Annotated in this window: 46 protein-coding genes (1 of these 46 running past the window's edge); 19 read left to right on the top strand and 27 right to left on the bottom strand. The window is 72.2% G+C overall.

From position 1 onward, the window contains the following. The 6 genes from ACGF0D_RS32455 to ACGF0D_RS32430 all read right to left on the bottom strand — a co-directional run. On the bottom strand, positions 1-376 hold the start of the coding sequence (locus tag ACGF0D_RS32455; RefSeq protein WP_392922371.1) for a hypothetical protein. It extends 749 nt beyond the left edge of the window; only the first 376 of its 1,125 coding nucleotides appear in the window; the start codon lies at positions 374-376; the stop codon falls past the left edge of the window. Between the two features lie 5 nt (positions 377-381). Then, entirely contained in the window at positions 382-2,460 is a 2,079-nt protein-coding gene (fxlM, locus tag ACGF0D_RS32450; RefSeq protein WP_392922368.1) for a methyltransferase, FxLD system, read from the bottom strand. A gap of 15 nt (positions 2,461-2,475) precedes the next feature. After that, positions 2,476-3,738: a lanthionine synthetase C family protein gene (locus tag ACGF0D_RS32445; RefSeq protein ID WP_392922365.1), complete on the bottom strand. Its 1,263-nt coding sequence runs from the start codon at positions 3,736-3,738 to the stop codon at positions 2,476-2,478. Beyond that, positions 3,735-6,743, bottom strand: coding sequence for a lantibiotic dehydratase (locus ACGF0D_RS32440; protein WP_392922363.1), 3,009 nt, complete (start codon positions 6,741-6,743; stop codon positions 3,735-3,737). The genes ACGF0D_RS32445 and ACGF0D_RS32440 overlap by 4 nt, the downstream gene beginning before the upstream one ends. Positions 6,744-6,824: 81 nt before the next feature. Then, complete coding sequence (locus ACGF0D_RS32435; protein WP_392922361.1) at positions 6,825-6,995, bottom strand: FxLD family lanthipeptide; 171 nt, start codon at positions 6,993-6,995, stop codon at positions 6,825-6,827. A 64-nt stretch (positions 6,996-7,059) separates the two neighbouring features. Next, complete coding sequence (locus tag ACGF0D_RS32430; RefSeq protein WP_392922358.1) at positions 7,060-7,950, bottom strand: TauD/TfdA family dioxygenase; 891 nt, start codon at positions 7,948-7,950, stop codon at positions 7,060-7,062. 177 nt (positions 7,951-8,127) lie between these two features. Here ACGF0D_RS32430 and ACGF0D_RS32425 point away from each other — a divergent pair, with 177 nt between their 5' ends. After that, a complete protein-coding gene (locus ACGF0D_RS32425; protein WP_392922355.1) occupies positions 8,128-8,556 on the top strand; it encodes an NUDIX domain-containing protein in 429 nt (142 codons plus the stop codon). A gap of 3 nt (positions 8,557-8,559) precedes the next feature. Further along, positions 8,560-9,708, top strand: a complete 1,149-nt coding sequence (locus ACGF0D_RS32420; protein ID WP_392922352.1) for a helix-turn-helix domain-containing protein — start codon at positions 8,560-8,562, stop codon at positions 9,706-9,708. A gap of 134 nt (positions 9,709-9,842) precedes the next feature. On the opposite strand, the gene ACGF0D_RS32415 is transcribed toward ACGF0D_RS32420, so the two are convergent. The 11 genes from ACGF0D_RS32415 to ACGF0D_RS32365 all read right to left on the bottom strand — a co-directional run bounded on the left by ACGF0D_RS32415 (position 9,843) and on the right by ACGF0D_RS32365 (position 21,884). Next, positions 9,843-11,924, bottom strand: coding sequence for an NB-ARC domain-containing protein (locus ACGF0D_RS32415; RefSeq protein WP_392922349.1), 2,082 nt, complete (start codon positions 11,922-11,924; stop codon positions 9,843-9,845). A 10-nt stretch (positions 11,925-11,934) separates the two neighbouring features. After that, positions 11,935-13,797, bottom strand: coding sequence for a glycoside hydrolase family 15 protein (locus ACGF0D_RS32410; protein WP_392922346.1), 1,863 nt, complete (start codon positions 13,795-13,797; stop codon positions 11,935-11,937). Positions 13,798-13,937: 140 nt separating this feature from the next. Beyond that, complete coding sequence (locus ACGF0D_RS32405; RefSeq protein WP_392922343.1) at positions 13,938-15,437, bottom strand: LuxR C-terminal-related transcriptional regulator; 1,500 nt, start codon at positions 15,435-15,437, stop codon at positions 13,938-13,940. A gap of 76 nt (positions 15,438-15,513) precedes the next feature. Continuing rightward, positions 15,514-16,020, bottom strand: a complete 507-nt coding sequence (locus ACGF0D_RS32400) for a helix-turn-helix transcriptional regulator (protein WP_392922340.1) — start codon at positions 16,018-16,020, stop codon at positions 15,514-15,516. A gap of 47 nt (positions 16,021-16,067) precedes the next feature. Continuing rightward, positions 16,068-17,534 (bottom strand): hypothetical protein, encoded by a 1,467-nt coding sequence (locus tag ACGF0D_RS32395; protein ID WP_392922337.1) that lies wholly within the window; start codon positions 17,532-17,534, stop codon positions 16,068-16,070. Then, positions 17,531-17,917, bottom strand: a complete 387-nt coding sequence (locus ACGF0D_RS32390) for a roadblock/LC7 domain-containing protein (RefSeq protein ID WP_392922334.1) — start codon at positions 17,915-17,917, stop codon at positions 17,531-17,533. The genes ACGF0D_RS32395 and ACGF0D_RS32390 overlap by 4 nt, the downstream gene beginning before the upstream one ends. A gap of 299 nt (positions 17,918-18,216) precedes the next feature. Beyond that, positions 18,217-19,101, bottom strand: a complete 885-nt coding sequence (locus ACGF0D_RS32385) for a phosphotransferase enzyme family protein (protein ID WP_392922332.1) — start codon at positions 19,099-19,101, stop codon at positions 18,217-18,219. Continuing rightward, positions 19,098-20,399 (bottom strand): helix-turn-helix domain-containing protein, encoded by a 1,302-nt coding sequence (locus ACGF0D_RS32380; protein ID WP_392922329.1) that lies wholly within the window; start codon positions 20,397-20,399, stop codon positions 19,098-19,100. Before ACGF0D_RS32380 ends, ACGF0D_RS32385 begins: the two co-directional genes overlap by 4 nt. 119 nt (positions 20,400-20,518) lie before the next feature. Next, the gene (locus tag ACGF0D_RS32375; RefSeq protein WP_392922326.1) at positions 20,519-20,785 is read right to left on the bottom strand and encodes a DUF397 domain-containing protein; all 267 of its coding nucleotides are present in this window, start codon (positions 20,783-20,785) and stop codon (positions 20,519-20,521) included. Further along, entirely contained in the window at positions 20,782-21,012 is a 231-nt protein-coding gene (locus tag ACGF0D_RS32370; protein WP_392922323.1) for a DUF397 domain-containing protein, read from the bottom strand. The genes ACGF0D_RS32375 and ACGF0D_RS32370 overlap by 4 nt, the downstream gene beginning before the upstream one ends. Continuing rightward, entirely contained in the window at positions 21,009-21,884 is an 876-nt protein-coding gene (locus ACGF0D_RS32365; protein WP_392922320.1) for a helix-turn-helix domain-containing protein, read from the bottom strand. The genes ACGF0D_RS32370 and ACGF0D_RS32365 overlap by 4 nt, the downstream gene beginning before the upstream one ends. A 476-nt stretch (positions 21,885-22,360) precedes the next feature. Between ACGF0D_RS32365 and ACGF0D_RS32360 the strand changes: the two genes are divergently transcribed. Together ACGF0D_RS32360 and ACGF0D_RS32355 are read left to right on the top strand one after the other, a co-directional pair. Further along, positions 22,361-23,650 (top strand): hypothetical protein, encoded by a 1,290-nt coding sequence (locus ACGF0D_RS32360; RefSeq protein ID WP_392922317.1) that lies wholly within the window; start codon positions 22,361-22,363, stop codon positions 23,648-23,650. 470 nt (positions 23,651-24,120) lie between these two features. After that, positions 24,121-24,837 (top strand): DNA-methyltransferase, encoded by a 717-nt coding sequence (locus ACGF0D_RS32355; RefSeq protein ID WP_392922315.1) that lies wholly within the window; start codon positions 24,121-24,123, stop codon positions 24,835-24,837. An 84-nt stretch (positions 24,838-24,921) separates the two neighbouring features. Here the strand turns inward: ACGF0D_RS32355 and ACGF0D_RS32350 are convergent, their stop codons facing one another. Beyond that, positions 24,922-25,065: a hypothetical protein gene (locus ACGF0D_RS32350; RefSeq protein WP_392922312.1), complete on the bottom strand. Its 144-nt coding sequence runs from the start codon at positions 25,063-25,065 to the stop codon at positions 24,922-24,924. Positions 25,066-26,205: 1,140 nt separating this feature from the next. On the opposite strand from ACGF0D_RS32350, the gene cas7u reads away from it, so the two are divergent. Genes cas7u through ACGF0D_RS32330 form a run of 4 tightly spaced genes read left to right on the top strand, consistent with a single transcriptional unit; the run spans position 26,206 to position 33,112 of the window. Then, positions 26,206-27,432 (top strand): type I-U CRISPR-associated RAMP protein Csb1/Cas7u, encoded by a 1,227-nt coding sequence (gene cas7u / locus ACGF0D_RS32345; protein WP_392922309.1) that lies wholly within the window; start codon positions 26,206-26,208, stop codon positions 27,430-27,432. A 6-nt stretch (positions 27,433-27,438) separates the two neighbouring features. Further along, positions 27,439-28,911: a type I-U CRISPR-associated protein Csb2 gene (gene csb2 / locus ACGF0D_RS32340; protein ID WP_392922307.1), complete on the top strand. Its 1,473-nt coding sequence runs from the start codon at positions 27,439-27,441 to the stop codon at positions 28,909-28,911. Next, positions 28,908-32,000, top strand: coding sequence for a type I-U CRISPR-associated helicase/endonuclease Cas3 (cas3u, locus tag ACGF0D_RS32335; protein ID WP_392922304.1), 3,093 nt, complete (start codon positions 28,908-28,910; stop codon positions 31,998-32,000). Before csb2 ends, cas3u begins: the two co-directional genes overlap by 4 nt. Positions 32,001-32,002: 2 nt before the next feature. Next, positions 32,003-33,112: a hypothetical protein gene (locus ACGF0D_RS32330; RefSeq protein ID WP_392922302.1), complete on the top strand. Its 1,110-nt coding sequence runs from the start codon at positions 32,003-32,005 to the stop codon at positions 33,110-33,112. 5,555 nt (positions 33,113-38,667) lie between these two features. Here ACGF0D_RS32330 and ACGF0D_RS32325 read toward each other — a convergent pair. Further along, entirely contained in the window at positions 38,668-39,702 is a 1,035-nt protein-coding gene (locus tag ACGF0D_RS32325; RefSeq protein ID WP_392922299.1) for a site-specific integrase, read from the bottom strand. A gap of 467 nt (positions 39,703-40,169) precedes the next feature. Then, entirely contained in the window at positions 40,170-41,144 is a 975-nt protein-coding gene (locus tag ACGF0D_RS32320) for a pirin family protein (RefSeq protein WP_392922296.1), read from the bottom strand. 96 nt (positions 41,145-41,240) lie between these two features. Between ACGF0D_RS32320 and ACGF0D_RS32315 the strand changes: the two genes are divergently transcribed. The 6 genes from ACGF0D_RS32315 (at position 41,241) to ACGF0D_RS32290 (ending at position 47,428) form a co-directional block, all read left to right on the top strand. Next, positions 41,241-41,729: a carboxymuconolactone decarboxylase family protein gene (locus tag ACGF0D_RS32315; protein ID WP_392922293.1), complete on the top strand. Its 489-nt coding sequence runs from the start codon at positions 41,241-41,243 to the stop codon at positions 41,727-41,729. 178 nt (positions 41,730-41,907) lie between these two features. Next, a complete protein-coding gene (locus ACGF0D_RS32310; RefSeq protein ID WP_392922290.1) occupies positions 41,908-43,194 on the top strand; it encodes a serine hydrolase domain-containing protein in 1,287 nt (428 codons plus the stop codon). An 88-nt stretch (positions 43,195-43,282) separates the two neighbouring features. Then, complete coding sequence (locus ACGF0D_RS32305) at positions 43,283-44,065, top strand: hypothetical protein (RefSeq protein WP_392922287.1); 783 nt, start codon at positions 43,283-43,285, stop codon at positions 44,063-44,065. Positions 44,066-44,191: 126 nt separating this feature from the next. Next, positions 44,192-45,496 (top strand): GNAT family N-acetyltransferase, encoded by a 1,305-nt coding sequence (locus ACGF0D_RS32300; RefSeq protein WP_392922284.1) that lies wholly within the window; start codon positions 44,192-44,194, stop codon positions 45,494-45,496. A gap of 211 nt (positions 45,497-45,707) precedes the next feature. Then, positions 45,708-46,967, top strand: coding sequence for a threonine--tRNA ligase (gene thrS, locus ACGF0D_RS32295; protein WP_392882238.1), 1,260 nt, complete (start codon positions 45,708-45,710; stop codon positions 46,965-46,967). A 176-nt stretch (positions 46,968-47,143) separates the two neighbouring features. Then, positions 47,144-47,428 (top strand): hypothetical protein, encoded by a 285-nt coding sequence (locus ACGF0D_RS32290; RefSeq protein WP_392922281.1) that lies wholly within the window; start codon positions 47,144-47,146, stop codon positions 47,426-47,428. Positions 47,429-47,509: 81 nt separating this feature from the next. On the opposite strand, the gene ACGF0D_RS32285 is transcribed toward ACGF0D_RS32290, so the two are convergent. After that, complete coding sequence (locus ACGF0D_RS32285; RefSeq protein WP_392922278.1) at positions 47,510-47,911, bottom strand: VOC family protein; 402 nt, start codon at positions 47,909-47,911, stop codon at positions 47,510-47,512. Positions 47,912-48,044: 133 nt separating this feature from the next. Here ACGF0D_RS32285 and ACGF0D_RS32280 point away from each other — a divergent pair, with 133 nt between their 5' ends. Further along, a complete protein-coding gene (locus ACGF0D_RS32280; protein ID WP_392922275.1) occupies positions 48,045-48,521 on the top strand; it encodes a MarR family winged helix-turn-helix transcriptional regulator in 477 nt (158 codons plus the stop codon). Positions 48,522-48,543: 22 nt separating this feature from the next. On the opposite strand, the gene ACGF0D_RS32275 is transcribed toward ACGF0D_RS32280, so the two are convergent. Together ACGF0D_RS32275 and ACGF0D_RS32270 are read right to left on the bottom strand one after the other, a co-directional pair. Then, entirely contained in the window at positions 48,544-49,170 is a 627-nt protein-coding gene (locus tag ACGF0D_RS32275) for a C40 family peptidase (RefSeq protein ID WP_392922273.1), read from the bottom strand. 268 nt (positions 49,171-49,438) lie between these two features. Beyond that, complete coding sequence (locus ACGF0D_RS32270) at positions 49,439-50,008, bottom strand: TetR/AcrR family transcriptional regulator (protein WP_392882270.1); 570 nt, start codon at positions 50,006-50,008, stop codon at positions 49,439-49,441. A 98-nt stretch (positions 50,009-50,106) separates the two neighbouring features. Between ACGF0D_RS32270 and ACGF0D_RS32265 the strand changes: the two genes are divergently transcribed. Further along, positions 50,107-50,397: an antibiotic biosynthesis monooxygenase gene (locus ACGF0D_RS32265; RefSeq protein WP_392922270.1), complete on the top strand. Its 291-nt coding sequence runs from the start codon at positions 50,107-50,109 to the stop codon at positions 50,395-50,397. A 48-nt stretch (positions 50,398-50,445) separates the two neighbouring features. On the opposite strand, the gene ACGF0D_RS32260 is transcribed toward ACGF0D_RS32265, so the two are convergent. Beyond that, the gene (locus ACGF0D_RS32260; protein ID WP_392922267.1) at positions 50,446-51,720 is read right to left on the bottom strand and encodes a hypothetical protein; all 1,275 of its coding nucleotides are present in this window, start codon (positions 51,718-51,720) and stop codon (positions 50,446-50,448) included. A 107-nt stretch (positions 51,721-51,827) separates the two neighbouring features. Between ACGF0D_RS32260 and ACGF0D_RS32255 the strand changes: the two genes are divergently transcribed. After that, a complete protein-coding gene (locus tag ACGF0D_RS32255) occupies positions 51,828-52,013 on the top strand; it encodes a hypothetical protein (RefSeq protein ID WP_392882222.1) in 186 nt (61 codons plus the stop codon). A gap of 36 nt (positions 52,014-52,049) precedes the next feature. Here ACGF0D_RS32255 and ACGF0D_RS32250 read toward each other — a convergent pair whose 3' ends face one another. The 3 genes from ACGF0D_RS32250 to ACGF0D_RS32240 all read right to left on the bottom strand — a co-directional run bounded on the left by ACGF0D_RS32250 (position 52,050) and on the right by ACGF0D_RS32240 (position 54,359). Then, a complete protein-coding gene (locus ACGF0D_RS32250) occupies positions 52,050-52,682 on the bottom strand; it encodes a peptidase inhibitor family I36 protein (RefSeq protein WP_392922265.1) in 633 nt (210 codons plus the stop codon). Between the two features lie 116 nt (positions 52,683-52,798). Then, positions 52,799-53,629, bottom strand: a complete 831-nt coding sequence (locus ACGF0D_RS32245) for a DUF4389 domain-containing protein (protein ID WP_392922262.1) — start codon at positions 53,627-53,629, stop codon at positions 52,799-52,801. Positions 53,630-53,822: 193 nt separating this feature from the next. Further along, the gene (locus ACGF0D_RS32240) at positions 53,823-54,359 is read right to left on the bottom strand and encodes a hypothetical protein (RefSeq protein ID WP_392922260.1); all 537 of its coding nucleotides are present in this window, start codon (positions 54,357-54,359) and stop codon (positions 53,823-53,825) included. 170 nt (positions 54,360-54,529) lie between these two features. Between ACGF0D_RS32240 and ACGF0D_RS32235 the strand changes: the two genes are divergently transcribed. Then, positions 54,530-56,026, top strand: coding sequence for a BTAD domain-containing putative transcriptional regulator (locus tag ACGF0D_RS32235; RefSeq protein ID WP_392922257.1), 1,497 nt, complete (start codon positions 54,530-54,532; stop codon positions 56,024-56,026). Positions 56,027-56,160: 134 nt separating this feature from the next. Further along, complete coding sequence (locus ACGF0D_RS32230) at positions 56,161-57,528, top strand: M14 family metallopeptidase (protein WP_392922254.1); 1,368 nt, start codon at positions 56,161-56,163, stop codon at positions 57,526-57,528. Positions 57,529-57,671: the final 143 nt, after the last annotated feature.

Here is a 57,671-nt window from a genome sequence, read left to right as displayed (position 1 = left end):
CGGTGGTGACGGCGCGGTAGAGGTCGAGGAGGAGTTGGTGGCCGCGTTGGTGGTGGCCGGCGCGGATGTGGAGTCGGGCGAGGTTGACGATCGGCTCCAGGCCGCGGATGGCGCTCGTCGCGGGGAGCGGGCCGCGGTTGAGGTAGAGGGCGGCGTGGCGGTGGCAGAGCTCGCGGGCGTAGTCGGGAAGGCCGAGGTCGGAGGCAAGGAGGGCGGCCTGGTTGAAGACTGTGGAGGCGAGGCTCGGGTCGTTCTGCCGGGAGGCCGTGTCGGCCAGCTCCACGAGCCGGCCGACACGGGCGTTCAGTGGCAGGCACGCGGGCCGGTGGCGTGCGACCAGCGGGAAGCGCTGGGCGATCGGTCCGGTCGGGTGCACGTGGGTCACTCCCAGGTGACGGTGATCGGGTGGTGGGGGCGGTCCAGAACGAAGCGGCCGGCGGTCGGGTCCGCGGTGGTAGGGGCGTCGGGGAGTTCAATTCGCAGGGTCCGGTCGCGGAAGCCGGTGCTCCAGGTGCGGATCTGCTCGGCGGCGAGGTCGGCGAGGTCGGCTCCTGCCGGGCCGTGGCCGATGACGCCGGTCTCGTAGGTCTTGCGGCCGTCGTTGTCGGGTTCTCCGGGGCGGAGGGTGAGGTAGGCGAGGGAGCCGCCGTCCACGGTGGCCATGGCGCCCCAGCCGAACATGGGGGTGATGCCGCGTTCGCGGGCAGTGCCGGTCACGCTCATCCTCATGAGGGAGTTGGGGAGGGTGAGGGCGAGCCACAGGTCCTGGTACTCGTAGGTGGTGCCGGCGGGGATGGTGACGCCGGTCCAGACGTCGTGGCGTTCGATGTCGAGGACGCCGAGTAGCAGCTCGGCGTCGGCGGTGTCGTGCTGGTCCTTGTGGACCTGGAGGGTGACGTCGCCCTCGTGGGTGAGGGGGATGGTGCGGCGGGCGTCGTCCATGCTGCCGCGCAGCGGCATGAAGACGGCGAGCTGGTCGTCGACCGACACCCAGCCGTTCTCGCCGCGCTCGAAGGCGATGGTGCGTGAGGCGGTGCCGCGCAGGCGCAGGGGCAGGACGATCCGCCCGGTGGGCTTGACCTGCCGGAGCCAGGCGGTGGGCATCTCGCTGGTGCTCACCGTGGCGATCACGTGGTCGAACGGGGCGGCGTCGGGGTGGCCGAGCGCGCCGTCGCCGAGGACCACGTCGACGTTGGTGAGCCCGGCGTCCGTGAGGTGCTTGCGGGCGCCGTCGACGAGGTCGTCGTCCACGTCGACGGTGACCACGTGCCCGTCGGGGCCGACGATGCTGGCCAGGTAGGCGGCGTTGACTCCGGTCCCGGCCCCGGCCTCGAAGACGCGCTGGCCGGGCTGGGCGCCGAGCTGCTCCAGCATCAGGGCGACGATGGCGGGTTGGGAGGCGGCGCTGATCTGGGTGCCGGAGCCGTCGGTCTTGGTGTAGGTGGGGTTGTCCGCGTAGGCGGCCTCCAGGGGGAAGCCGGGCAGGAAGTGCTCGCGGGCGACGGTGCGGAAGGCGGCCTGGACCGCGTCGGAGCGGATGGCGCCCTGGTCGATCAGGCGGTCGGTGAGGCTGTCGCGCAGCTGGTCGACGGGGATGGAAGCGTTGTTGCTGAGAGTAGTCACGTGGGCGACCCTAGTGGTTGTGCGGATGGTGGGCTGCGAGGGCGTGGGGCCCTCGCCAGAATGGAAGACGGCGTCCAACGCGCGTGCGGCGGCTGCGGATTGGTGCTCGACCGGTAATCCAGCTCGGTTGGCGTGGAAGATCATCAGGTGGGCGAGGACGGCGCGCAGTCCGCGGGTGAGAAGGCCGTCCCGTGCGAGACGGACGAGGTCCTGTCCGGTCTCCTCGAAGGCGTCGACCCAGCCGGCGTGCCCGGCGAGCGGTTCACCGGGGCGGGAGAGTTGGCGGGTGTCCACGGTCATGAGGCGGCGCATCGCGGCGGTCAGGGCGGCGGCCCGTTCGGGTGCGAGGGCGGGCGGCGCGGGGCGTTCGGCAGCGAACTTGGCCCAGACGTTGCCCTGTTCGTACCAGTCGAGGCCGGCGGAGCGGAGCATGGCGGAGACGAGGACGACGAAGGTCTCGGTGCTGCGGAGTGCAGGAGGGTCGGGCTTGGCGGCACGGGCCATCAGGTGCCGGCTGTCGGTGTGGAAGAGCTGGTGGGTGATCTCCATGGCCTCGGGGCCGCCGAATGCCTCGGTCTCCGGCTCGTAGACCGCGGTGGCCCAGCCCTTGACGAGTCCCGTCTCGACGAGCGTGTCCAGGAGTGCGGTGACGACGGGGGCGGAGGCGGCGGCGCGGTAGCGCAGCCGCAGCCCCTTCTTGCGCATGTACCACCAGTCTTCCAGCGCGCCGGAGTTCTGGGCGTGGGCGAGGACGGGGGTCAGGTGGTGGGCGGCGATCTGGTCGACGGTGGCGGGGTCGTTGAAGGTGAGGTCGTGCTGGATCCAGTCGGTGGTCATCGAAGGGGTCCTTGGTCAGGCGGTCAGGAGGCAGGCGTACCAGCTGGTTGCGGGGGTGGTGCCAGTTGCGGGGGCGAGCAGGGCGAGGGCGGTGCCGGCCGCGCCCTCCAGGAAGGCGGGCCCCGCTGTGGCGAGGAGGTGGTGGGCTTGCGCGTCGGGGTCGGTGCGGGGCGGGTGGGCGGTGTCGAGGAGCAGGGAGGTGGCGGAGTGCAGGCGGTCCGCGTTGTGGGGGAGGGCGTCGGTGGCGGCGCGGTGGGCGATGTGGGCGAGACCGGCGTAGCCGTGGCAGGCCGAAAGGTCGGTGGTCGCGGCGAGAGCCTTCGGGTCCGCCAGCGCAGTGGTGAGGGCTTGTTCGGCGTCGTTGCGCAGGTGGTGGTCGCCGAGGGCGAGGGCGGCGAGCTGCTGGGCGCGCGCGATTCCGGCGGTGCCGTAGCACCAGCTCGGCCGCTGGGGCGGCAGCGGTCGCCAGTGCCCGGCGCCGTCGAGATGGGCGGGCGTGATCCAGTACGGCCAGGCGTGGCCTTCGCGCCAGCGCTCCAGCCAGGCCAGGATGGTGTGGATCGCTTCGCGCTGGCCGTCAACCTCGATGCCGAGGCGCAGGGCCAGGGCGAGCAGCGCCAGGGGGCCTGCGATGCCGTGTGCCACGCCGGTGTTGGCGTGCCCGTCCGGGAACCGCTCATCCGGCCTGCCGGAGGGGCCGACCAACGTCCACCAGCCCGGCAGCGTTCGGCTGTCGTGCTTGACGTCGTCGGTGAGGCGGACCAAGCAGTCCAGGACCCGACGGATGGCCTCGCCGCCGGGCGACCGACCCAGGAGTACGGAGCCGATGCCGGCCAGGCCCCGGATGGCGTCGAACTCCGCGAGCGCCGGCAGGTCGCCGTGGTCGAACCGGGCGAGGGCTGCGTCGCAGCGCCGCATCGCGTCGTTCGCCACGACCTGGTCGAGGTGGGCGAGGGCATGCTGGTAGGAGCCTGGCCGGGCCTGCGCGGCGCAGGCGAGGGCGTGCGCGAGCGCCGGCGCACCGTAGTACAGGTAGCTCTCGGCGCCGCTCGTCACCGGGGTCGCGGCGGCGACGGACAGCCAGGCGCGGACCGGTTCCCACGGGCCTCGGCCGGTGGCGGCGCGTTCGATGTGGAGCAGAGCGATGCCGGGGGCGCCATGCGCGAGGGACTGGCGCCACTGCGGACGGGACGACCAGGCGGGCGGCACGGCCTCGGGGTCCGTGAGCAGCTCGGCGATCCGGTCGGACAGGCGGAGAGCGGGGTGTGAGGTGGTCACCGGTCACCGTCCCGGGCGAGGCGGGCGAGGGCGGCGGCGCGCGCCAGGTAGAGGACCTGGGCTTCGTCATCGAAGTCGATGCGGTGTGCCCGCACGAAGGAGCAGTGGAGGAGGGACCCGAGGACGTCGTCCGCCTGCACGCCTTCGGTGTGCGGGCTGGGGAAGAAGTGGCGGTAGGCGTCGAGCGCCTGATGGCGTGCGGGCCAGGCGCCCAGGATCGCGGCACCGGTGGCCTCGGCACGAAGGGCTGCCCAGTCGCGAGCCGGATCGGCCAGGCGTACGGCCTCGCGGAACACGGGCCGTGGGACGGCGGCCGGTGCTTGGGAGGGGACGTTGTCGACGAGCCAGTGCAGCCCGGCAGTGGCCGAGCCGGCGAACCCTGCCGTGATGGCGATGGCGTGGGCGGCGAGCAGCGCCTGCCGGTCGGGCAGCGTGGGCTGGGAGAGCTGAGCGAGAACGGTGGTGGAGTCCGCGCGGAAGACTTCCTCTGCTGCCGCCCAGGCGGGTCCTTCGCCCCACCGGCCGGTCTCCGGGTACGAGGTGGGGTACACGACCTCTGCGAGCAGCCCGGCTTGATGGAGTTCGGCTGTCCAGGTGCTGATCACGGCGGTTGTGGGGCCGAAGGTGGCTGGCTCGGGTAGGGCGATGCGCAACCGCAGGTGGTGGCGAGGGTCGCGGAAGCGGACGAACCACCATTTCGGGTTGCCGAGCCGCTCCAGGAGGTCGGGTAGGTGGCGGGCGAGGACGGTGTCCTGGCGTTCCAGGTCGCCGTAGAGGGATGCGAGCAGCATGCGGGAGGTGCCCGGCGCTTCGCCGTGGCCCCGTCGCAGGATTCGGCTCGGGGTGGGCTTGGGCAGGCGCGGCCACGCCGGCGCCCGGGTGACGGTGACGGGAACGACGATCTCGTGGGCTCGACCGCCTGCCCAGCCGAGGTCGGCGGGCTCGGGCTCCTCGACCAGGACAGCGTGCGGGGCGGAGCGGAGGTGGTCGCGTAGCAGGACCCGGTGGCCGGGATGGTCGAGGTCGAGCGGCAGGCCCTGGCTGTCGGCGGCCAGCATCACGTGCCGCGGGGCTCGGCGCCGTTCCGCCCACGACATGAGGGCCTCGTCCCACCGTCGCTGCGAGGCGTCGCCGGCGGGAAGTTCGGCGGCGGTGAGGCGCCAGATGGCGGGGGAGAGGATGACCCGCCGGTGCCGCAGCCGAGGCCGGAAGGGCAGTGCGTGGAGCGAACCCCAGTCGAATCGGGTGACCTGTGCGGCCTGGGCGCGGGACAGCTCGGTGATCAGCCGGGCGAGCGGCGGGGTGTGGTGGCGGAGGTTGAGGGCGTGGGTGGCGGCGGCCTCGATCCTCACACCGAGTGCCGGTGCCGCCAGGTACATGCGCCGCCCGTCGCAGCCCACCGCCAGGTCCTGCGGGCCGAGGACGCCTTCGGCGGCGATGCGGTGCTCGGCGAGGCTGATCACCAGCCGACCCGTCGGCAGGCTTCGGGCGACGTGCCCGCTGGCGGGATCCAGCGGCGGGAACGAGATCTGGGCGGTGACGGCGTGCTTGTCCATCGTCGGGAGGTCCGCTAGCAGGGTGGTGAAGGCAGTCCGGTTCTCGGGTTTAAGGAGGTGGAGGAAGCGGCCGACCGAGACGCCGGCGGCCCGGGACACCGAGACCACCTCCAACCGGAACTCGCCCCGGTCGAGCGTCTCCCGACTGCGGGCGTGGACGTGGGTGATGACCTCCAGGTGCGGAGGAAGGCGGGGTTCGTCCGGGCCCAGCTGGAGGGAGGTCAACAGCGCTTCGTCGAGGACGACCTCACGCGCGCCGTCGAGAGCGGCTCGCTGGGCGAGCGCGGCGAGCAGTTCGTCGCGCTCGTCGAAGCGCGACTTCTCGGCGGGCCGGGCACCGGGGTAACCGTCGGGCCAGCCGATTCCGCTGTCGGCCACCATGTCGAGCAGCGGGACCAGGGTGCCGCGGCCGTAGCGCTCGTAGAAGCGCTGGTGGTAGGCCCGCCACGCTGCCGTGCCGTTGGGCGCGGCACTGAGCCGGGCCAGCAGGTGGGCGGCTCGGGCAGCCTCGTTAGCCACTGAGCGGGGGAGAACCAGGTCGGCGTCCAGTCGAAGGTCGACGGCGGCCACCGAAGGACGACTACTGGCGGTCCGGAGGTCCGTCAGGATCTTGGCTGCCTCGGGGACGTGCTCGGGGCTGATCTTCGACAAGACCGTGAGGAGGTGGCCGAGCGGATCGGGGTCGGTCGCCGGAGCGTGCAGGTTCGTGACGAGCACTCGCTGGGCGACGAGCTCGGACAGGATGCCGGTGACCTGTTCGGCCGATGCGGCGGGGAACTCGGTGTGGACGGCTTCGGCCAAGTCCCGGAAGCGGAGCGGAAGACGGGTAGCAGAGAGGGCGAAGGCGACGGGACGGGTGTGTCGTAGTGTCGTCTCGGCCGTGGCCGTGCTGCCGTCGGCCCGGCGGGCCGGCCGATAGGGGACGACGAGGCGATCGCCCCGCACCTGGACGGTGTTGTTCGCTGCCACGTCCAGGAGTGCCAGCACGGCGGGGCGGCACTCCAACAGGCCGACGGCCTGTGCGAGCAGGGACTCAGAAGCACTGGTGATAGTGCGGTGCCGGTCGCCCCAACGCACCACGCAGAGCGGTCCGAACGATGTCGCCTGCACACCTGCGAAGCGTCCGAACGGGGTGGCACGACGGGCTGCGCGCAGGAGGTAGCGGGCGGTGGAGAGCGCGGCACGCCGCACTTCGCGCGGGGCGGGCTGCGGGTTGCCGATCAGCTGGGTGACGCGATCGGAGAGGGCCGGGCTGGCCAGTTCAAGGGCGCGGGCGAGGTGGTCGTCGGCCCACAGGGCCCGCAGCCACTGTGCCTGCTGGAGGGCCTCGGCAGGTCCGGCGGCCGAGAGGTCGGGCCAGGCCGGCACTCGCAGGTCGGGGCGGGCGACGGCGCGTACGAGCGCCACGCCGGCAGCGCGGTAGGCGGCCTTGGGGTTGGGTGGGCGCATCGCTGCGGACCTCGGGATTCGGAGATGGGGCGGGGACGGGTGGTTCCCCGAGAGCAGGTCCCGGGGAACCACCCGGGAGGGTCAGTGCACGCCGGTGGTGCAGGCGCCGCAGGTGGAGCCGCAGCCGTCGTCGGTGAGGACCTGCAGGCTGGCCGCGTCGGTGGTCTCGACGGTGCGCACGTCGAGGTCGAACTCGTCGCCGACGACGGCGGCCGTGGTGGCCTTGGTCTCGGCCGGGATCATCTGAGCCATGGTGGCTCCTCCTTGAGGGTTTCCTTTGCGGGTGCCTGGAGCCGGGGCGCGGGTGCGCCCCGCGTCACCAGGAGTCGGTGGGGCGGCAGCGCCGCGTGTCGAGGGCCGACTGCCCGGCAGGGGCGGGCGGTTCGACGGACTCTGCGGCGTGGGCGCCCCCGTGCGGGGTGGAGAGGCTGGTGGGGGACCACGGCTGGCGGAAGCCGGGTCCGAGACCGAGCGCGGGGTGCGGCTCGCCCAGCGCGCGCAGTATCAGCCGCTCGCCCGAGAACGCGGTGCGGCCGTGCAGCAGACGGTGGTTGTCCAGCACGACGCCTTGTCCGGAGGCCAGCCGGAGTCGGTGAGTGTTCCGTTCGATGGCCTGGCGCAGGGCGGGCAGGTGAGCCTGGGCGTCGGGGGAGAACCGGGCCAGGTCGTCCTGGCGAAGCCGCAACCGCCACCACCCGGCGGGCAGTTGCTGGAACACCGAGGCGAAGTGGCCACTCGATCCGCCGAAGTACGCGGCTCGCTCCGCGGAGAATGCCTCGATGGCGGCGGGGTGGTGCGCGGCCAGCTCGGCGAGGATGGCCCGGCCGTCGACCAGCAGGCTCTCACCTCCCGCGTCGCCGGCCCGCGCACACGCCAGCAGAAGCAGACGGGGCGGATCCGAGTGCTGCGCGCACTCGGTGTGCAGGGCCAGCGCGCCGCGCCCCAGGCCCGCGAAGCCCGGTCGCCCGCTGTGGCGGCCGGTGTCGCGGATGACGGTCAACCCGTCCGGGTCGGCATCCCGGTGCTGCCACAACGAGGACATCAACCGGCCGGTCGCGAGGAGCACATCGTCGCGACCACGCAACCTGGCGAGCCTCAGTAGCCCGTGCTCCCGCAGCGCCTCACCGGCCTGCTCGCGCACCTCTCCGTCCAGCCCGCCCGCGGTGAAGTCGTCGCCGCTGGTGCCATGAGTGTCGAACGACGGCATGGTGAAGCTCCCTCGTGGGACCGAGCGGATGGGAGGCGACACACTCTCCACGCCCCACCCACCCGATGGAAAGTGACAGATTGTCAAAGCGCGATCACCGGACCGTGGGACACCGCGGAGGCCCGCGACTGCTACCTTCGACAGGCCCGTGCCCGTCTGCGTGCCTCGGAAGAAGCGATGAACGAGACTGAACAGCCCTACGTGCCAAAGGCCTTCCCGATCTCCATCAAGGGCGTCGTCCTCGACCCGCAGCAGCGGGTGCTGCTGCTGAAGAACGAGCGCCAGGAGTGGGAGCTGCCCGGCGGGAAGCTGGAGGGCGACGAGACCCCCGAAGAGCGGGTTGTCACCGAGATCCACGAGGAGAGCGGCTGGACGGCCACCGCCGGCCCCCTGCTGGACGTGTGGATGTACGAGCCGATCCCCGGCCGCCAGGTCTTCATCGTCACCTACGGCTGCACTGCCACCGACGCGCATCAGGCCCCGGTCGTGAGCCACGAACACAAGGAAGCCGGCCTCTTCCACCGCGACGAGGTGCCCGGCCTGGCCATGCCGCAGGGCTACAAGGACTCCATCGCCCGCTGGTACGAACTGCACCACCAGGCCTGACCGGTGACCCGGATCGACCCCCATGGCGGCTTCCGCTGGCACTGGACCACCCCCAGGGCCCAGGACATCCTGCGCCGCCGCGCCCTGCCCGAGATCCTCCAGCTCTACCGCGAACTCCACGGGCTGCCGCAACAAGAGCTCGCCGACGTCCTCGGCTACTCCACCAGCTACGTCTCCCGCATCGAAACCGGCTCGCGCACCATCACCGACCTGGGCGCCCTGCGCCACATCGCCGAACGCCTCGGCCTCCCGCCGCACTGCCTCGGCATCACCGACGACGCGGACGGAGACCACCAACTCGTGATCCAGCTCGCCGAATCCGTGCTGCGCCTGGCCGAGATCGCCCGCCAGGCCGGCCAGGCCAATACTGCCGTCGCCGAGCTGTGGCCGCTGGTAGCCCGCCTGGAGGCCCGGATCGCAGACGGCCACGCCGACCTCGACACCTTGCGCCTGCTCGCCCGGGCCCGCGTCAGTCTGGGCGTCGCCCTGGGCCATGTGCTGCCGGAGGAGCGCCTGGCCACCGCCGCCCGCTGGACCGGCAAGGGCCTGAACGTTGCCCGGCGCCTGGGCGACCCCGGCCTGCACGCCAACGCTCTGCGCCACCACGGCAACGAGCTCCGCAAAGCAGGGTTGCACCTGCGGGCGCTGGACCGGCTTGGGCAGGCCCGTGACACCGCCCGCACCGCCACCGAACGCGCCGAGGCGGTCGTCCTGCTCGCCCGCGCCGCCGGGGCCGCGGGCAACGCCGTCGTCTTCGACACCGCGATCGAGGAGGGTCACCGTCTCCTGGGCGAGGCGGCGCCCACCGCCCTGTTCTCCGAGTTCACCCTCCACGAGGTCCGCCTCCGGGGTCTCATGAGCACGGGCCGGGTCGCGGAGGCCGTCCGGCAGCTCGACCGCGCGCCCGTCGCCGGACTCGGGGCGACCTCCCAGTGGCGGATCATCGCGGCGATCACCGCGGGCGAGGTGCTGCTTAGGAAAGGGGATTCCACCGGAGCGGCGCAGCAGCTCGGCGCGGCGGTCGACGGGGCGACCCTCCACCACCTGCCGCACCAGCTCCAGCGCGTCGTGCGGGCCGGTCGCAGCCTGCCTGAGGTCCGGGAGCGCGCGGGTGACGCCTTGGCGCGGCTGCGGGCCGAGATAGCGGCCTGACCTCCGACCCGGCAGTACGGCGGCGATGAGCATGGCGATTCACATTCCTGAGCTCTGAGCTGAACCATCTTGACGGTGTGGTGGGGCGTCGCTCAGCGTGCGGAGCGGGCGGGCCGCGGGGCGGTGAGCGAGGGTCACTCGGGCCGCAGCGCGAGCAGTCGGCTCTGCAGGCGTTCCACGTCGCGGCTGCTGCCCAGGTTCCGGTACTGGTCCTGGCTGGCGGCGTACCAGCTGGCGGCGAGTGCGGGCAGGTTGCCGCGTTCGGCGGCCTGCCCGAGGAACTCGATGCCGTAGGCCGCCCAGTGGCGGTGGCCGAGGCGCACGAACTCCTGCACGGCGGTGTTGATGGTGCCCGCCGCGACGTCGTGCTCGCCGGCCAGGGACTGGGCCTCGCCCAGGAAGACCTTTGCCCGGGCCACGTTCAGCGGGTCGGGCGGGGTGAGCGATTCGAGGTCGGCGATGGCCTGCTGGAGCAGCGGGATGCCGAGGTCGGTGTTGCCCTGGCGGGCGGCGGCGGAGCCGAGGAGGATCTCGGCGAGGCCGGCGCCGCGTCGGTCGTCGAGGTCGGCGTAGAGCTCGATGGCGCGGGTGAGTTCGGGCTCGGCGACGGCGTACTGTTCGGCCTCGTACAGGGTGGCGCCGATGCCGGCGGTGCACTGGGCGATGCGGACGGGGTCCTGGTCCTCGGTGGCGAGGGTTCGGCCTTCCTCGTAGAACCGGAGAGCGTCCTCGTGTTCGCCGGTGCGTTTGTGCGAGATGGCCAGGGTGGTGGTCATCTCGTAGACGGCCAGGGGGTGGCCCCAGATTCGGGCGGAGTCGAGGCCCAGCCGGTGGCAGGTGAGGCTCAGGTCGGTTCGCCGCAGGCGATGGAACAGTGGCCACAGGTCGTGGACCAGGACCGTGGCGGCCTGGTGCTCACCGAGGGCGCGGGCGGCCGTGAGGACGGGCAGAACGGCAGGGGCGATGGCCTCCAGCCAGTCCAGCGCGGTGCGGTCGTCGGTGATGTGCACCGGCTCGGCAGGGTGGTGGCGGTGTTGGCGTGGCAGGACGCGGTGGTGCGGGGTGAGGCGCTGGACGGTGTCCTGGGCGGTGGCGATCAGGTGGTCGAGGTAGCGCTGCACCACGAGCCGCCGGTCGTCGGCCTGGTCGCGGATCAGCTCGCGCACGTGGGCTCGGAGGCTGTAGACGTCGCCACGCACGGGCCGGCGGCCGGTGTGGTCCAAGAGGTTCCGGGCCGCGAGTTCGTGCAGCAGCTGAAGGGTGTGGGCGGCGGGAGTCGCGGTGGCGGCGGCCACGGTGAGGTGGTCGAGATCCGGCGCGGGGATCAGCGCGGCGAGCCGGAGTAAGCGCGCTTCGGGCCCGGGCAGCGAGGCGAGGGCGACGGTGGTGGTCATGAGGAGACTCTCCAAGTCGGTTGCAGTGAGCGCGGGGTGGGAGGCGAGCGAGCGCGTGGGGGTGAGGGCGAACGCGCCGGCGGCCAGCCCCAGGGCCAACGGGCTGCCCTCGCAGGCGCGAGCGAGCGCCTCGGCGGCGGCCGGCTCGGCGCGCACCCGGCCCTCGCCAGGGATTCGGCCGAGCAGTTGGACGGCGTGGACGGGCGCGAGCGGGCCCAGCTGGTGATGGTGAGCACCGAGGGCGGCGAGTGCGGGCAGCGGCGAGCGGCTGGTGACGACGACCAGGCACGCACTGGTGGCGGGGATCAGAGGCACCACTTGGTCGGCGGTGGCGGCGTCGTCCAATACCACCAGCAGCCGTCGGGTGGCGGCGATGGACCGCCAAAGCGCGCGCAAGTCCGACTCGTGCCAGGGGAGTTGATCCATGTCGCGTTCTCCGAGACCGCGAAGTAGGGAGCGGGCGGTCTCGACAGCCGGTGTCGGACCGTCGACGCCTCCCGCGCGCAGCTGGACGAGTAGCTGTCCGTCCCGGTATCGCTCGGCGTGTCGGCGGCCCCAGTGCGAGACCAGGGCGCTCTTGCCGACCCCGCCGGGCCCGGTGATCGCGATCACTGGAGCGGTGCCTTCTGGCAGGTCGGAGAGTAGCTTGTCCAGGGCGGCGACGTCGTGCTCGCGGTCGGTGAACACCCTGGTGACCGCGGTGAGTTGTCGGGGAACTTGCCGTGGCGGCTCGGCGGGATGGAAGTGGATGTCACGGATCTGGCCGGCCTGGACGGCGTGGTGGACCTGGGTGCCGTCGATGTGGTTGGAGACGGTTGGCATGAGATCGTCGTCAGAGCGAGGCAACGGCGCCGGCCCGGGGACGCGGAAGGACGGGAACGGACGGCACGCCGAGGGCGACGGCGGCGTTGACCAGTGCCAGGTGGCTCAGTCCCTGCGGCGTGTTGCCGAGCTGGCGGCCGGCGGAGGGGTCGTACTCCTCGGCGAGGATGCCCACGTCGTTGCGCAGGGCGAGTAGCGCGTCCATGCGTTCGCAGGCCTCGTCGGTGCGGCCGACCAGGGCGAGTGCGGAGACCAGCCAGAACGAGCACGCGAAGAACGCGCCCTCCTCGCCGGCGAGGCCGTCCACGTTGGCGTCGGCGTCCTGGTGGGCGCGGTAGCGCAGCACGAGGCCGTCGTAGGTGGCGAGTTCGCGTTGGACGGCCTCGATGGTGCCGATCACCCGTTTGTCATCGGGCGGCAGGAAGCCGGTCTGCGGCAGGAGCAGCAGGGAGGCGTCCAGCTCGCGGCTGCCGTAGGACTGGGTGAAGGTGTTGCGCTCCTCGTCGTAGCCTCGGGCGAGGACGGTGGTGTGGAAGAGTGCCGCGACCGCGCGCAGGCGGGCCAGGGTGGCCCGGTCGTGGTCCGGGCGGCGCTCCAGGAGCCGGACGGTCCGGTCGATCGCGACCCACGCCATGATCTTGGAGTGGGTGAAGTGGCGCTCGGGCCCGCGGATTTCCCAGATTCCCCGGTCCGGCTTGTGCGCGGTGGCGACGACGAGTTCGGCCAGCCCGAGCAGCAGCGCGTCGGCGGCGGGATCGGGTTCGAGTCCGGCGTCCTCGGCGGCCAGCAGGGCGTCCGCGACGTATCCGAAGACGTCGAGCTGGAGTTGACCGGCCGCGCCGTTGCCGATCCGCACCGGGCGCGAGCCCTGGTATCCGGGCAGGTGATCCAGGACGGTCTCGGTGAGCTCGCTGCTGCCGTCGAGTCGGTACATGATTCGCGCGGTGGCGGCGTTGCCGATCGTGTCGACCAGCCACGTCCGCCAGGCACGCGCCTGCTCCAGAAAACCCCCGGCGCGCAGCAGTTCCCGGATGGTGAGCGCGGAGTCGCGCAGCCACGGGTAGCGGTAGTCCCAGTTGCGTTCGCCGCCGATCTCCTCGGGCAGCGAGGTGGTGGGTGCGGCGATGACGGCGCCGGTGGGCCGGTGGACGAGAGAGCCGAGAACGGCCACCGAGCCGAGGACGGCGTCGCGGTAGCGCCCGGTGCAGGTGACGTTGGCACTCCAGTCGGCCCACTCCCGCAGGGTCGCGGCGAGCGCCTGGCCGGCGTCCGGCACGAGCGGGACCGGGGCGTCGGGCTCCTGCCAGGTCAGGGCGTACGCGGCCTCCTGTCCCGCGGTCAGGACGATTTCGGCGACCGCGGCTCCACGTCGCCGGGGCCGATGGTCGGGACCGTCCAGCCACAGGGCGGAGCCCTCGTGCTCGGCGGCGAAGCGTCGCACGCCGTCGGGGCTGGTGACCTCGCGCAGGACGGCGTGGGAGCGGCCGTAGCCGGGCGCGACGACGATGCGGGAGGTGACGCTCACCCGGCCGCGCAGACACCTGGCGATCCGGATCACCTGGGCGGGCCGCTCGGCACCGGAGACGGGCATGAACTCGGTGACCTGCAAGATCCCCTCGGGCAGCTCCCAGACCTGGTCCAGGACGAGGCCGCCGCCGCGGTAGGCGCGGCGGGTGACGGGGAAGGGCTGAGCGGAGGTGGGGGAGAGCGACCAGTAGCCGTGGCGCCGGTCGCCGAGGAGCGCGGTGAACACCGCCGGCGAGTCGAACTCCGGCAGGCACAGCCACGGGATCGCGCCGTGGAGGTCGACGAGGGCCGTCGAGCGGCCGTTGCCGATCGGAGCATAGCCCTCGATCGGGAGGGGAACGGGCATGCGAAGTCCTGGTGTTGGAGGAGTGGTGGGAGGTCAGGGACGGGAGCGGGTGTGCGCGACGAGCTGCTCCGGCAGCCGCACGGCCCCGGCTGCGGCGGGTCGGGACGGCGGCCGGGAGAGGCCCGTCCTTGCGTCCGGGTTCACGCCACCGGGCAAATCGGCTCCAAGTAGGGGATGTGGTTCGGCGGGGGCAGCGCGACGATTCCGGTGATCACGGCGATGGCTGCGGCATGGGTTCGGCTGCCGCGCCGGGAGAGCGCCCGGACGACTCGTCCCTCGACCGTCCGTGCCGTGCGCAGGCTCAGGCCGACGGCGCTCGCCCCGGCCTCGCTCAGCGTCCCGGTGCAGATCAGCGCCGCCACGGCCCGCCCCGCCTGATCCAGCTCGGGGACGGGGTCGGGCAGATCGGCGCGCAGCCGCTCGGTGCCGATCGCCCCCGCCGTGATTAGGCGGACGACCAGGTGCGCGTCGTCCACGGCGCCGACGCGCCGGCGCAAGTCGGCCAGGCGGGTCCGGACCAGGTACTCCCCGGTATGGACGTGGTCGCCGATCTCGGTGACGCCCAGCCCTTGGGCGGCCAGTTCGGCGATCCGGCGTTCCAGCGCGTTCAACTCGGGCCTCGGGGCACGCCGAGGCCCGGTGTCCGGCACGATGCTCGGGGTCGTCAGGATCCGGCGGACCCCGGCTTCTCCCGCCACGGGCGCCTGGTCGGCGGTGCACACGACCAGCAGCTCGTCGAGCGGGGCCCCGAGCAGGTGGGCGGCTTCCAGATAGGCGGCGGTGCCGCGGTCGTACGCCCCGTGGCGGACCGCGCACGTCCAGGCCGCTCCCAGACCTACCGCCTCCACGGCACGGTCGGCATCGACCGCCACCGCGGGGAGCACCAGGGCGCACGGGACACCGAGGGCCAGTGCCTGGTGCACCAGCCGCACGACGGCCGGCGCCGTCCTGCGGGGCGCCGCCCCGGCCAGGACTTCTGCCAGCGACGGCAATTCCGGCAGGCCGGCCAGCGCACCGAGGTGTAGGGCCAGACCCTGCGCGGAGCGCAGCGTCGCGACCGAGCGGTCCAGCGGATCAGGGCTATCGGGTTCAGCGTGCGCTTCGTCTACGAGTTCGGTTGCACCGGTCCCTCCCTTCGTACGGTGGTGCAGGGTGCGGCCCTGGCCCGAATCGGCCGCCATGGGTGTGGTGAGGCCAGCCAGGGTGTCCCCGGCCGGATCGATCAGCTGCTGTTCGAGCGCCCGGCGGACGGCGACGACGCGCTTGCGGGTACCGAGCGCGTCCAGCACGGCGTCCTCGTAGAGCTCCGCCGCGCTCTCCCGGACCTCCAGCGCGCGGGCGACGTCACGGCGAATCCCACCCTGCCCCCAGATCCGCAGGATCAACTTCTGCTCGTCCGACAGCACCGGAGCAACACCCACCGAGGCCGAACGGGGGAGCAGACCGGACTGCCATCCCTGTACGAAGGCGTGAACTCGGTTCGTGGTGTCCAACTGGTCGTACACTTGCCGCAGGTGGCCCTTAACGGTGTCGACACCCAGATTCAGGGCCGCGCCGATCTCCGCGTTCGTCATCCCGAGGCCAGCCCTGTCCAACACCGCGACCTGCTGCGCGGTCAGCGCCGTGGGCGGTACCTTCATCCGCATCAGCTGATCCCCCCGAGCATGGGAATCAGCAGCACGCCGGGACCTCCGGCCTGCCGGGTGCGGCGCGGCATCAGCACGACTCCGACGGCTGCCGGAGCTCGCTGAGCTTCACGTCCGGCCAACCGGCACCCAAAGCCCGCAACGGCACCAGATCGGCCAGCACGGCCGCCGCGCTCGCCTGCTCCCTCGACCGAACGCCGAGGGCCCGCAGGATCGTCTGGATGTAGGTGTTCACCGTGTTCACGGTCAGCCCCAGATGCTGTGCGATGGCGTCCGCGCCCTCGCCGCCCACCAGGCCGGCGAGGACCTCGACGTGCCGCACCGACAGCGACTTGCCGGTGGGGTTCATCACGTGCACGTCCGTCACCAGGCCCCAGGCCGCACCCAGGGCGGAGGCGTGGAAGTGCGACTTCGCACCGACCTTCGTCGCCAGGGCAATGACGGCGGCGCCGACCTTGGCTTTCTCGATACCGGTGGCGCGGCTGGTCTCGCCGTGCAGAGCGCCGCGGGCCACCTGTTGCAGGAGGAGGACGTCGGCGTCGGACAGATCGGGCTTGACGGGAACGGGCGCGGGCATGGGGGACCTCCAAAAGGAGCGGGGTTGTGACGGGGGTGGGGTGGGGGCTACCGGGTGGGCTGCGGCCGGTGGAGAGCGGCCAGCAGCGAGGGCCCGATTCGCCGGGCGGCCTGGGAGCCGATGGTCAGGACCAGGTCGCCCTGCTGCACGAGGGAGGCAACCAGGGCCTCGGGGCCCTGCCGGTGCAGGTCGGACTCGAAGCGGATCACCGTGCCGGTGGAACTGGCGTTGAGGATGGATTCGCCGCCGTCGGCGTGGTTCTGACCACGGGGGAACGTCGAGTGGACGGGAAGCAGTACGGTCCGGTCGGCAGTGCCCAAGGCTTCGGCGATCAGACTGGCGAGGGCGTTCGACCGCAGGTGCCCAGAGGGCTCGTAGACGGCCACCACCGCGCCCTCTGTGAGCATCCGGGCGCCCTGGAGGTCGGCAGCGATCTCCTTCGGGTGCACAGCCCTGGACTCGACGACGTCGGTGCCACCGGCCGAGCCGAGCCGGGTCAGCGACCGTTCGACGCCCGCGAACGCGCCGAGCCCGTCGACGAGTTCACGGCCGGGAACACCGAGGGCCCAGCCCGCGGCCCACGCGGCGGCCACGGCCATGGCGTTGTTCGTCCCGGCGACCGGCGCGGTGAACGTGTGGCGTTCGCCGTCGGCCTTGACGGTGACGCGGTGGTCCTCTCCGGTCCAGAACGTCCCTAGGACCTGGACGTCCATGTCGGTGCCGCGGCCGACGGTCACCACCCTCGGACCCGGCCGGTGCCTGCGCAGCCGGTCCACGACCTCCTGGCAGCCGGGCTGGGCGACCCACACCACCACCGTGTCGCTCCGCCGGGCGAGGGCCTCCATCTGGTCCAGCGCTTCCTGCTGGTTCCAGAACGCCGGCGGTGCCGCATCCACGGCGGTGAACAGCGTCACCGTGGGGCTCAGCCCTTCGCCGAGCGTGCGGAAGCGCCAACCGGGCGGCGAGGTCTCGTGGCTGGAGCCGTCCGGACAGAGGTCCACCACCAGGACCTCTCCGCCGCCGTCATAGCCGGCGGAGTCCCCCATCGGGGCTTCGGCGAGGATCCACCCGGGATCGCGGCTGACGAGTGCGCAGGTGAGCGCGGCGGCAGCCATGGTGGTCGAATGGCTGCCGGCGACGGCGACCGTGACCGGTGCCGTGCCGGCCAGCAGCTCGACGGCCCGCGCGTAGCCCATCATGGGCAGGCCGTAGCCTGCGATGTGGCTGGTGAGGTCGTGGGTCACGGTGTTGTCGCCGCCCCAGATCAGCGAGGCTATACCGGGGGCGACCGTTCGGAGTGCGGCCCCGCGACGCTCAAGCCGCTCGACCAGCTCGGGACGAAGGCTCGCCTGCACGGGGGAGATCGTGACCCGGGCGTGGCGTCGGGTGAGGTAGGAGGCCAGTCCGGCCATGCCGGGGCTGAGCGGGTCGGGGATGTGCACGGCGCCGAGGACATCGGGCAGCGGCAACGGGCGCCGCGGGCGGGTCGGGGCCTTGGTCGAGATCGGGTTCACGCCGCAGCCCCCACGGCGACGGTGCTGTCCGCCAGTTCGACGAGCCGGGCGGCGATGTCGCCCAGCTGGGCGTTCTTCCCGCACACCGCGGCGAGCATCGAGCCGTCGTTGGCGCCGACGAGAATCAGCGTGCGGCCGGACCGGTCCTCGATCACGCTGTGGCCCCAGAGGCCCCGTTCGGTGGTGCTACGGCCGATGATCTCGGTGCTGCGGTTGCTCACGGCGTGCAGCGCCGCCATCACGGCCGACCAGCGGTCGGCGTCGTCCTCGCTGACCCCGGGCGAGCTGCCGAGGACCAGCCCTTCGGGGCTGACGTGGATGGCGGCGAGGGCGCCGGCGGTGCCGGTGACCAAGTCCTTCAGGAACTGCGGATGGCGCAACATGTGAGCCTCCTTAGCCAGAACGAACGCGGGGGAGGAGGGGTCGAAGCGCGAGAGGATCGGCTGGGACCCGAGGGGATCGCCTGGGTGGCGTCTCCAACACGTTCAGAGTGGCCAAGAGGGTGGTGTGAGCGGGAGGGGGGCGATGGGGACAACCCCGGGATGGCGAAGTTGTCCCCATCAACGGAGCCGGGAAGCCTCGAAGACCTATCCGAGCAGCGGCTGGTGAGGTGTAGCTTCACCCGCGCCGACGAAACGGCCGACCGTGGCATGGCCGGAACCCGTTCCGGACGGCGACGAGGTCAGATGACGGTCCAGCCCCACGGCCGGGCGCCTTCCCGGCCTTGGATACAGGCGAGGCGGTAGTGGGCCTGGGCGTGATGCCGCGCGGGGTCGGCCGCGGCGAGTTGGAGGGCGAAGCAGGTGACGCGCAGCTCGCGGATGTTGCGCAGGACCGGATAGCTCGGCCACTCCGTGACGTCGGCACCGTAGGCGGTGCAGATGGCGTGGTACTGCTTCGCCGTTACGCTGCCGAAGCTCGTGAAGCCGGCCGCCATCGTCGCGAGGTCGTATTCGCGCCGGCCCCTGGAGGAGCGCTCGAAGTCGAGCAGGTACGTGATGGTTGGGGTGACCGCGGTGTTGCCGCCCCAGGCGTCTCCGTGGACCACGCAGAGCGGCCGTCCGGCGGGGAGCTCGTCCCATGCGGTCTGAAGGTCGGCCAGGTACCCCCGCAGCCAGTGCCGCTGGTGCTCGTCGAGGGTGACGGCTTCGTCGATCCGTTCGGCGAGCCGGACGAGCGGATCGAGGAGGCCGAGGTCGATGTGCCCGGGCACCGGCAGCTCGTGCAACCGGCGGAGGAGGGGCGCCATGTCGGCGCCTGTGCCAGGTCGGTGGGGCGGCAGTTCGTGCCAGAAGGTGACAGGCCGGTTGCCAACGAGGGCCGGAGCGGAGAACATCTCCAGCGGACGGACGACCGGCAGGCCGCACTCGTGGAGCCAGCGGGCTATCGCGATCTCCTGCACCGCCGCGGACCACTGGCCGGGTCGGGCGACGCGGGCCACCACACCGTCAGGGAGACGCCACAGGGCGTTCTCACCCAGTCTGATCAGCTCGGCACCGTCGGCGGACAGACCGGCGTCGGCACATGCGCTGAGCAGGACGGCGTGGGAGTCGCTGGCAGTGGTCACTCACCTACCGTAGCGGCGATCTGGATGCGCAGGCCTTCGAGCCTGGCGTGCTGTTCGTACCGACGTGCAAGCTTCGCCAGCTCCTGGAGGTCCCGCACAGCTCGGTGCGAACGGAGCTGTGCGACCTCGGCCACGGCCCGCTCGGCCTCCGGAAGCGCGGCGTCGGGGTTCCCCATGATCAGCAGCAGCCCGGCGAGCTTGGTGCGGCTGAACGTCCTGGACCGGGCGAACGGTTGGGCGTGCCCGTCGACGGCGGTCCTGAGCCGGCCGAGCGCATCGTCGACGGCGTGGCCCGCGAGCGCGAGGTCGTAGACGGCGTGACCGGTGTCGCCGTGGTGCTGGGCTTCGTCGTAGTAGGTCATCCAGCGCGACTCCTCGGCGGCCTGGAGCTGGGCGTACGCTTCGTCGGACCGTCCGATGGCCGTCAGCGCCGCCTGGCGGTTGCCCAACCTGGCGTGCCCTCGCGCCGCGGCGTTGTGCAGCATGGCGCGCTCGGCCGGGGAGAGCCGGTCGGACCGAACGAGGCCCAACTCGGCCAGGGTCACGCCGTCGTCGTAGTCCTCGCACCAAGTGGCGAGTCGGGAGCGCAGGTTGTACGAGACCGCACGTGCCGACCAATCGCCCGCCTCCTCCGCGAGGTCGGTCGCCCATCGAAGACGCCGACTGGCCTCGGCGAACTCACCGGCGTCGAGCAGGACGGCGCCGGCGGCCGAGGCGAGACGGCTCGCCGCGGTGAGCAACTCCGGGCGCAAGGTGCTGCTGCACGGCGCCGAGGTGAGAGCCTCCGCCCACCGGAGCTGCGCGACGGCCGTCTCCCGTACGAGCCCGCCTCCACCGTGCAGGTTGTCCCAGCTGCGCAGGACCGCAGCCGCGGATCGTACGTGGGCCACATCCCCCAGGCGCACCGTCGTTCCTGGTTCAGGGCTGATGGGGATCGTCGGGGCCACGACGGGGGTGGAAGGGTACAAGGGGGCGGTTGCGGGGTGCGGGTCTGGTGTCTCCGTCGTTGTGACGACGGCGTCGTCCCCGCTACGGAGGCCCACCCGCATGTACACCAGCACCAGGCTGCGCGTGAGCGCTCCGCCGGTGTCCAGGGCGACGTCGAGCGCTTCGGTGTGATGCTGCACGCACCTGCGCTCACCGCGTTCCATCTTGCCGATCAGATCGCCGCTGAGGTGTGCCCGTTCGCCGAGCTCGTCCTGCCCGTACCCCCTCAGCGTGCGCCACTGCCGGATCTCGTTGCCCAGCCATTCCTCGGGCGAACGCTCCGGGTACAGCGTGGTGGGTCGTGCCGCCATATCGGCCCCCTCGACCCGGGATGGGGACAAGCGCGTTGTCCCCATCCCGGGGAAGTTCTCTTTCCTGGACTGGGAACCAGCGGTTCCACGCATCTGCCGCGATGGATCCGGCGTCTTCGTCAGCGCCGCACGGCCTGGTGCTCGGCCTCGTCGATGTCCGGCTCGAACTCGCCGTCCTGGCATCCTCGAACGAAGGCGATCCACTCCGCCGAGGTGAAGAAGAGGACCTTCCCCGTGGCCGAGTGCCGAAGCGCGGTGGCGCCGCCTGTAAGGTACGCGACCTCCAGGCGGTTCGTGGGATCGCTGCCCGGAGCCGCCAGCCACCGGGCCGCGCGGAGGTCGAGCGTGTAGAGGCCGGCCTTGGCGACCGGCACGTCCGTCGTCACGCGTCGACCAGGGCGTCGGCTGCGAGGGCGTGAATGAACGAACGCACCTGATCGGCATCGGACCGGAGCGCCGGGATCTCCGGGTTCTTCGAGTCGCGGATGGCGATGGCCGGCAATCCCGGCACGGCCGCCATCTCGACGCAGTTGCCGTTGTTCGCGGTGTAACTGCTCTTGTGCCAGAGCACGTTGTCGAGCGGTACGGCGTAGAGGCGATTCTTTTCGATCATGATGCGGTCAGTCTTCTCTCGGTCTGCTCGATGAGCGCCAGCGAATCCTGGGGGCCGAGGGCGGCGCGCAGGAGGTAGGAGTGGAGGCGGGCAAGACGCCGAAGTCCGAGCGCGTCGTCAACGACGATCGTCCCCGTGACAGCCTCGGCGAAGGCTGTGTCCGGTGAGTCCTGGCCGCTGCCCTGGAACAGGGTGAACGCTCCGGTCAACGCGCCTTCGGCTCCTCGGTCGAACGGGACGACTCGAAGGTCCACGGTCTCCAGACGGCAGACGTTCTGGAGATGACGGAGCTGCGCCGCCTGGACCGCCGGCCCTCCCACTTCGAACTCCAACGCCGCCTGGGTGATGACGGCCGTCAGGCGAAGGGGGACTTCGTCGCGCAGACGACGCTGCCTCATGTACTTCACCTCGACCAGGCTGTCGACCTGGTCCGGGCCGAGCGCCGCGAAGCCGACCTCGGTGACGGCGCGGGCGTAGGCCTCGGTCTGCAGCAGGGCGGGTATGTACGCGATCTGGTACTCGGCCGCGGAGGCGGCCTCGTGTTCGTAGGAGATGAACTCCGTGTACCTGCTGCTGAGGACGTCCGCGTAGGCGTCCCACCACATGGCCGTGCGCGCCCGCCCTCGACGGAAGAGTGCTTCCAGGTGCGCCCGGTCCGGCTCGGGGACATCGAAGAGGTCCATGAGGGCCTCGAAGTCGGCCGGGGTGGCGCTGCGCTTGCCGGTCTCAACCCGCGTGATCTTAGAAGTGCTGCACCCGATCCGGCTGCCGACCTCTTCGGCCGTCCAGCCGGCGGCTTCGCGTCGACGCCGCAGGTCGGCACCGAACTTGCTGCGTGCGGCGAGGGGTTGTTGTGGGACGGCTGGCACCATCGATCCCTCCGCGAAGCCGTGATCCAAGGGACTCTGTCGTTACGTCAGCTTAGCGGGAGCCCATGCACCGCACATGCTTGGCAAGAGAATTGGCATTTTGCCAGTCACGTGCTTGACGGCGTGAGGGGAAGGCGGGACCCTGATGGCGGTGACACACCGCAGCGAATTGGATGCGGATTGCCACCTCTCATTCGCTTGTGCCCCAGCGACCTCGTGACGTCTTGCCGAGGTCTGCGCCAGGGTCTTCACCCTATTCGCCCCAGGGCGACCAGCTGGTGGACACGACCCGCTCTCGGCCTGGTGTGCCCCGCCGCCACACGTCTCGGTCGGCGCGCACCTTCATGGTCCGTTCTGTAGGGCCAAGCGCAGGCCATGGCCGCGGCGGCAACGCCGGGGCACCCGATTGGAAGGGATGACGTGTGGACCAGAAGACACGGACGGATTCGTCCGGCGGGGGCAGCACGGCGGAGGACACGATGGTGGCGCAGATCGTGAAGGCCGCAGGCCGTACAGGCCGGGCACCGCTGCTGATCCTCGGCGCCTTCGAACGCGTGGGCTCGAACTGGGTCAGCGATCAGCTTCGAGCCTCGATGCAGCAGCACAACGAGCCCTTCCGGCAACAGCTCGGTGTGGAGCACCCCCTGTCGGCCCTGAACCCGCGGCCCGACTCCGAGCTGACCGCACTCAACCGGCACCACCTGGCCTGTGCACTCCACGACCTCCACGGCTCGGAGCGGCACGCCGTCAAGGAGACCAATCTGTTCTTCGCGTCCAGGTCGGTCACCGGGCTGCTGCCGGAGTCCCCGGTCCTGGTCCTCACCCGCGCACCGCTCGGCATCGCGTCCTCGTTCGAGCGCGGCGGCTTGTGGCAGCGCTGGGCGTACGCGGAGCGCTACCTCGGCCTGGCCCGCACCGCCAGGACGCCGCGATGGCGGGACTGGTCGCCGCTGCTGCCCCTGGACGATCCGCAGCCGCCGGTGGCGCTCGCCCGGATGATCGCCGTCAACGCCCTGCTGCTCGCCGAGGCGTTGCGCGCGGACCTCGCCGGATGTGGCCGTCCCCTTGCCCACCTGCCGTACGAGCGGCACGTCTCCGCGCCCGAGGACGTACGTTCTGGGCTCGCCCGATTCCTGGGCGTCCCCGTGGCCGCGCCGTCCGGTATGCCGAAGCGCGGGGACGGTGGGGACTTCGACACCAGTCGACCGAAGAGCGAGCTGGTTGCCGAACTACCGGCGAGCAGCGCCGCGTTGGTCCATCACCACGTCGCCACCAGCCTGGCCCGCGCCACCGCGATCGTGGACGCGGCGACCGTGAAGACCGCGAGCCACTGGCTGGCGGGAGACGACGAGTACGAGCTGCGTGAGCCTTACGAACGTACCCGGCGGCGTGTGGCGGTGCCGATGCAGGCGGGCTCGCGGCTGCCGAGCGTGGGCTACCGTCGAAGCGGGCTGAGCCCGGTGACGTGGCGCAATCTGCTGATCTCGAACCTGGAGATGGCCGCCACCGCCGAGGAATCCACACCCTGTGGATTCCCGCCGGGAGGGCAGGAACTGGACGCGGCGGCCGAGGCGTTGCCCGCGCCGACGACCGCGACCGGCAGGGCCAACACCAGCGGACCGCAGGCGACGACGCCGACGAGCACGCCGACCGTCTTCTTCACGACGGCCCCCGGTCACCGGGCAGCGGCCGACCGGGCAGGGGAAGAGAATGAGGGCACAGGTGTGCCAGGGCATGCTGCATCGCAGCGGCTCCTCGGGGATGCGTAGGAGAACGCGGTGCCGGCCTCTCGTGCGAAGAAGTCGCCGGCACCGCGCCGGTGGTGAAACCGCCCTTGTTCAGGGCGGGCCCGGGTCACGGGAGTTGGTAGCTCCAGGACGCCAGTCTCGGGTCACGCGCGGCAGCCGGCCGCGCTCGTAATCTCAGCCGGAACACGACGGCGCTCCTCGGGATTCAGGGGGGAAGGGGATGCCGCCCGCACGTGGTCACGCCTGCACTGGGCAGCACGGATCAACACGTGCCGGGCCAGGGCCGTTTGGCCTGCTGCCCGGTCGGCATGGCGAGACAGTAGACGCGAAAGTCGGCCGCACCAAACGACCCCTCGGCCGAGCCCTGCATCCCGTCGTGCTCGTTAGGCACGGCCGCCGATCGCGGCTACCTTCCCCGGCATCCCCGCTCCCGGCGGCTGCCGCTGGGCGCCGCCTGGAGCGGGCCCAAGCACCATGCGGAAGGAAGACCCGTGAGCTACCAGCTGTACCGAGGCGACGCCCTCACCGTGATGAAGACCCTCCCGGACGAGTCCGTCAACGCCGTCATCACCGACCCGCCGTACAGCAGGGACGGGCGCACCAGCCGCGACGTCCGCGGCAAGCTCACCAGCAGCAGCGGCGTCTACGACTTCAAGACCTTCCCTGAAGAGAACCGCGACCACCTTGCCTGGCTCACCGAACTTCTCGCCGAGGCATACCGGGCAAGCACCGAGCACTCGGTCGCGATGATCTTCTCCGACTGGCGGCAGAAGCCCGACATCAGCGAAGCGCTCCGGATGGCCGGCTGGACCTGGCAAGGCACCATCCCCTGGATCAAGCCTGCCAGCCAGCCCTGCAAGGGCGGCTTCGAGCAGTCCGCCGACTTCATCATCTGGGGGGTCAAGGGTTCCCTCGACAACAACCGTGACCTCTACCTGCCCGGTCACTTCACCGCCACCGAGCCCGGCGAGGACCACACCACCCAGAAGCCGCTGGAGATCATGCAGCAGCTCGTCCAGATCTGCCTCGAAGGTGGCACCGTCCTCGACCCCTTCACCGGTACCGGCTCCACCGGCATCGCTGCCCTGCGCGAGGGCCGGCGCTTCCTCGGCATCGAACTCAACCCCCACGACGCCGACATCGCCGAACAACGACTGCACGCGGAGCTGACGCAGGACGACTTCGTCCTCGCGGGACCGGAGGCGTGAGCATGGGAGCCGTCACCAGGGCGAGCGACCGAAGACGTGAAAGGGCGGCCGGAGTACCCGGCTCCAGCCGCCCTTCCTCGTCCTTCACGACTCCTCGACCGCCCGCCCGATCAACGGCACCGCCTTCTTCACGTCCGCCGACGAGACGATCCGCGCCTCAGGCCGTGTTCCCAGGTGCCCGATGCTGCAGACGTCGCGCGTGAAGCCCTCCTCTCGCGAAGGGGCCATAGCACCAAGGATCGTTGACTGGTGTGCGGTAGCGTGCTGCCCATGCACACCTCCACGGACGTGCATGGGCTGAGGCCCCGGCCATTAGCGCTGGCCGGGGCCTCAGCTACGACACTGGGGCCTCCTCTCCATCCTGAGGCAGCTACTTGAGTGCTGCGGTGATCACCCCCGCCACAGCTGCCAGTGCCGCGATGACACTGGCGTTGCGCCGAAGCCACTGTCCGAACCTGTTGCGTCCCATCGTGCGCTCCTCGTAGTTCACGAGACTCGGGGGTAGTTGGCCCCGAGCCGGACTTATGTGCTGGGAGCCGAGGGGCCGCTTTGGGGCGACACAGGAGAAAGTACAGGACCGTGCGATGACGCGTTGGATGACGGGCTCTCTGCCTGATCCATCTTCGTGACATGGAGATGGGTTGAACACATCGGAGGCGGATGGCTGGAAAGGTACTGATCGGCTGGCGAGGCTCGCAGGTGGATAGTCCGCAGGCGCATTCCGCCCTGCTGGAAATTAGCTCGAACTGGTGACGATCGGAAGACTTGAGAACGTTCATCAGTTCGTGACGACTATAGTCGGGTATCTCCGAGGGGCGACCGAAAAGGGCGCGCCATCGGCACCATTGAAGGGTGACCTGGAGGGGTGTAGACCAGGCCCCGATGTGGTTCCCCTCCGCGCCAGTTAATGGCAGCGGCACTGTTGAGTCGTTCGGTGTCGCAGTGCAGGTGCGAACTGCCCGTGCACTGCGGCACCGACGGCGAGATGCGAAATTCCGAGCTGGGAACGTGGAGCTCGGGGGTTGTCCGCCGCGAACGCGAGGGATTACGTCGGCAGCAACAACCAGGGTGCTTCGCCGTACCCGGTGAGCTCCCCTTCGTAGCGATCCAAGCCAGTTGGTTGCAGTCCTGTCGATGGGCGTGCGCATCCGAGGGCGGCATGCCTGGTACTGGCCGCCAGGGAGGCTGAAGAAGGTCCTCGGCAAGGTTTACCCAAAGGCATCTCTGAATCGAGCAAGTGGCGGATTATGTCGCCAGCCCACCTCTCTGGATAGAAATTGACAAATATTCACTCGAACGAGTGATGACTGTCGGTGGGGGCTGCTTCGATGCGACCTATCCGAGAGGTTTCTCACCGAGGAGGGTTTCATGGAGGCGTTGTACGAGCGGCTGGCCGAGGCGGCGAGCGGGCTGTCGGCGGACGGTGCGATCAGGGTCACGGCCCGGTACGAGCCGGTGGCCGGCGTGGGGGCGCCGGTGGCGCCGCCGACCGTGAAGGTCAAGCAGACGGTCAAGGACCCGGCGACGGGGAAGGAGAAGGAGGTCGACGGTCCGGGCCAGTTGTTCGAGGACCGGTGGGTCGGCGGGAAAACGGTCCAGGTGGTGCTGCTGGATCAGCGGCAGTCGCAGGCGAACCGCTGTGAGACGGCCCTGTTGGAGGCCGTCGACCTGGGGGACGCGGTGGTGCCACATCTGGCGCTGCACGTGACCGCGGAGGGCCGGGTGCTTCGGATGACGAACCTGGACGCGCCGCACCGTTCCCGCGATGCCTACTTCCGGGACGCGCTGGACGAGGCCGGGGTGAAGTTCGACGACACGGACGCGGGCCGGGCGCTTCGCGATGCTGGGACCGGGGATGTGCGGGCCTTCCTGGAGTCGGCGCCGTCGGACCTGGTGTACGGGTTGTGGGATTCGCACCGCAAGCGCCGTGTGCAGTTGAAGGTGCCGCGCACCTACACCTCGGAGCTGGTGGGCCTGGACCCGCTGGCCGGGAAGCGGGCGGCGGGGCGGTTCGACAAGTGGAACTTCCCCGGCGACCAGGTGGAGCTGACCGCCGACGGCTGGAGGCCGGTGGAGGGCACGGGGAAGAAGGGCAAGGGGAAGACGCTCAAGGCGTCGGCGGTCGGGCACGGGATGATCCCGCCGGTCGAGGGCATGGGCGGGGTGACGGTGCGGGCGATCGAGCGGAACGCGACGCTGGCCATGGCGGGCCTGAGGGCGCTGCGCTTCGGTGACGCGCCGAAGGAGTACGTGCGGGCGGGAAGGGCCTTGCTGGGGGCGCTGGCGCTGCTGGGGGACCGGCTGGCGTTCGCGGCGCCGGCGGTGCGGCTGCGGTCGGGCTGCGACCTGCTGCTGGTGTCGGAGCGGATCGAGTGGGTCGGCCGCGGGCGTGAGGGCGTGGCGGTGACGGAGCCGCTGGAGCTGGACACGGCCGCTGAGGCGCTGGAGCTGTTCGAGTTCGCGCGCTCGCGGGCGGAGGAGGCGGGCCTGGTGTGGTCGAAGGAGCCGGTGCGGCTGCGGCCGAACACGCAGGTGCAGCAGGCGATCGAGCGCTCCTTCCGCCTGGAGGGTATCGGCGAGGCGGAAGGCGAGTAGAGCGTCATGCCCTTCCACATCTCGGTGGAGCTGCTGGAGCCGCTCTACCAGGCAACCGCCATGGACGGTGAGCGCGCGGAGTGGCCGCCCCACCCGGCCCGCCTGTTCTGCGCGCTGGTCGCGCACGCCGACCTCGACGATGCCGCGCACCGGATGGCGCTGACCTGGCTGGAGGCGCAGGAGCCGCCCGTGGTCACGGTGCCGGCCAGGCCGATGGAGGCGGAGCACCCGCGTGCGGCGTGGGTGGTGACCAACATCGTGGACCCGGGGAAGGTGACCCACGGCCTGCTGCCGGGACGCACCGCCGGCGGCGTCCCCCGGGCGTGGGCGCAGAAGACGCTGTCCGGTACGCGGATGGTGTTCAGCTGGGCCGCCGAACCCGGGGAGGAACTCGCCCCGGTGCTGAAGGGACTCGCCTTGCGGGTGCCGTACTTCGGGCGCTCGACCGGCGCCGGGCTGCTGGATGCCTGGTGCGGCCCCGACGAATCCGGCGACGAGGATGGGTGGCGGCGGCGCTGGAGGCCTGCCGCCGGCGGGGAGTACCCGAAGGGCTCGCGGCCGATCCGGGTCCCCTACCGCGGCTATCTGGCCTGGCTGGAGGAGGCGTTCGAGGAGCAGCGGCCGTCCTGGAGCCAGTCGGTCACCCACCACTACCTCGACCCCGACTACACCGACTCGTCCGAAACGTCGGTCGTGGAGGGGCCGTTCGGTGACCTGCTGACGTTCTCGTTCGCCCCTGGCGTGGCGCTGAACCCGCGGTGGACGCTGGAGCTGACCGGCCGGCTGCGGGGCGCGGTGATGAGCACCCTGGAGGCGATGGGCCACGACGTCGAGGCGATGACCACGGTCCACGGCCACAAGAACAGCCCGGACGACCCAAGGCCGGCGGCCTACCTTGCGCTGCCGTTCGCCGGCCACCGCCACGCCGACGGGATGCTGCGCGGCCTGGGTATCGCCCTGCCCCGCGAGATGCCGACGCAGGACCGCAAGGCGCTGCTCGCCGCACTCCTTCGCCATGACGGGGGCTTGCGCCGAATCTGGTTGGCGGACGGGGAGCCACTGGACCTGGTGCGGGTCAGCCCAGCCGACCAGGACTCGTGGCCGCTGACCGTTCAGCCGTGGGCCTGGCAGGGGCCGTCGGCGGTGTGGACCACGGTGCTGCCGATGGTCCTCGACCGCTTCCCCAAGAAGAACGAGGAAGCCGCGTGGGCGGACTCGGTCGCGGCCAGCTGCATCGCGGCCGGGCTGCCCGAACCCGCGCGGATGCGGGTGAGCCCGCGCGCTGGCCTCGCCCCCGGCGTGCGAGACACGGACGGGTTCCCGGTGCGCCGCAAGGACGGGGAGCGGCCGCTACCGAGCTGCCACGTGCGCCTGACCTTCCCGGTCCCGGTCACGGGGCCGGTGGTGCTGGGCAGCAAGAAGAACTTCGGCCTGGGCCTGTGCCGCCCGGAGCCCGACTTCCAGGAGGACGACCAGTGACGGGCACCGAACGGCTGCCGGCGATCGATGCGGCCGAGTTCCCGGCGTTCTTCCGGGAGGTCCACCACCACGCCCACTGCCCCGACGGCGCCACGACCGCGACCTGCGCCGGCTGCGAGGGCTGGGAGCCGTTCCCATGGCAGAACGCCTACCTGGCCGCTGTGGCAGCCGGCGCGCACTGGCCCGACCTCGACGTTCCCACCGCGCTGGGGAAGACGACGTTCGTCGACATCTGGCTCTTCCTCCTCGCCCGGCAGCACAGCTCCCACCAGCGCCAGGAACTGGGCCGCGAGCAGCGGACAGTGCCGCTGCGGCTGTTCTTCTGCGTCGACCGGCGCCTGGTGGTCGACCAGGCCCACCAGCACTCCGTCGAGCTGGCCGCGGCGCTCGCCGGGGCGCCGGCCGGTTCGGTGCGGGCGAAGGTCGCCGCCGTGCTGCGCGATCTCGGCGGCGGCGAGTTGCCGCTGGAGGTGGTGCGGATGCGCGGCGGCACCCGGTGGGAGTCGAACTGGGTGCGCAGCCCGGCTCAGCCGCTGGTGGTGACGTCGACGGTGGACCAGTACGGCAGCCGTCTGCTGTTCCGTGGCTACCACACCTCCGCGCAGCGGGCTCCGATCGACGCCGCCCTCACCGGGCACGACGCTCTGCTCGCCTTGGACGAGGCGCACTTGTCGAAGGCTCTGCTGGCGACCGCCGCCGACACCGTGCTCTACCAGCGGACGGCGGTGCGAGGGGAGTTGGCGGCGAGGGCGCTTCGGGTGGTGAGCCTGTCGGCGACCAGCGCCACCAGCGGCCGTCCCCGCCTGGGCATCAGTGACGACGACCATAAGCATCGGATCGCGGGGCCGCGGATCGCGGCCAAGCGCCACGTGACCCTGCTGGACGCCAGCAGTTGGTCGAAGAAGCCCGCGGAGGCGTTCGCCCTGGCCGCCGAGACCGGCCTGGACGCCGTCCTGCCCGTCCTGCGGCTGCCCGCGGTCGCGGTGATCGCCAACACCATCACGCACGCCCGCGCCGCCCACGAGGCGCTGGCCCGGCGCCCCGACGTGGACGTGCTGCTGCTGACCGGCCGCTGCCGGCCCGCGGAGCGCGACCTGCTCGTCACCGGCCCGCTGGCCGAACTCCTCGACGGTGTCAGCCGGGACCGCGAGCGCCCCCTGGTCGTGGTCAGTACCCAGACCCTCGAAGTGGGGATCGACTGCACGTTCGGGGCGATGGTCAGCGAATGCGGCGACTGGGCCTCCGTCCTGCAGCGCCTGGGACGCCTCGACCGCCGCGGCGAACTCGGCGCCGTGCCCGCGATCCTCGTCCGCACCCACAACCCCGAAGACCCGGACCGCATCCCCGTCTACGGTCAGGCCGCCGCGAACACCTGGCGGTGGCTCACCGGGAAGGCCTCCACCCATGACACCCAGGATGCCGCCGAGCTGACCCCCCGCCTCCTGGACGGCCTGGTCCTCAACCCCGCCTCCCTGCCGGGTCTGTTGGACGGCACCGACACCGCGCCGCTCACCCGCGCCGGCGAACACATCCCCCCGGTCGAGCAGGTGCGGCTGGGCGCCTTCGCCCGCACCAGCCCCATCCCCGTCCCCGACGAATCGCCCGCCCCCTTCCTCCACGGCCTCGACACCGGCCAGCCCGAAGTCCAACTCCTGTGGCGCGCCGACCTCCCCACCGGCACCACCGACCCCGAGACCCTCGCCGAACACATCCGCACCACCCCCGTCCACACCGCCGAAACCCTCTCCCTGCCCCTCGCCGCGGTGCGCCGCTTCCTCACCCAACCCCGCGCAACCCCCGACACCAGCGACCTCGAAGGCCCCGACGCCGACACCACCCCCGAACCCCGCAACCCACCCACCCGCCTGCGCACCATCGTCCTCCAACGCGAGACCGACGGAACCTGGACCACCCCGCGCGGTGTCGGGGACCTGAAGCCCGGCGCCACCCTCGTCCTGCCCACCGCCGCCGGCGGCCACGATGCCTATGGCTGGACCGCCGACCCCGACGCCCCCGTCCCCGACCTCGGCGACCACCCCACCGACAACACCCGCACCCCGCTACGCCTGGACCCGGCCGTCCTGGCCAGTACCACCGGCGCCGACCCCGAGCAGTTCACCCCGATCATCAAGCAGGCCCTCACCGACCTCACCGCAGACCCCGACGACCCGGACGCCTTGAGCACGACCGACGCGGTCCGCGCCGCGATCACCCGGCTGCTCGCCGCCCTGCCCACCAACACCCCACCCGACAGCGCCGCCCGGCACACCCCGGCGCTGCGCCGGCGGCTGGAGGACTTGCTGGAGGTCGCCGAGTGGCGCACTGGACGGTCGGCCGCGGCCGGGGTGGTGCTGCTCGACCACGGTGGTCCGGGCCGGATCGTCCTCGTCCCGCCCCGGGTCGCCGACGCCGGCCGCTACCGGGTCGCCGTGGACGACGAGGACCCGGACAGCAGCAGCCTCACCCGCGCCGTCACCCTCAAACGCCACCATGAGGCCGTCGGCGAACGCGCCCGCGTCTTCGCCGAGGCCGTCGGGCTGCCCGAGGACCTGGTCGAAGCCGTCGTGCTGGCGGCCCGGGCGCACGACTGCGGCAAGGACCACCCGCGGTTCCAGTGCATGCTCTGCTCCGGTGACCGCCTGCTCGCCGAGTCCCTGCCCGAAACCCTCGCCAAGTCCGGAATGGACCCCGCCGACCGCGCGGCCCGCCGACGCGCCGCCCGCCTGGCCAACTGGTCCAAGGACCTGCGCCACGAAGCCCTCAGCGCCGCCGCCGTCCACACCTGGCTCGCCACCGACCCCGCCACCGCCCGAGGCCTCGACCACGACCTCGTCACCCACCTCGTCGCCGCCCACCACGGCTACGCCCGCCCGATGCTGCCCGCCTTCGCCGACCCCGAGCCGGTCCTCGTCGAGTGCACCATGCCCGACACCGCCACCGTCACCGTCTCCAGCACGGTGATCGGCACCGACTGGATGGGCCCACGCCGCTTCCGCGCCCTCAACCGGCGCTACGGCTTCTGGGGCCTGGCCCTCCTCGAAACGGTCCTGCGCCTCGCCGACATCGCCTGCTCCGAAGAAGGCAGCTGACCATGCACCAGCTCGAACTCCCCGCCCTGCGCTCCGACGACCCGCTCGGCTTCCTCGCCGCCCTCGGCATCCTCGAACTCACCACCGCCACCCTGCCCACCGAGCCGCACCTCCACTGGAAGGGCCCCGCCGGCGCAGCCGTCCTCACCACCGACCAGCCCCTCACCCTCGACACCCTCACCGAGCTCCTCACCAGCCACCTCCCGCCCAAGCCCGCCAAGACGGCCCCCACAACCGGGAACCCCGCAGACGCCGCCGAGACGGAGGACAGCGAGGCCGAGGACGCCGACACAGCCGACACGGAGGGGGAAGTCTGGGACTCCTTCCCGCACGTCCCCGGACTCCTGACCCGACCACGCGAGAACACCACCGCCCCCAACGAAGCCCTGCGCATGCGCGTCGACACCGCGCACCAGACGCTGCGCGAACTCGCCCGCTCCGAACGCGAGACGGGCGACCACCAGGCCCGCTGGTTCGCGTCCCTGACCAACGTCATGTGCTTCGAAGACACCAAACCCAAGACCGGCAAGAACGACCCGGAACCCGAGGAAGAACCGGGCTCCGCCACGGTGCGGCGCACCCCCGTCACCCCGCTGATCGCCGCCGCCGGCCAGATGACCATCACCGGCCTGATGCAGAAAGCCGTCCTCGGCTGCCACAAGGACCCACGGCAGATCCGCTCGGCCCTGGACGGCTGGCGCCGCATCCCCGACTACGCCTCCGCCAACTTCGACCACCGCTCCCTCGGCGACGCCCACACCAACTCCGAAGGCAAGCCCTACCAACGCGGAGCCCCCGGCCCCACCTGGCTCGCCCTCCACGCCCTCGCCACCTTCCGCCTCACCGCCACCGGCCGCACCCAAGCCGCCACCAGCTGGGACACCACCGACAACCGCGGCGCCCTACGCTGGCCCGTCTGGACACCCCCACTCACCACCACCGACGTGACCGTCCTCCTGGAACACCCCGCCGTCCGCGCCACCGAACCCGGCACCAACCGCAACGCCGGCATGCTGACCAACCTCGGCGTCACCGCCCTCTACACCGCACCCCGAACCGGCCTCAAACAATCCAACGGCCCCCTCGCCGCCAGCCGCCACCTCTGGCCCTAAAACCCCACCGCCAACCACGCCCCAACGCCCGGTCCTTGACAACTCCATAGCGCCGACAAACAAAACGAGACCCGACCGACCACGACTTCGGAACCCCAAGCACACACGAAGACACCCCACCGCACCGAAGCAACAAGTCCGAATTGCCCCGAAGGACGCCCCCTCAGACACAGCAACTGACCCGCCGAACGAACGAACCAGCAGCTCAACTACCGTCGCTCCGCACCATCCCGGTGCGGCACCGTCGCAGCCAGTTGCCGGCGTCGGGGGTGTAGTAGCCGGTGAGGGTCGCTCCGCACCATCCCGGTGCGGCACCGTCGCAGCAAGCTGACGAAGAAGTTCAGCGTCCTGGAGGACAAGTCGCTCCGCACCGTTCCCGTGCGGCACCATCGCAGCGCGGGGTCCCCGGCCCAGGGATCCGGACGTCCTACGTCGCTTCGCACCATCCCGGTGCGGCACCATCGCAGGCACTCTGCGGCCGAGGCCTTCGAGAGGTCTGGCCGGCGTTGCTCCGCACCATCCCGGTGCGGCACCATCGCAGCCTGCTCGGGGAAACCGGCTTCGTCCCGCACCCGCCCGTCGCGCCGCACCATCCCGATGCGGCACCATCACAGCGGCGCGCACACGCCTGACGACGCCGAGCGCCTCCGCTGTCCCTCCGCGCCGGTGCGGCACCATCGGAGCATGGTCCGCCCACGCCTCATCCGAGATGTGCTAGCGCGGGTTCCTCCGCGCCGCTCCAGCGCGGCACCATCGCAGAGCGAATATGCCGCGTAGGGTGATGCCAGCCGTCTGGCGCCCCTCCGTACCCGCCTGGTGCGGCACCATCACAGCCAGGTCACGGTCGGCGCCGGCCCGACCTGGACCAACGTCCCTCGGCACCAGCCTGGTGCGGCACCATCGCAGCGACCTGCCGTGGATCGGTGGCCTCATCGACCAACTCGTCGCTCCGCACCATCCCAGTGCGGTACCATCACAGGTCCTTGGGCTTCATGTCTTTGACCGGGACGAAGGCTGGTTCCTCCGCACCTTCTTGGTGCGGCACCATCGGAGCCTGGCCACCTCGGGGCACACCGACCAGCCCGTCCTGGTTTCGGGCCCCACTGGTGCGGCACCACCCAGCTGGCCGGCTATCAGGCCGGGCGCGCCTCCGCACCACTTCGGTGCGGCACCATCGCAGCACGAGGGCAATCAGCATGGGCGACACGTTCGCCCCGGTCGCTCCGCACCATCCCGGTGCGGCATCATCGCAGCTTGTACTCGTGCGCTTCATCCATAAAGACGTAGTCGCATTCCTCCGCACTATCCGCGTGCGGCACCATCGCAGCCCGATACCGCCCTTGGTGACCTGCTTGATTGCCCGCGTCGCTTCGCACCGTCCCGGTACGGCACTATCGCAGCCATTCGTTGGCCGTGTAGACCTTGGTCGGGTCGACGTCGCTCCGTACCATCCCGGTGCGGCACCATCGCAGCGATCTGATCATCACGTCGCTGAAGACCGTGGCCCACTGGTCGCTCCGCACCATCCCGGTGCGGCACCATCGCAGCTTCTACGACATCCTCGTCCCGACAGCCCGGCACTGGTCGCTCCGCACCATCGCAGCGACGGCGTCGCGTACCTGCGCCTCCGCTCCGCCAGGTCGCTCCGCATCATCCCGTGCGGCACCATCGCAGCGATGCGGTCTCACTGTCGTCGGTGAGTGGCGAGTCGCATCGCTCCGCACCGTTCCGGTGCGGCACCATCGCAGCCGGTATGCCACCGCCCCCTCGACGTGGATGAATGAAGTCGCTCCGCACCACCCTGGTGCGGCACCGTCGCAGCGTCGCCGCCTCGGCACAGCCCGGCAAGGAGGACCTGTCACTCCGCACCATCCCGATGCGGCAGCATCGCAGCGTCGACGAGACCGCCCCGCAGATCACCCTGCTGGCCCGGTCTCTCCGTGCCGTCCCGGTGCGGCACCATCGCAGCACGTCCTGGTGCTCGTCGTCACCCGATACACTCCGGGGTCGCTCCGCACCATCCCGGTGCGGCACCGTCGCAGCCTCCCGCTGTCTGTCTGCGAGATCGACGCCGACCGGTCGCTCCGCCACCATCCGCGTCACTCTGTCCCGGCGCGCACCGTCGCAGCCACAGGTACAGCTTCGGCTTGACCGCGACCTCGATCGTCACTCCGCCCCCTCCCGGTGCGGCACCATCGCAGTGAGTCTGACCTCGCGACGCGCTGCACCAGCCATCCCTGTCGCTCCGCACCACCCCGGTGCGGCACCATCGCAGCGCAGACCATGCGTTCATGGGCTTGGACGCCGGCACATCCCTCCACCCCTTCCCGGTGTCATACCATCACCGCGTGAAGGTCCACCAGGGCGACTGCTCTCTCGGTCGTTGCTCCGCGCCCTCCCAGCACGGCGCCATCGCAGCAGGTCCGCGCAGGCCGCGCACGGGTCCGGGTCCTGGTCCTAGTCGCTCCGCACCACTCCGGTGCAGCACGAGCGCAGCACGCGGGCCGAGGTCCTGTCGGCCGTCGCTGACACCGTGTCTCCGCAACCGCACTGGTGCGGCACCATCGCAGCTACCCGGCCAGTACCAGCTCAATGGGAGATCCGACGGTCGCCATCCCGGTGCGGCACCATCGCTGCTCCAACTGCTCCAGTGCTCCGCGCACCGTCTCGTAGTCGCTAGTCGCTCCACACCGTCCGGGGTACGGCACCATCGAAGCAGGTAGCGGTAGCGGTCCTCGCTGTCGGCCTTCAGGGTCGCTCCACACCGTCCCGGTGCGGCATCGTCGCAGGCCCACCTTCGACCCCGTCCCCGCCCTGGTCGGGACCAGTCGCTCCACATCATCCTGGTGCGGCACCATCGCAACAGCACGCCCGTCAGCCGCCGCCGTTGCGCCACGTCGTCGCTCCGCACCATTCCAGTGCGGCACCATCGCAGCGCCGACGAGACTGGCATGCGCTGGGGTGAGTACACCGTCGCTCCGCACCATTCCGATGTGGCACCATCGAAGCAACAAGTGCCAGGCCGTTGCCTATGCCTACCTGGCCTCCCTCCGCGCCATCCCGGTGCGGCACCATTGCAGCGGGACGATGTAGGGGTGCAGCAACACTGCCAGGCCCGTCACTCCGCACCTACTCGGTGCGGCACCATCGCAGCGCCATGACCCGGTCCGAGTCCTGCTTGGCCTGGGTCGTCACTCCGCACCAGCCGGTCTGGCATCATCGCAGTCAGGTGACCCCCCGTCCGTTCGGGCGCGGGCGAGGCCGTCGCTCCCGCCATCTCAGTGTGGCACCATCGCAGCGTTCCCTCAGCGAGGTGCGACGTCAGGCCCTGGACGTCAACTCCGCACCATCCCGGTGCGGCAATCGCAGCGTCAAGAACCCCTCCTCCCACCGGCCCCAGGCCATCGTTTCCCCGCACCAACCGAGTGTGGCACCATCGAAGGACGGTGCCGGAGATCCGGGACGAGTCGGGGTTGATGGGTCGCTCGGCGCCACCCAGGTGCGGCACTATCAAAGCCCCATGTCTTCTCCGGGCCCGCCGAATAGCGCGGTGTCTCTCCGTGCCAGCCCGGTGCGGCACCATCGCAGCATCACCATGCCGCCCGCCCTCAAGGCGGTCCAGCGGGGTCTCTCCGCACCGTCCCGTTGCGGCACCATCGCAGCGCGTTGAGGAGGATCGATTCCAGCGGCGCGGTGCCGTAGTCGCTCCGCACCATCCCGGTGCAGCACCATCGAAGTAGCGGTGCAATCTTTCGCGGGGTGGCCAGTTGGCCGTCGCTCCGTACCATCCCGGTGCGGCTCCATCGCAGCTACGCGGCTGCCGGCGCGTTCACCGCCCCCTACTTCGTCGCTCCGCACTATCCCGGTGCGGCACTATCGCAGCTTGATCGACACGGCCCTGATGCATCACACCATGTGGGTCGCTCCGTACCGTCCCGGTGCGGCACCATCGCAGCTTGAACTCGTGGCTCTCGTCGATGAAGGCGTAGTCGAATCGCTCCGCACCATTCCGGTGCGCCACCAGCGCAGCAATGGCGTCGGCCTCGATGTCCGGGCCGCTCGCCTGATGCCTCCGCACCACTTCGGTGCGGCACCATCGCAGGCAGTCCTCACCGCAGACGGGCGCCGACCGTGCCAACGTTCTTCCTCACCGGCCCCATCGCAGATCGAAGAGCGCGGGCGTTAGCGGCCTCAATTCGGAGCGGCTTCGAACCACTTCGGTGCGTCTCCATCGCAGTGCCTTGGCCTGCTCGCGCTTGCCCGCGAAGATCAGGGCTGCTCCGCACTCTCCCGGCGCGGCACCATCGCAGCAAGGGCGACCTTGGCGGCCTCGTCACCGCCGGCCGCGAGCCGCTCTGCACCATCCCGGTGCGGCTCCATCGCAGGTGCTCTATCCACCCGAGGCAGCTGTGGCGCAACCAGCTTCGCTCCGCACCATCCCGGTGCGGCTCCATCGAAGCCTCGCCTGCTCGCTCCACGTGGTTGAGGCCCTCGCCCGCGTCTCCGCACCCGCCTGGCGCGGCACCGTCGCAGCATCGACCCTCACGGCGACTCGTGGTACCACGTCGCGACGCCTCCGCACCACTTCGGTGCGGCTCCATCCCAGCCAGTAGCCGCCGCGGCCCGGGCCGAGGGAGTGCAGCGTGCCTCCGCGCCACTTCAGTGCGGCACCATCGCAGTCAGACCGTAGCCTGCTTGACTGCGTCGCCGGGCTTCGGGCGCCTCCGCACCTCGCCGGGGCGGCGCCATCGCAGCGAAAAGCTCAAGACCGCGGTGAAGGGGCTGTTGGACGTCGCTCTGCACCATTCCGATGCGGCACCATCGCAGTTACCTGCGCATCAACGCCGTCAAGCAGGCCCAGGACTTCGCTCTGCACTATCCCGGGGCGGCATCATCACGGGATGGAGGTCACCGGGGCGACCGGAGGCCAGGTGGAAGTTGCTTCGCGCCACTTCGGTGCGGCACAACCGCAGCGTCCCCGCCAGCCTCGCTCTCGATATCGCGACCACGGGTGCCTCCGCACCACATCGGTGCGGCACCATCGCAGCGTGTATTTCACGGACACCACCGTTACCCTGCTGGGGTCGCTCCGCACCACCCCGGTGCGGCACCATCGCAGCTACAAGGGCCTGGCATCGAAGGTCCTTGCCGCGTACCTGTCGCTCCGCATCATCCCCGTGCAGCACCATTACGAGATCGGCGAGCACGACCTGCGGATGGGTATACCGAGTTCCACTCCTCTGTCCGCGGCTACCCACCAAGGGTGGCTGAGGGTCGTAGCGGAAGGGGAATCGGTGGGGACTTGTCGGGGACCACGCGTCGGTCACCATCGCCTCTGAGGTGCCTTTCGGTGAACGAACAGCGCGGGCTGTCTACCGGCTGACGTGCAGCGATGGTTATGGCCGGGCGACTGGGGGTCAAGCGGGTTCTGGGGCGCCAGTTGTGGGGTCTCCGGACGTGGTCGATGGTCCACGCCACCGCCCAACCCGCCTCGGCGATCGGTCCGGCAACAACGGCTCTATCCGCGCCCACTGCGCATTGGTCTACGACACACATCAACCAACGATCAGATGATCTACAGGAAGCGCCCGAGCCTGTGCCGTTGTCTCGGGGCTGGCGGCAGGTGTGGGGGTGCGGCGGAGGAAGGTCGTACCGTCGGGGCCGGCCGGTTCGAGTTCGATGGCGCGGCGTAGTTGTTCCATGCGTTGGGGCAGGGGGTGCCAGCCGGGTTCTGCGGCCATCTCGGCGTTGAGGCCGTGGATTGCACGGGCGTAGGCGCGGGCCAGGCCGCGGAAGTGCAGGGGCAGGCCGGGGCGGGGGTGGCCGCTGGGGGCGATGCTCACCCACAGGGCGTCGGTGGTCTCGTTGCCCGGGCCGACGGGTCGGGTGGTGTCGCGTGCGACGAGGTGGCCGCGGACGGTGAGCCAGTGGCGCATCGCGGCCCGGGTGGGCCCGGACAGGGCGACGGTCTCGGTGGCGGGCGTGGTGTGCGGGTTGCGGTGCTGGGGGAGGCGGGTGAGGCGGATCGTGCCGCGGCGCAGGTCGACGTCGTCCGTGCGCAGGGCGCAGAGTTCGCCGGCGCGGCAGCCGGTGTCCAGCACGGTGCCGATGATGGCGAGGATCCGGCTGCGGGAGTCGGACCGGCCGGGGCGGGCCGAGTGTTCCAGGTGACCGAGCAGGACGCTGCGCGGGCGGGCGGCCACCACGGGCCGGAGCTCGACCCGCGGCGTGTCGCGCTCCGGAAGGGTGACGGTGATTCCGGCCCGGGCGCCGAGGATGCGGAGGCAGTCCTCCCGGACGCGCATGGACGCGGGTGAGGCTTGGCCCGGTCGTGCGGCGGGCTTGCGCCGCAGCAGGCCCCGCTCGGCGGCGGCGAGGTATGCCGCGAGGGTGTCCGGCGCGAAGAGCAGGGCGAGCGAGCCGGCGGCCGTGGGCGCGATCGCGCCCCGCTCCAGGGCGGTGCGCAGTTCGCCGGCGACCCAGCGCAGTTGCTTCGCCCGGGAGGTGCCGGTCGGCGGTTCGCAGGCATGCTCGACGAGGGCGTCCAGCGCCTCGATCGAAGGTGCAGCTGTCGTCGGGGCGTCCGCCATGAGGTCACCCTAGCGCCGGGTCGGGGCGCCTCGGTCGGGTCTTGCCGGCGGAGGAGCTGGTGACGTTCCGTAGGGTCAGGGTCTAATAACTGGCTTGAAGCAAGATCGTCGGTGGGCGTGCGGCTGCATGGTGGCTGTCTTCTCCGACCCGCGCCACTCCGGTGGTGGCCGTCCTTCGGCAGCCGGCGAGGGGGACGTGCCAGGGCGTCCGCCGGTTCTCGCGACGGGACCCGACGATGACGTCCCGGACTCCGTGAATGCTCCGGTCAGTTCTGATGGACCGTCAGCAAAGTCAGCATTGGGTCAGCATTGGTCCTGTCAGACGCTGTCGTGGATGGTCGAACGGTGTCACGCGTCGAGTGCGGAGGCGAGTGTCGACTGGGGTGCTTCGGGGTGGGCGTACGGGGACTCCGGCTTGGGGGTACGGCGGACCCGGCCGCCGCACCCCCGATCGGCAAACGCCCAGGTCAGCGCACGTTTCCCCGGGGCTTGAGGGGGATTCCCGGGAGCTCGGGGGCGGGGAGGCGGTCGCCCGGGTAGCCCTGGACCTCGCCGAAGCGATCGGGGTTCGCGGAGCTCATCCATTCCTCGCGGGCTCGGGTAATGTCTTCGTGAGACCGCCCGATGAAGTTCCACCACATGACGATCTGCTCCTCGAACGGCGTGCCGCCGAGCAGGACCAGCCGGGCGTCGGTCCCCGCGGTGTTGGTGAGGGTGAGGGTGCGGCGGCCGGGGGCGACGTAGCCGAGGTCGGCGGGGCGCAGCGGGGTGTCGAGGAGGCGGATCTCGCCGGTGTCGACCAGCAGGCCGTGTTCGAAGGCGGGGTCGACGTCGAGGGTGACGGTGGCGTGCGGGCGCAGGGTCAGTTCGGCGCCGAGCAGCGGGGTGAAGGTGGGGACGGGGGAGGTGTCGCCGGCGAGGGTGCCGAGGAACACCCGGGCCTCGCCGCCGTCGAGGGCGGCCGGGGCGGGCACGTGGTGGTGGAAGTCGCGTCCGGTGTGGCGGTGCTGCTCGGGCAGGGCGACCCACAGCTGTACGCCGTGCAGGACGGTGGTGGCCGGCGTGGAGACCTCGGAGTGGGCGATGCCGCGGCCGGAGGTCATTAGGTTGACCTCGCCCGGGCGGACGTACGCGTGCACGCCGAGGCTGTCCCGGTGCTCGATCTCGCCGGTGAACAGCCAGCTCACGGTCTGCAGCCCGGTGTGCGGGTGCGGGGCGACGTCCATGCCGCCGGTGGTCGCGACGTCGTCGGGTCCGTAGTGGTCGACGAAGCACCAGGCGCCGATGGTGGTGCGGGAGCGCTGCGGCAGGGTGCGGCGTACGGTCATCGCGCGCGGGCCGCCGAGCGGTACGTCACGGGCGGGCAGGACCTCGACCCGCGGGTCGGCGGCGGGGGTCCCGGCGCGGTCGGTCTGGACGCGGTCGGTCTCGGCGGTGCTCACGGGTGGGTCCCTCCCGGGTGTCAATTAGTTCTATATTCAACTATCATGCCATGGCAGAGTGACGGACGACAGTTGCGATCAGCCTAAGGAGTCCAGGTGAGTGATGTGACGGTGGTCCCGACGGACCGGCGGGTGTTCATCGACAAGCAGAGCCCCCAGGCGTACCGGGCGATGCTGGCGGCCGCCGAGGCGGCGCGCGAGGTCGCGGCCGCGGCGGGGCTGGACCGTCGGCTGATCGAACTGGTCAACCTCCGGGTGTCGCAGATCAACGGCTGCGCCTACTGCCTGCACGTGCACACCAGGGCCGCGATCCGCGAGGGCGAGACCGCCCAGCGCCTGGGCGTGCTCGCGGCCTGGCGCGACACCGAGGTGTTCAGCGACCGCGAGCGGGCCGCGCTCGGGCTGGCCGAGGCGACCACCGCCCCGGCGGACGCGGCGCTCCAGGAGGCCGCGTACGGCGCGGCGCGCCAGGTGCTGAGCGACGAGGAGATCTCCGCGGCGGTCTGGGTGTCCATCGCCATCAACGCCTTCAACCGGGTGTCCATCCTGAGCAAGCACCCGGTCCGCCCGGCCGCCGCCCGGTAGCCGCACGCGCCGGAGGGTCTCCATCCTCCACCGACGGGCCTCCGCCGTCCGGTGGAGGCCATCCGTTGGCCGGTGTACAACCGGCTCCTCCCGGCGGGGGGTGACGGATCGTCAGCGATGCGGCGAGGCTGGGCGGCGAGGGCGAGGAACTGCTCGCCGACGGCGAAGGTGGGGTCGCATGGCACGTCGTACGCTTTCCGCGCTGGTGGGGGCGGTCTGTCTGGCGCTGGCCGGGCCGGTCGTCTCGGCCGGCGCCGTCGAGCCCGCGGGCGGGCAGCCGGGCGCCGGTGACCCGAGGGCGGCCGCCCTGCGGGCGGTGACCGGCGCCGGTGCGGTCGGGGCGATCGCGGAGGTCAGGGACGGCAACGGGGTCTGGCGCGGGGCGTCCGGGGTCTCCGACCTGGCCACCGGCGCACCGGTCCGCGCGGACGGGCGGTTCCGGGTCGGCAGCGTCACCAAGGTGTTCACCGCCACCGCGGTGCTCCAGCTGGTCGGTGAGCGGCGGATCGGCCTGGACGACCCGGTCGAGCGGTACCTGCCCGGGCTGGTCCCGAACGGCGACCAGATCACCGTCCGCCGGTTGCTCAACCACAGCTCCGGCCTCTGGGACTCCACCAAGGAGAAGGGCGGGGTGTTCCCCGACCGGACGGACCCGGCGGGCATCCGTGACTGGCTGGACCACGGCGGCCTGACCCGGCACATCACCCCGGCCCAGGTGGTCGCCTCCTCGGTGGCGCACCCGCCGGCCTTCCCGCCGGGCGCCCGGTTCGGCTACTCCAACGTCAACTACACCCTGCTCGGCATGATCATCGAGAAGGTGACCGGGCACGGCTACGCCCAGGAGGTCACCGCGCGCATCCTGCGCCCGCTCGGCCTCACCGGCACGTACTTCCCGGGCACGGCCACCGGCATCCGGGGCCCGCACGCGCACGGCTACTTGACGCTGCCCGAGGGCCCCGGCCCGCAGGACCGCAACGACCGGGACGTCACGGTCGCGAGCCTCACCTGGGCGAACTCGGCCGGTGAGCTGATCTCCACCCTGGGTGATCTGAACCGCTTCCACCGGGCCCTCCTGGACGGCCGGCTGCTGCCGCCGCCGCTGCTCGAGGAGATGACCACGACCACCCCGATCGTGATCGACGGCGTGCCGGCCTCGCTGGGCTACGGGCTCGGGCTGGCCCGCTGGGAGCTCTCCTGCGGTCCGGTCTACGGCCACGACGGCTCGGTGCCCGGGTACAGCACCCAGCTGTGGAGCTCGGGCGACCGGCAGGTGTCGCTGTCCGTCACCCCGCGCGGCGACGAGGCGCAGTTCGTCGCGCAGCTGGAGGCGGAGGGCGGCTTCCTGGAGCAGGCGTTCTGCGGCACCGGGCAGCGGGGGACCGGCGCGGCGGCGCCGGAGGCGGCGGCGGGGGTGGCGGCGGGGGTGGCACAGGGGCCGACCGTCGTGGCGCCGAAGCTGGGCTGACCGCCCGCCGTTCCCGCGGTTCCGAGGAGGACGAGTGCCCGGGGGAAAAGGGGTGGCATCGGCGTCGCCGGGTGGTGAGACTGCACCGGTGAACCCCTTGCCGCTGCTGCCCGTACCGGACCCGCGCGCCCACTGCGTCGCCCCCGACTACGCGGGCATGGACGCCCTGGTCGCCGGTCTGGCGCTGCCGGCCGGGGCGTCCAGCTCCGTGATGAGCGTGCTGGAGACCTCCCGGGAGCTCATCCGGCACTCGTACTTCCGCTACGAGTTCGCCACCGTGGCCGTCACGCACGCGCTGTTCGCCCTGGAGCAGGTCCTCGTCGAGCGGCTGGCCGCCGACGGGCCGCTCCCGGAGCTGATCGAGCGGGCCGTCGCCGAAGGGCTCCTCGGGGACGGACCGGCCGCCGAACTCGGCCACGGCGTGCGGCTGCGCGACCGGCTCGCGCGGGGCGCGGCGACGAGCGCCGACGTCAGTCCGGAGCGGGCCGCCGGGCTGACCCTCGCCGTCTTCGCCGCCGTTTCCGCGCTGCTCCGCCCGGTTGCGGTGGCGGACGCGGGTGATGGGTCGGCCCGGGAGCGACTCGCCCGGCTGTGGGAGGAACACTGGCAGGCGCCGTTCCCGCGGAGCTTCGTCGCGGCGGACATCGCGGGCTCGACGCTGATCCTGCTGGACTCCCGTGTCGCCGGCTACCTCCGGCGGGATCTGGACGGCGGGCTCGACGGCTCCGGCGTCGCCGGCCTCTGGTCGCTGATCGCCGAGCTCGACCGGGTGGTGCCCCTGATCAACGAGGAGTACTGCGCGGCCTACTTCGGCAGGCTCCGGACGATCGCCAGGCTCGCGGTGGAGTGCCACCTCCCGCGGGCGACCTGAGGCGGGCGAGCCGAGACCGGCGACCTGAGCTCCGCGAGCGGTACCGGGCGGCGCCCGGGCCGGAGTTCCGCCCGGTGGCCCGGGTGCGTACGGTGATCCACACACCATCGGAGAGGGGCTTGGGTCATGGCGGGAACGGAAGAGGGGCCGGAGACGGTGCTGACCACCGAACGGCTGGTGGTGCGGCAGTGGACCATGGCCGACCAGGACCGCGCCTTCGACATCTACTCCCGGTCGGAGGTCGCCCGGTGGATCGGCCGGACCCCGCGCGCCATGACCGAGCCCGAGGAGGCCCGGGCCTTCATCGAGCGCTGTCGGAAGCGCTCCGTCGATCCGCGCTACGGCGCCTGGGCGATCGAACGGCGTGACACCGGGGTGGTCGCCGGCACCGTCCTGCTGGTGCCGCTGCCGGACGGTGACGGGGAGATCGAGGTCGGCTGGCATCTCCATCCCGACAGCTGGGGGCAGGGCATCGCCACCGAGGCCGCCCGGGCCGTCCTGGCCAGGGGATTCGCCGACGGCCTGACCGAGATCCGGGCCGTGCTGGCCCCGGACAACGCCCGGTCGGCGGCGGTGTGCCGGCGCCTGGGGATGACCAGCACCGGACTGACCGACCGGTGGTACGGCCGGGAGCTGGCGGAGTTCCGCATCACCGCCGACCAGGCGGCAGGCATGGGGGACGTGGGCGCGATGACGGATCCGACGGATGTGACGCTCAACCTCTGGCGGCGGCCGATCGACGAGGTACCGGCCGAGGTGTGGGACCGCACCGAGCTGACGGTGCTCATCCTCGCCGAGACCGGGATCAGTGAACTGCCGCCCGGCATCGGCCGGTTGACCGGGCTGCGGACCATCGACCTGGGGCACAACCGGCTCGCCGAACTGCCCGTCGAACTCTTCGACCTCACCGGGCTCGGGGACTTCCTCTACCTGCACGACAACGCGCTGACCGCCCTGCCCGAGACGCTCGGTCGGCTCACCGCGCTGCGCTACCTCAACGTGGGTGAGAACCAGCTCGCCGAACTCCCCGCCACCATCGGCGGGTTGGCCTCGCTGGTCGAGCTGCGCGCGCAGCACAACCGGCTCACCGCCCTGCCGGAGTCGATCGGCGGACTCCGCTCACTGCGTGAACTCTGGCTGCGAGGCAACGAGTTGACCGGCCTGCCGGAATCGGTCGGGTGGCTCGGCGAGCTGCGCGAGTTGGAGCTCCGGGAGAACGCGCTCGCCGAGGTCCCCGCCGTGCTCGCGGGGCTTCCCCGGCTGCGCCGCCTCGACCTGCGCGGCAACCGGATCACCGATCTGCCCGACTGGTTGGCCGATCCGGGTGCGCTGCCCGCGCTGGAGAAGCTGGACCTGCGGTGGAACGACGTGCGGCCGTCGGCCCGGCTGGTGGCGGAGCTGGCCGCGCGCGGGTGCGTCACGCTCTTCTGAGCCCGGCCGGCACCGTCCGTAAAGGACCGGCGCCCACCGGCGCGGAGCTGCTACCGTGGAACGCATGAAGCGCGCTGCACTCGTCACGACGACGCCGGAGAGAGTCCCGGCGCGCTGACTGCTGACCTAGTCCGAAGCCCCGGGGCGAGTGCCCCGGGGCTTCGCCGTTCCCGGACCCACTCGCCCGCAGACCCGAGTGGAGACCACCGCCATGCACGACCACCCCAAGCACGACCACCCCAAGCACGACCACCGCAAGCTCGGCCGTGAACTCGACCTGTTCGACACCGACCCGCTGATGGGCTCCGGCCTGCCGTACTGGCTCCCCGACGGCGCCGCGATCCGGCACTCCCTGGAGGAGTTCATCCGCGGCCGCGAGCGCCGGGCCGGCTACCGCCACGTGTACTCCCCGGTGCTCGGCAAGCGGGAGTTGTACGAGATCTCCGGCCACTGGGCGCACTACCGCGAGGACATGTTCCCACCCATGGAACTGGGCTCCGAGGAGATGGTGCTGCGCCCCAGCCTCTGTCCGCATCACGCCCTGATCTACCGCTCCCGCTCCCACAGCTACCGTGAACTACCCTTGCGCATGGCGGAGTTGGGCGGCATGTACCGCTCCGAGCCGTCCGGGGTGCTGGGCGGGTTGACCAGGGTCCGGGCGATCCAGCTGAACGACGCCCACGTCTTCTGCACCCCGGAGCAGGCGGCCGACGAGGCCGTCGCCGCACTGGAGTTGATCCGCGAGGCGCACCGGGCGCTGGGTGTCGTCCCCGTCCGCTACCGGCTCTCGCTGCCGGGCGAGGGCGGCAAGTACGTGGCGGATCCGGCGCTCTGGGAGCGCGCCGTCGCGCTGCTCACCGAGGTGCTGGAGCGCTCCGGGGTGCCCTTCGAGGCGGCGGAGGGCGAGGCCGCGTTCTACGGGCCCAAGATCGACGTGCAGATCGCCGACGGCGCCGGGCGCGAGTTCACCCTCTCCACCGTGCAGATCGACTTCCACCAGCCCGAGCGGTTCAACCTGCACTACATCGGCGCGGACGGCGCCAAGCACCGCCCGGTGATGGTGCACCGCAGCGTGATCGGGAGCGTCGAGCGCGTGGTCGCCCACCTGATCGAGCTGTACGGCGGCGCGTTCCCGGCCTGGCTCGCGCCCGTCCAGGTGGCGCTGCTGCCCGTCTCCGAGGCCGAACTGCCGCAGGCCGAACGGTTCCGGCAGCGCTGTCTGGACCTCGGACTGCGCGCCGAGGTCGCCGGTCCCGAGCACGGCAGTCTGGGCGCCCGGATTCGGGAGGCCAGGCTGGTGCCGTACCAGGCGGTGATCGGGGCGAAGGAGGCCGTGGACGACCGGGTCGCGCTGCGGCTGCGGGACGGTCGCCGGCTGGAGCCGCTGCCGGCCGAGGAGGCGTGGGCGCGGATCGGCGCGCTGGTGGCGGCCTGCGACGCGGAACTCTGGGCGGAGGGTGCCGAGCGCTGAACCGGGGACCGCGATGGTGGCGGCGGCGGGGTCGTCGGCGGGCACGCCGGTGGCGTCCGTACGACTAGTGCGGCGCGCGGTGTGTCGGCCGGGCGGCGGATGGCGGCCGACCGTCGAATGGGCCCGGCGGCCGAGGCGATGGCCGCCGCTGTCCCCACCCGTACGGAGGTACCCCGATGCGCATCCCCCGTGGCCTCGCCGTTCCCGCCCTGGCCGGCTCGCTCGCTCTCGCCGGGGCCGTGGCCGCCTCCCCGGCCGGCTCGGCGGAACTCCGCCCGCTGCCCATCCCGGCCGTCCAGTACTGCGCCGCCGTGCTCGGGCACGTCCCGGGGGCCGACACCGCCTCGCAGACCCTCGGGCGGGCCTGCTCCTCGGACTTCAGGACCGATCAACTCGCCCAGGCCGGTGCCGGCTTCGGATCCTTCGGGCCGGTGGGGCGGCCCTTCCCGCCGATGCAGTAGGTCCGGCGGGCGCGTCCCCCGGTCCGTACCGCACCGCACGAGACGCGAGCCCCGTGCGGTGCGGTGCGGGCCGGGGGTCAGTCAGTAGGACTGGAGCTCGACCAGGCGGCCGTCCGGGTCGCGCAGATGGGCGTTGCGCAGGGTGGGGCCCCACTCCGGCCGGTCGGTCGCGGGCGTGACCGGGGTGCCGCCGTGGCGCAGGCAGAGGTCGAGGGCGGCGTCCACGTCGTCGACCCGCAGGACCAGCATCGTGGCGTCCTGTGCGTGCGGCCCTGCTTGCAGCCCGGTGCCGAGGGTGGCGGCCATCGCGGAGCGGTCGAAGAGGGCCAGGAGGGTCTGGTCGTCGAGGTCCCAACTGGCGTACGGGCCCTCGGGTGCGCCCTTGGCCAGGGTGGCGCCGGTGAGGGCCGGCAGGACCGCGCGGTAGAAGCCGAAGCACTCGGCGAAGCGGGTGACGAGCAGACGGGAGTACAGGGCGTCCACGGGCGAACTCCTGGGCGACGGGGCGGCCTTCCGAACGGGCGGGCCGGACAGGCGGGCCGGACCGGTGTGGCGGATAGGCGTGGCGAATTAGTGGGTCGACACCCACTATAGGGAGAGACCCTAGACTGCCGCCATGGCCTCCGAGAACCCGCCGCCCGCCGCCGGCCTCCCCCCGTCGCTGCTGGACCTCAGCACCTACCTGCTCTCCCGGATCGGCCGGACGGCGCGCGCCCGGCTCGCCGAGCGCCTGGCCGAACGCGGCCTGCGGCTCTGGGACATGGCGGTGCTGGCCGCGCTCGCCGACTTCGGCCCGCAGGCCCAGCGGGACCTGGTGCGGCGGCTGGCCATCGACCCGAGCGACCTGGCCAAGGTCGCCGACCAGCTCGCCGCCGCCGGGTACGTCGAGCGGGCCAGGGACCGGGCCGACCGGCGCCGGGTCTCGGTCTCGGTGACCGACGCCGGACGGGCGCTGCTCGCCGAACTGGACGCCCTGGCCCGGGCGGTGCAGGACGAGGTGCTCGCGCCGCTGGACGCCGGGGAGCGGCGGGCCCTGCAGGAGTTGCTGCTGCGGGTCCACCACGGGACGGGGGAGTGGCGCGGCGGCCCGTGACGGCCCGGGCCGGTCGGCCGGCTCAGGCCGTGGGCTGCCCCGGGCGGCGGGCACCGGCGAACTCGCCCGCCCAGCGCGGGACGTCGAGCACGTTCTCGACCCGGGCGACCAGGGTGCCGGTCCGCTCGGCGTGGATCATCGCGCCCTCGCCGACGTGGATCCCGACGTGGTGCAGCGGAGCGTCGGGGCGGGAGAAGAACAGCAGGTCGCCCGGGGCGAGCGCGTCGAGCTCCACCGGGGCGCCGAGGTTGAACTGCGCGCCCGTGTAGTGCCCGAGTTCGACGGTGCCGTGGCTGGCCCGGTACCAGCAGTAGAGCGACAGGCCGCTGCAGTCGAACCCGACCGTCCTCTCGCCCAGGCACACCCCGTTCAGCCAGCCGTTGTCGGCGTCGCAGAAGCCGAGGCTCGCGCCCAGCCGGTCGCCGCCGCCCCAGGCGTACGGCACGCCGAGCTGGCTCGCGGCCACGTCGGCGACCCGGCGGCCCAGCGCGGCGGCCGGCAGCGATCGGGCGGCCTCGGCTGAGGCGTCGGACGCGGCCTGGGCGGCCGGGCCGAGCGCCGGGACGAGGCCGGCCCCGAGCGCGAGGCCGAGCATGCGGCGCCGGCGGACTCCGGAGGCCTGGTCGGGGCCGGACGGTTGGGGCTGCATGACGGTGCCTCCCGGTGCTGTGGCGGTGGCGAGGGGTGGGCGCTCGGGGGCGTGGTACCCGGGCGCACGTACCAGCATTCCGCTCCGACGGGCCGGTCCGCCATCACCCGCAACGGTGAATCGCGGACGCAACGGCCCGGAAGCGGAGGGGAGTTCGCCGGTGAACGGTCCGACGGCCGTTCAGGAGAGGCCGACGACGGGCGTGCGCGTTCGGTCTGGGCCGAGGGCTGACGAAGCCCCGGCGCGCCCGTCGGGCCGGCCGTAGGTGTCAGTGGGCGGGGTCGTCGGACGGGCGCTTGAGGATGAGGCCGCCGGCGCGGTCGAGGACTTCGGCGCGGGTGCGGCCGGGGTGGTCGGCGGCGAGGAAGTGGTTGCCGATGGCGAGGCAGAAGGCGAGCAGGCTGCGGGCCTCGATCTCGTCGGGGTCGGTGCAGACGGTGCCGATGGCTTCGCGCAGCAGGTCCATGCGCCGGTTGTCCACGCGGCGCAGGCGTTCGGCGACGGCCTGGTCGCGTCGGGCCCAGTCGCGGACGGCTAGGTCGATGGGGCGCAGACGGTCGGAGAAGGTGAGCTTCCCGGCGAGGCGGGCCTTGGCCCGGGTGTCCGCGTCCTCGTGGGCGAGCCGGTCGAGGACGTCGTCGGTGGCCTCGTGCTCCCAGGTGTCCAGCATCTCCGTCAGCAGGGCGTCGCGGTCGGCGAAGTAGCCGTAGAACCCGCCTTTGGTCACGCCGAGGGACTTGGCCAGGGCTTCGACGCGTACGGCGTCCACGCCGCCCGAGGCCAGTGCCTGCAGTCCGGCCTCGACCCACTTCTCACGCGGTGTGCGCAACGCGCCCATGGTGTGGTCCACCTCACGATCCCACCCGTTGTGCGGAGGCGTACAACGGGCCTAGCCTCTGGTTATACGCAATCGTACAACGCTGGGAGGGCACCGTCATGTCGTTCGGTTTCGTCGCGTTCCACTACCCGAAGCCCGAGTACGTCGAGGAGTTCGTCGACCGCTGCCACCGGGTCCGCGAGGTGCTGGCCGCGCAGCCGGGATTCCTGCGGGCCGAGGTCTGGGTCACCCCCGAGGGCGACGCGGTCGTCACCACCGGCGCGTTCGGGTCCCAGGAGGCGTTCCAGGGGGCGTTCGCCGCCGTGGGGCGCGAGGCGGGCGAGGCGGCCGTGTTCGACGAGCGCGAGGTCAGGCCCCGCGAGGTGCGCACCCTGCTGTCGCGGGGGTGAGGGGCCGCCGGCGCCGGCGTGTGACCGAGCGCCCGGCGGGGGAGACGGCTACTCCGTCGCGCAGTCCAGGACCCGGCCGTCGGCCGTGCCGACGAGCAGACGCCCGGGCCCGGGGGCGGTGAGCGCGGTGGGGACGGCGGGGACGCCGGCGACGGTCAGCCGGTGGCGCCGACGGACGGTGCCGGTGCGCAGGTCCAGGGCCAGCAACTCGCCGTCGCGGTACGCGACGTGCGCGGTACCCCCGTCGGCGTCGAGGTCGGTGGCGACGTGGTCGGTCCGGAAGACCCAGCGGGGCGCCCCGTCGGTGGCCGCGCGGCGGACGACGAACGAGCCGCCGGGCCGCAGCCCGCGGCCGTCGTAGACGGTGCCGGTGTGCACCAGGTCGCCGTCCTCGGTCTCCACGCCAGGCCCGGGGAAGTGCGTCTCCCCGGGCTCCCAGGAGAACGGGAACAGCGGCCGGACGCCCGGCCCCTCGGGGGAGCGCACCGAGAGCCAGTACTGCTCCCGGCCGTCCGGCGGGACCTCGTTGACGTAGTCCCGGCTGCCGTGCCGGATCCGCAGGCGCTCCTGCCGGTCGAGGTACTCCGTGGTCCGGTGCCGGAGCAGCAGGCCGTCGGCGAGGGCGGTGCGCCCCGGCCGCTCCGGGGCGTCCTCGTCCTGGGCGAGGGTGGCCAGGACCGCGCCGTCCGGCAGCTCCTCGACGGCGAGCACGTGGCGCCTGGGCTCCCAGTCCGGGCTCAGCGCGGCGAGCGCCCGGCGGGCTTCCTCGCGTCCGTCGGGGCGCGGGGCCGGGACCCGGGGCCCGGCCAGGTCGGCGGGGGTGACCGAACGGCGTGCGGCGCTGCGCCAGTCGGGCCGGCGCAGGACGGCGACGTGGCCCTCGACGTGCGCCTTGCGGTCCTTCCAGTCGTCGGGCGGCGCCATCAGCACGTGCAGGGCCCGGTCGTCGAGCCAGGAAAGTCCGAGGACCTTCCGGCCGAATTCGTGTTCGAGGAGGGAGGTCGTGGCGCCCGTCTCCCAGTCGAGCAGGAGCAGCTCGCCCTCGAAGAAGTAGCCGCCGTCGTACGCGCCGGTGCCGACGGCGAGCAGCGGCGCGTGGGGGTGGAAGGCCAGCGCGTGCACCGGGAAACGCGTCCGGAGCACGGCCCGGCACCCGAGGTCCCCGGTGCCGTACACCCCCACCGTCGCCGTCCGGGCGAACCCGCGCTCGCCCGCCACGGCGAGCAGGCCGCGCCCCTCGTCGGGCACGGCGAGGACGGGGCGGCCGACCTCGGCGAACGGGCGGTCGCCGAGCACGCGGAGGACACGGAGCGGGGAGGTCATGGGGAAATCCTCCCATCCGGCGCCGTCGTCAAGCGCGGTTGACGCTCGGGGTGGCCATCGGGCCGTGGCGGCAAGGAAGTTGGCCGTGGCGACCCTACGCTTGGGCCATGAAGCAGCACATCGTCACGTTGGTCCTCGGCGGCCTCCTGCTCGGCATCGTCGCGTTCGGCGCGGGCTGGTTCGCGGCGGACTCCCGGCAGACGGCTCCGGCGCCGACGTACATCATGGTCACGCCGGAGCCGGTCGCGACGGGCGGCGCGGTGTCGCCGCCGCCTTCGGCCGGCGGCCGGTAGCGCGGCCGGCGGCACGGTCGGGGGGTCGGTCGGCGGCTACTGCCTGACGGCCCAGAAGCGGTCGGCCATGTTGTCGTAGGCGACCGATCCGGACAGCGCCTGCGCGGGCTCCTTCCAGAGCATCTGCCACTGGCCGTCGCCCGGGTCGTTGTCCACGATCACCTCCAGGCCGCGCGCCGTGTTCACCCAGCTGCTCGCCTGGTCGCGGAACCCGTAGTCGGCGAAGTACACGGCGGCCTCCTCGTGGAAGAGGTTGAACTGGAGGCGGCGGCCGCCCCAGTTCCTGTCGGCGTAGAAGCAGTAGTAGGACGGTTCGGTGGCCGGGGTGGGGCAGTTCTTCCAGTCCGGGCCCCGGGGCGTGCGGCGGCGGTGGTCGCCGCTCCAGGCCGGCGCCTGCGTCTGGCCGGGGAGGGGGAGTACCACCACCGCGCCGTCGGGGTAGCTGACCTCGTTGGCGGCGGTCTGCCTGCCGCCCCGGCTCGTGGCGAGCTGGGCGTCCACCGACCGCTGCAGCGCGTCGCGGTCGCCGTCGCCGAGGGCGGTGATGACGGTCCGCTGGTCCCCGGGAGGGGTGTGCGCGGAGGCGGCCTGTACGCCGAGGGGCGCGGCCAGGAGCACGAGGGCCCCGGCCGTACGGACGAGAAGTCGGCGGACTCGAGAGTGCGTCATATGCCAAACGTAGCCGTGCACATACGGCCGGTAACCTGACTTTCTCGATCAGGCGGCGCATGCGCGGCAGGGGCGCGCCGGTGCGTACGCGCCCCCCGATCGGGCGAACCTGCGCGTCACTCCCGAGACACGTGGTCGGCGGGTCCCGGAACGAGCGGCGCGACGACCCGCTCGGCCGGGCCGGTGTGGACGTCGTTGTCGTCGTTCTCGTCGGAGTTCACCGAGGCGGTGATCGAGCCCGTCGCCCAGGAGGCCAGGCCGAGGATCAGGAAGAGGACCAGCAGGCCGCGCCCGGCGCCGCTCAGGACCAGCGGCCGGGTGGCCGAGGCCGGGCCCTGCGGCTCGCTGCCCGGCTCGTCGCCGAACAGGCGCTTGGGGTAGGCGGACGAGATCATCACCAGATAGGCGGCGTAGCGCATCCGGTAGCGCACGATCGCGGCCGTCGCCTCGTACAGCGGCTGCGGCATCCGGCCGAGGACCAGCACCACCAGCCAGAGCACGAACGACACCATCCACCACCCCGCGTTCACCAGGCCCTGCACGATCGAGGCCGGGATGACCAGGATGATGCGGAACAGCACGGCGAGCCGGTTCAGCTCACCGGGCCGCAGGTCGACCTGCACCGGGTAGTCGGGGACCTCGAACCGGAACGGCGGGTAGCGGTCCACGGTGAGCATCAGGTACGCGGTGACCCGTGTGTCGTACGGGAGGAACGCGGTCAGGTAGTCCGCCACGAAATCGGGCAGCCGGCCCAGCACCAGCGCGCCGAACCAGCCGAAGACGGTGACGAGGAACGCCACCACCGTCAGCACCCACACCACCACGAACTGGGGGATCAGCAGCAGCGCCCGCAGCAGCACCGTCCAGCGGTTCTGCGGGCCGGGCGCCGGCATGTCCAGGACCGGGAGCCACTCGCGGCTGACGGGGGCGGGGGGAGCCTGCCACATCCGGGCCTCCACGGTCTCGGGACGACGGGACCCGGCCGTCGGGCGTGGCCGGGTGCCCTCCGAAGATCGCAGCAACCCGCCCGTCCCGCGCGTCCTGCTGCGCCGGATGGGGCAGCAGGACGAGGCAGCAGGACGAGGTGGCCGGGCCGTGGCCGATCGGGCCGTGGCCGGTGGCGCCCCGCGGGCGGGTCGGTCAGCCGATCCTCGCGCAGAGCGGTTCGGCGGAGCCCCGCTCGAAGCTCAGCGTGCGGTAGCCGGTGGCACTGATGTCGAGGGTGTAGACGCCGTCGACGGTGTAGAGGTCGCGGGGCAGGTTGCCGCCGTCCGGGCCGACGCCGAGCAGGATCGGGCCGTGGGCGTGCCAGGTCTGGGAGTTGTCGGCGTGGTAGTCGACGACGGCCCGGCCGCCGGCGTCCGCGTCGTACGAGGCGCCGGTCGCCGTGTTGGTGAGCCGCAGGACGAGGGCGCCCCGGAATGCGGCGCGGCGCACCGTGGTGCCGTCCGGGGCGTACTCCAGCACCCGCCGCTGGACCTCGTCGACGACGGGCTCCATGTGCACGGGGAAGTCGCAGCGGGAGCCGGCCGGGAGGTCGAACGCCGGTGTGGGCGAGGGCTCCCACCCGCCCCGACCGGTGACGGCGCCGGCCGGGGCGGCCGCCAGGCCGCTGAGGGTGACGGCGGTGACGGCGGCCAGCGCGGCGGACCCGGCGGTAGGCAGGATTCGGCGCATGATCGGGCCTCCTGGCGAGGTGTCGGGCGTTCGGAGGCCCAGCGTGGCAGGCGCCCCTGACCGGATTCTCACCATGAGCCCGGCAGTGCCGCCGCCCGGCGCACGCCGATCGAGATCGTGCCTCCGGAGGTCTCCTCGTACGGCCGTTCGGAGTTCTAGGGTGACCCGCCATGGAGTTCCGACTGCTCGGATCGTTCGAGGCCGACCACCGGGGTGAGCCCGTCCTGGCCGGCAGCCGCCGCCAGGAGCGGTGCCTGCTGGCCGTCCTCCTGCTGGAGGACGGCCGGGTCGTCAGCACCGACCGGCTGATCGACCTGCTCTGGAGCGGCAACCCGCCCGGCTCGGCCCGCGGCACCGTCCACACGTACATCGGACGGCTGCGGGCCCGGCTGCGTCCGTACGGCGTGGTGATCGGGACCCGGCACGACGGGTACGCCCTCGCTGTGGGTCAACACACCGTCGACGTGCGGGAGTTCATCGACCTGGCCACCCGGGCGGCCGCCACCGGCGACCCCGGCGAACGGCTGCGCTGCCACGACCGGGCGCTCGCGCTCTGGCGCGGGCCGCTGCTCGCGGACGTCGTCGACGAGGCGCTGCGCGGGCGGCTCGGCCGTCGGCTGGCCGAGCTGCGGCTGTCCGCCCTGGAGCAGCGGGCGGAGATCCTGCTCGCCATGGGCCGACACGAACAGGTGCTCGCCGACCTGACCGCGTCCGACCTGACCGCACCCGCTCCGCCCCTACCCGCTCCGGCCGCACCCGACCTGGTCACACCCGCCTCGACCGCCCCCGCTCCCGCCGCCCCCTCGGCCGGGGCGCCGCCCGCCGCGCCCGCCGTGCCCGCCGAGACCCCGACCGGCCTTCCCGTCGACGACCTGCTGCCCCGCGAGCGCCTCGTCCTCGCCCTGATGACCGCCCTCTACCGGGCCGGTCGGCAGACCGAGGCGCTCGCCCTCTACCGCCGCACCCGGCGCGTGCTGGTGGACGGCCTCGGGGTCGAGCCCGGCGCCGAACTCGCCGCCCTGCACGACCGCATCCTGCGGGCCGACCCCCGGCTGGACCGCCCTCCGGCGCCGCTGTACGCGGTGCGGGTCGGCGACCAGTGGCTGCCGTGGAGCGCGGGCGGCCACCCCGCGCTGGAGTTCTGCAACACCTACGCCGGCTGGGGCGCCGAGCCGGGCGCCGCGCCGGCTCCCGGGTCGGACTGGCTGCGCGGCTACCCCACGCTCGCCGTCTGGGCCGGCCACCACGACCTCGCCGACGAATCGGTCGTCGAGGCGTTGCTCCGCCGGGCGGCGGAGCGGCCCGAGGAGGCGGCCGGCGTGCTCGCCGGCGCCCGCGCGTTCCGGTCGGCCCTCTACGCGGCCCTGACCGACCCGCAGGACGGCGCAGCCTTCGGTGCGGTGGCGACGGTGGTGCAGGAGGCCGGGCGGTCGGCGGTCTTCACCCGGGGCGAGGACGGCCTGGCGCACTGGCGGCTGCCACCGGCGGCCGGCCTGCGACTGCCGCTGTACGCCGCCGCCCGTTCCGCCGCCGAACTGCTCGCCGACCCACGGCGGTTCACCATCCGCCGCTGTCCCAGCACCGGCTGCGGCTGGCTGTTCCTGGACGCGAGCGGGCGGCGCCGCTGGTGCAGTCTGGCGACCTGTGGGACCCGTGCGGCCTCCTGAGCCGCCCGCGCCGTCCGCCGCAGACCCGGACTTTCCGATGCCTTGACGAACCCATGACACTGACGGACCATCAAGCTGGCGCGCGCCACCTCCTCCACCGTTCCGCCCCCACGGACCCCCACAGGAGGACAGTCATGCGACTGCCCCGCCGAGGGAAGCCCGCCGCGGCCACCGCCGTGCTGCTGGCCCTCGCCCTCGCCGCCCCGCTCACCGCCCAGGCCGCCACCCCCGATCGCCCGCCGGCGCCCGCGTCCCTCACGGCCGACAGCGCCGCCGACACCGCGCGGCAGTACCGGCTGGACGGCCCCCGCACCGTCGCCGAGCGCACCGCCGTCGCCGCCACCGGCGCCTCCGTCGACGCCGTCCTGCCCGACGCGGTGGTGGTCACCGCCACCCCCGCCGAGGCCGCCCGGCTGCGCGCGCTCGGCTGGTCGCCCGTCGCACTGCCCGGCCCCCGCTACGGCGCCGAACCCGGCGACGAGGGCCTGGCCGCGCCAGTGTACGACTTCCCGCAGGCCGACGCCGGCTACCACAACTACGCCGAGGCCACCGCCGACATCGACGCGGTGGTCGCCGCGCACCCGGACATCATGAGCAAGCGCGTCATCGGCACCTCCTACGAGGGCCGCCCGATAGTCGCGGTGAAGATCAGTGACAACGTTGGCACCGACGAGGACGAGCCCGAGGTGCTGTTCACCGCCCACCAGCACGCCCGCGAGCACCTCACCGTCGAGATGTCCCTTTACCTGCTGCACGAGTTCGGCGACAAGTACGCCACCGACAGCCGCATCGCCAACGCCGTCAACAGCCGCGAGATCTGGGTGATCCCCGACCTCAACCCGGACGGCGGCGAGTACGACATCGCCACCGGCCGCTACCGCAGCTGGCGCAAGGACCGCCAGCCGAACAGCGGCAGCAGCAGCGTCGGCACCGACCTCAACCGCAACTGGAACTACAAGTGGGGCTGCTGCGGCGGCTCCTCCGGCTCCACCTCCAGCGAGACCTACCGGGGCAGCGCACCGGAGTCCGCCAAGGAGACCAAGGTGGTCGCCGACTTCGTCCGCAGCCGGGTCGTCGGCGGCAAGCAGCAGATCACCGCCGCCATCGACTTCCACACCTACAGCGAACTCGTGCTCTGGCCGTTCGGCTGGACCACCGCCGACACCGCCACCGGCATGACGGCCGACGAGTACAACACCTTCGCCGCCCTCGGCCGCGGCATGGCCGCCACCAACGGCTACACGCCCGAGCAGTCGAGCGACCTCTACATCACCGACGGAGCGATCGACGACTGGCTCTGGGGAGCCCAGCGGATCTTCGCCTACACCTTCGAGATGTACCCCGGAGAGACCGGCAGCGGCGGCGGCTTCTACCCGCCCGACGAGGTGATCGACCGCGAGACCAGCCGCAACCGCGAAGCGGTCCTTCGCCTGGTGGAGACGGCCGACTGCGTCTACCGCGTGATCGGCAAGCAGCAGCAGTACTGCGGCATACCGGCCTGACCCGGCGCCGCCGGTTCGGCCCGCTCCGCGGGGGGGGGGGGGGGGGGGCGGGGGGCGCCCGGGGGGCGGGGGCCGGCCCCCCCCCCCGCCGCCGCGGGGGGCGCGCGGGCCCCCCCGCGGGGTGGGGGGGGCGCCGCGCCCGG

Origin of the sequence: Kitasatospora sp. NPDC048298, assembly GCF_043201465.1 — a bacterium.
Classification (GTDB): Bacteria; Actinomycetota; Actinomycetes; order Streptomycetales; family Streptomycetaceae; genus Kitasatospora.
The sequence above is the reverse complement of the archived record's forward strand: the minus strand, read 5'-3'. Positions and strand labels throughout refer to the sequence as shown.

Coding starts and splice junctions, on each gene's coding strand:
- fxlM (WP_392922368.1), bottom strand. CDS start 2,460: ATGACCACCGACTGGATCCAGCACGACCTCACCTTCAACGACCCCGCC.
- ACGF0D_RS32440 (WP_392922363.1), bottom strand. CDS start 6,743: ATGCGCCCACCCAACCCCAAGGCCGCCTACCGCGCTGCCGGCGTGGCG.
- ACGF0D_RS32435 (WP_392922361.1), bottom strand. CDS start 6,995: ATGGCTCAGATGATCCCGGCCGAGACCAAGGCCACCACGGCCGCCGTC.
- ACGF0D_RS32430 (WP_392922358.1), bottom strand. CDS start 7,950: ATGCCGTCGTTCGACACTCATGGCACCAGCGGCGACGACTTCACCGCG.
- ACGF0D_RS32425 (WP_392922355.1), top strand. CDS start 8,128: ATGAACGAGACTGAACAGCCCTACGTGCCAAAGGCCTTCCCGATCTCC.
- ACGF0D_RS32415 (WP_392922349.1), bottom strand. CDS start 11,924: ATGCCAACCGTCTCCAACCACATCGACGGCACCCAGGTCCACCACGCC.
- ACGF0D_RS32410 (WP_392922346.1), bottom strand. CDS start 13,797: ATGCCCGTTCCCCTCCCGATCGAGGGCTATGCTCCGATCGGCAACGGC.
- ACGF0D_RS32405 (WP_392922343.1), bottom strand. CDS start 15,437: ATGAAGGTACCGCCCACGGCGCTGACCGCGCAGCAGGTCGCGGTGTTG.
- ACGF0D_RS32400 (WP_392922340.1), bottom strand. CDS start 16,020: ATGCCCGCGCCCGTTCCCGTCAAGCCCGATCTGTCCGACGCCGACGTC.
- ACGF0D_RS32390 (WP_392922334.1), bottom strand. CDS start 17,917: ATGTTGCGCCATCCGCAGTTCCTGAAGGACTTGGTCACCGGCACCGCC.
- ACGF0D_RS32380 (WP_392922329.1), bottom strand. CDS start 20,399: ATGGCGGCACGACCCACCACGCTGTACCCGGAGCGTTCGCCCGAGGAA.
- ACGF0D_RS32370 (WP_392922323.1), bottom strand. CDS start 21,012: ATGATCGAAAAGAATCGCCTCTACGCCGTACCGCTCGACAACGTGCTC.
- ACGF0D_RS32365 (WP_392922320.1), bottom strand. CDS start 21,884: ATGGTGCCAGCCGTCCCACAACAACCCCTCGCCGCACGCAGCAAGTTC.
- ACGF0D_RS32360 (WP_392922317.1), top strand. CDS start 22,361: ATGGTGGCGCAGATCGTGAAGGCCGCAGGCCGTACAGGCCGGGCACCG.
- ACGF0D_RS32350 (WP_392922312.1), bottom strand. CDS start 25,065: ATGGCCCCTTCGCGAGAGGAGGGCTTCACGCGCGACGTCTGCAGCATC.
- cas7u (WP_392922309.1), top strand. CDS start 26,206: ATGGAGGCGTTGTACGAGCGGCTGGCCGAGGCGGCGAGCGGGCTGTCG.
- csb2 (WP_392922307.1), top strand. CDS start 27,439: ATGCCCTTCCACATCTCGGTGGAGCTGCTGGAGCCGCTCTACCAGGCA.
- ACGF0D_RS32330 (WP_392922302.1), top strand. CDS start 32,003: ATGCACCAGCTCGAACTCCCCGCCCTGCGCTCCGACGACCCGCTCGGC.
- ACGF0D_RS32325 (WP_392922299.1), bottom strand. CDS start 39,702: ATGGCGGACGCCCCGACGACAGCTGCACCTTCGATCGAGGCGCTGGAC.
- ACGF0D_RS32310 (WP_392922290.1), top strand. CDS start 41,908: ATGGCACGTCGTACGCTTTCCGCGCTGGTGGGGGCGGTCTGTCTGGCG.
- ACGF0D_RS32300 (WP_392922284.1), top strand. CDS start 44,192: ATGGCGGGAACGGAAGAGGGGCCGGAGACGGTGCTGACCACCGAACGG.
- thrS (WP_392882238.1), top strand. CDS start 45,708: ATGCACGACCACCCCAAGCACGACCACCCCAAGCACGACCACCGCAAG.
- ACGF0D_RS32290 (WP_392922281.1), top strand. CDS start 47,144: ATGCGCATCCCCCGTGGCCTCGCCGTTCCCGCCCTGGCCGGCTCGCTC.
- ACGF0D_RS32280 (WP_392922275.1), top strand. CDS start 48,045: ATGGCCTCCGAGAACCCGCCGCCCGCCGCCGGCCTCCCCCCGTCGCTG.
- ACGF0D_RS32275 (WP_392922273.1), bottom strand. CDS start 49,170: ATGCAGCCCCAACCGTCCGGCCCCGACCAGGCCTCCGGAGTCCGCCGG.
- ACGF0D_RS32270 (WP_392882270.1), bottom strand. CDS start 50,008: ATGGGCGCGTTGCGCACACCGCGTGAGAAGTGGGTCGAGGCCGGACTG.
- ACGF0D_RS32265 (WP_392922270.1), top strand. CDS start 50,107: ATGTCGTTCGGTTTCGTCGCGTTCCACTACCCGAAGCCCGAGTACGTC.
- ACGF0D_RS32260 (WP_392922267.1), bottom strand. CDS start 51,720: ATGACCTCCCCGCTCCGTGTCCTCCGCGTGCTCGGCGACCGCCCGTTC.
- ACGF0D_RS32255 (WP_392882222.1), top strand. CDS start 51,828: ATGAAGCAGCACATCGTCACGTTGGTCCTCGGCGGCCTCCTGCTCGGC.
- ACGF0D_RS32250 (WP_392922265.1), bottom strand. CDS start 52,682: ATGACGCACTCTCGAGTCCGCCGACTTCTCGTCCGTACGGCCGGGGCC.
- ACGF0D_RS32245 (WP_392922262.1), bottom strand. CDS start 53,629: ATGTGGCAGGCTCCCCCCGCCCCCGTCAGCCGCGAGTGGCTCCCGGTC.
- ACGF0D_RS32240 (WP_392922260.1), bottom strand. CDS start 54,359: ATGCGCCGAATCCTGCCTACCGCCGGGTCCGCCGCGCTGGCCGCCGTC.
- ACGF0D_RS32235 (WP_392922257.1), top strand. CDS start 54,530: ATGGAGTTCCGACTGCTCGGATCGTTCGAGGCCGACCACCGGGGTGAG.
- ACGF0D_RS32230 (WP_392922254.1), top strand. CDS start 56,161: ATGCGACTGCCCCGCCGAGGGAAGCCCGCCGCGGCCACCGCCGTGCTG.